Source organism: Chryseobacterium sp. HR92, from assembly GCF_045689405.1.
Lineage (GTDB): Bacteria > Bacteroidota > Bacteroidia > Flavobacteriales > Weeksellaceae > Chryseobacterium > Chryseobacterium viscerum_A.
In genome coordinates this window covers 1,987,247-2,044,917 of sequence record NZ_CP139139.1, presented here as the reverse complement: position 1 = coordinate 2,044,917, position 57,671 = coordinate 1,987,247, and the positions used below count along the sequence as shown (strand labels likewise).

The window sequence follows — 57,671 nt, the reverse complement described above, 5'->3', positions numbered from 1 at the left end:
AGATTACAGGATCCCAAAAACTACTTTGTACAAATGGATCAAAAAATACTGACTGAGCTTTGAATTCCTATAAATTAAGATTTTTAGTTGCTGCATATATTGTAATATCCCTCTATTGAATGTATGCCTTATTTTTCACTTTTTTGTAAACTTCGATTCTATAACACAAATGAGAATTGATCACTGCAGGATTTCGGTCCTGCAGTATGCTATAAAAATAAAACACAACTAAAACAAAATCAAATAATTAGAAAATTAATTTTGTGTTTTTCTCAAAATAACTTACAAAAATTTTGCTTTTATGACCAATCGGTCATATATTTGTACCATTATTTTATTATATCATGGCAAAAGGTGAAGAAACCAGACAGTTCATTATAGAAAAAGCAGCTCCTATTTTTAATACAAAAGGGATTGCAGCTACTTCTATGAGTGATATTATGGAGGCCACTAAATTGTCCAAAGGCAGTATGTATGTCCATTTCGAAAATAAAGAAGTACTGGCCTGCGCCGCTGTTGAACATAATATGAAAATGCTGAGTGATCAACTTCAGAAAACTTTAAGTAGATTCAAAACTTCAAAAGAGCAATTATTCGCATACATTGATTTTTTCAGTGATCCCAACCATCCACCTGTAGTTGGAGGCTGCCCTTTGTTAAACTTTGGAACAGAAGCGGACGATACCAATCCGATAGTTAAAGAAAAGGTAAACCGGGGAATTAAACAAGGAGAAGAATTGCTTTCCGGTATTATAGAAAAAGGAATAATCAATAAAGAATTCAGAGCAGAATGGAATCCGACAGACTTTGCAACCGTTTTATTTGCAATGCTTGAAGGTGGGCACCTAATGTCAAGAATGTCTGGCAATAATGATAAAATAGAAATTATTGGAAATAGTCTGAAAAAGATAATAGAGGAAAATACAGTGTAATTTTTTTTCTCAAAAAAATGACCGATCGGTCATTTAATTTAAAATAGAAAACTTTATAAAAAGTATCATCATAACAATTAATTAAAAAAACAAAACAATGTCAAAAACAGTTTTAATTACAGGAGCATCAAAAGGGTTCGGAAAAGCATGGGCAGAAGCATTTTTAGCAAAAGGATATAACGTGGCAGCAACAGCCAGAAACGTTGAAACGCTTAATGATTTAAAAGAAAAATATGGCGATTCTGTATTGCCTTTAACCTTAGACGTAGATAAGCGCGAAGAATCTTTAGCTGTGGCTCAGAAAGTACAGCAGCACTTTGGAAGCATTGATATCCTGATCAATAATGCAGGATATGCACTAACAGGTGCTATTGAAGAAACAAATGAACAGGAAGCCAGAGCACAGTTCGAAACGAATTTCTTTGGAACTTTATGGCTTACACAAGCAGTACTTCCTATCATGAGAGGTCAGAAAAGCGGCCATATCATTCAGGTTTCTTCTATTCTGGGATTAGCCACTTTACCAACGATGGGACTATACAATGCGTCTAAATTTGCATTAGAAGGGTTAAGTGAAACGTTAGCTACGGAAGTGAAAGAATTCGGAATTCATGTTACTTTGGTAGAACCTAATGGCTATGCTTCCAATATCTGGCATACAGGAATTAATACTCAAAGCAATCCTGTTTATGATAGTCTTAAAAAAGCTTTTTCTGAAGCTGAAACCTCTTTCGGAAGTGTAGAAGCTACAGCACCGGCACTTATCAAATTAGCGGAGACTGAAAATCCTCCATTGCGTTTATTACTTGGAAAAGTAGCTCTTCCTTTTGTAAAACAGAATTATGAACAGCGACTAAAAGTCTGGGAAGAATGGAATGAGGTATCCGTAGAAGCTCACGGATAGTTTTCCAAAATAATACAGTCAAAAAATAAGCTCCGTCCTTCAAAGAATGGAGCTTATTTTTTTATCTTTTTCTGAATCGGACAGCCTACTTACTTTCCTCAGTTTTTCTTTGCCTCTTCACTCATTCTTATCTTATTTTTCTGTTCACCACCTGTAATGTCTATTTCGCTTCAAAATATGACTGCTTGAACAAATCACTTATTTATCAGCCGTTTTCCAGGGCCTAATTTTGTCTCATCAAAAAAGAAAATCAGATTTAAAATTTAAAACAATAAAGCAATGAAAACAACAATTTCAACCATCGTGTTAGCAGCAACTTTTATCCTAAGTACTCCTGCAGTCTTTAAAGCGCAGGCTAATAACATTCCTACGGTTTCGTCAAAATCTGACACAAGTATCCGTCCTTTTCACATCAATATTCCACAATCTCAGCTGGATGAGCTCAAAAGAAGAATTTCAGAGACGCGTTTTCCTGATAAAGAGACAGTAAAAGATGCTTCTCAGGGAATTCAGCTCGATCAGTTACAAGAACTGATCACCTATTGGGGCAATGACTATGACTGGCGAAAAGTGGAGAATAAATTGAATGCTCTCCCGCAATTCGTCACAAAGATTGACGGGCTTGATATCCAGTTCATTCATGTACGTTCAAAAGAATCTAATGCAATGCCTGTAATTCTTACTCACGGCTGGCCGGGTTCTCCGTTAGAATTCATTGATGCCATAGGCCCTCTGACAGATCCTGTAAAATATGGTGGAAAAGCAAGTGATGCTTTTGATGTGATCATCCCTGCTATTCCCGGTTACGGTTTTTCAGAAATCCCTACTGAATTGGGCTGGAATCCGGACCGTGTTGCCCGTGCCTGGGATGTTCTGATGAAAAGACTTGGCTACAACAAATATGTTTCTGAGGGCGGTGACCACGGTTCTGTAATATCTGATGCCTTGGCAAAGCAAGCTCCTTCTGGTCTTTTGGGAATTCATCTTACCATGCCGGCCACCATTCCTGCTGAGCTTGTAAAACCTATCAATGCAGGAGATCCTGTTCCTGCCGGACTTTCCGCTTCAGAAGCAAAGGCCTATAATGCAATGAGTACATTTTTTGGAAGAAATGCAGCCTATGGAGGAATGATGGTAACCCGTCCACAGACGACAGGGTATTTACTTTCCGATTCTCCAGGTGCTTTAGCCGCATTCCTTTACGAGAAAATTGCTGAATGGAGCGAAAGTGATCTTCATCCTGAAAATGTAATCGGCCGTGATGCAATCCTTGATGATATTACGCTTTATTGGCTTACCAATACAGGAGCATCTTCTTCACGTTTCTATTGGGAAAACAATAAAAATAACTTCAGTGCTGAAGCACAGAAAACAAAAGACATTAAAATTCCCGTAGCCATTTCGGTATTTCCTCACGAGATTTATCAGGCTCCTGAAAGCTGGTCAAAACGTGCCTACCCTACCTTATATTATTACCATAAAGCTCCCAAAGGAGGACATTTTGCAGCCTGGGAACAACCACAGGTCTTTACGGAAGAACTCAGAGCGGCTTTCAAAGATTTAAGAAAAAAACTTTAACAACAGATCAGTTAATAATATTGTTCAATTTAAATAATAAAAATATGGAATTAAATACCATTCAGGAAGTAGAAAATACTACCGTAGTTAACATCAGTAAAGTACTGTATTCCGGTAACGTTGTGGTAACCGGCGGACGCAACGGAGAAGCGACAAGCAGTGACGGAAAACTGGACATTGAACTGACCTCTCCCGGAGCAAAAGGAAACGGAACGAATCCGGAACAGTTATTAGCAGCGGGATGGTCTGCATGTTTTATCGGAGCTATGCATTTGGGAGCTGTTAAGATGGGAGTTCATCTTCCTTCAGATCTGTCTGTCAATACCTCAATCGATCTTGCGGCTAATGATGACGGATTTTTTCTGCAGGCTCATTTACAGATCATTTTACCGGGGCTTCCTATAGATGAAGCCAGAAAAGTTGTGGAAACAGCACATGCAACATGCCCCTACTCAAAAGCAACCCGCGGAAATATCAATGTGAAAATAGATGTTGTGGTGTAGTTATCAGAATGTTCTTATACCATTCTGATCGAAAAACCTTCCTTGCTTTTTGCAAGGAAGGTTTTTGTTTAAAAAAAATAGTCAAAACATGAATCAAATACTTAGAAAGAAAATATTTCTCAACTTTACATAGAAACCATAAAAAAGAGCATATCTATCATCAGATATACTCTAAAAACTTAGAAAAAAACAAAATTATAAACAACATTGCTATAGTGGAAAATGTGTTCTTTTCTTTATATTAAAAATGTACGTTTCCATTTGGTCACCGTATTTCTGCTCAGCTTAAAATGGCTGGCCAGCTGGGTATTATTTAATCTATGCTTTTTCTGATAATCGAGGATTTCAAAAATAGCCTGTTTATCATATGATTTGAATTTTTGACTTTCGGATATTCCATCAAAAAAAATGATAGCATTAATCTTCAGTACATCGGATACAGACAGACTGTCCTTGGATAAAAAGCCTTTGACAAATTCTCTTTTATCAGGGCATTTGGCTGCAATAAAGTCATGATAGATCTGTTTATAATTGGGGCCGGTATTTATGACTTGTATTTGCTTATCCATTTATTGAGGGTTGATTTTGGAATTCTGTATTGATTCATGATTTCTAAAACAGTCATCTGTTTATTCTCCAGAAGTTCCAGCATAAAGTCTATAATCTCTTTGGTGTATAAACTTTTTCTGAATTGAGGCAGCTGGGACTGTTTTTCTTTTTTATTGGGGCTGGAAGCGGGTGCGTATAAAATCAAGTGATTGGAGTACAGCCGGAAAAAATCATATTCAAGCAGTTTACACCATTTTAAAAGTACATCTGCACCTACAGACTTTTGAGAATACATTTCTGTAACTTCCTTTTCTGTTTTCTGCAGAAATTTACAGATTCTGTTTATTTCTACATCTTCTTCCTTTACTCTTTTATACAGCAGATCTCCGATATGAATATCTTTTAAATTCTCCATCTTATATTAATTTCTTTACTGTTCAAAATTCCATCATCTCCTTTCGGAAATAAGCTCATGGTTTTTCATGGTCATATTTTTTGTGATATCCCTGAAAAGTAAATTCACCTGATTTTCATTGCAAAAGGTAATATCAATATCCATTCTTAATACCTTTCCCGAAGAACTTAAGAATAGAATAACCAGGTATTTTTTTAAAATTCCTTCCTTGATTTCAATATTTAAGATTTTCCTGTGCGGCATTTCAAAACGAGGTTTTTTACATCCTGAAAGCCATTGATAACTTTTTATAGAAAGGATCTCTCCAGAGTTTTCATATTCGAAGATGAATCTGTTTTTAAGTTTCCCGTATAGCAATACCAAAAGAGTAATAAAAACAAACAATATTGAAAGTAAATGACAACCAAAGAACCTAAGCGTAATAATAGTTCCAAAAAGCAATACAATTACCACGAGCAAAAAAATCATATGATTCATTACTTTTTTCTTATTGTTTATTTTCATTGAACTCTCAAATTGTGAAGATTGCTATGTTAATATATTGTTTTCTATAAAAAATGGTTTGAATTCAAATGGCGGAATATTTCTACTCCGCTCATTATAAAATGTAATTAAAAATCTAATTCTTGTAAAAACTATATCCTGTAGACTGCACTCCCCAGTTCTGTAAAAAAGCAGTATCGGTAATATTAGCACGAGAAGATAAGTTTTCAATTCCGTATAGTAATTCTACTTTGTATTCAGAATCCGGATCAATACTAATCCCTGTTCCGTCACCTACACTGTAATTGGCATAAAGAAAATATCTGTAATTGGCATTGGTAGCACCTCCTGTAGCATATGGATTACCTGAGCTGTCTAAATTTGCTGCATCAAAGAAATACGGTGAAATCTGCGATGTCTGCATTACCACAGTTACGGTATTTTGTTCCGTCCAATCGTTAACTCCAGGTCCTGTTTTTTTATAAAGTCTTGCGTATGCTCTGCTATTGAACAGTACAGGAACTTTAATCTTTCCTGTTCCACCTTCAATGGAAGTTTGAGAAAACGGACCTAAATCAGCGTAATTCATCTCAAACCATAATCCCCAGGATACAGTACCTCTTCGTATAGAGCTTGCAGGAAATTTCAACCCAATTGTAGAATTGGGAACTACCCAGCAATTACTGGCGTCAATCTGAGGAGAACCTCCGTTTTGCGCATTATTTCTTATCGAAGTCAAAGCTACATTCCTGGAATCATTCTGTCTGATATTACTATCCAAATTATATACAATAAAATCGTTGGGATTGACGGGCTTAAATATTCCTATGTTCCCATCTGCATCAGCAACCACGGGAGTTCCTCCGGGAATTAATGGTAAAGTACGGGTACGCAATTCTCCATTGATATCTAATGTTTTTGTAGGAGAAGTCGTATTGATTCCTACATTTCCGGTTTGTCCGGATACGGTAATGGATAGTCCAAGCATTACCACTGCTAAGGATGTAATTTTTCTATTTTTCATAACCTTTGGTTTATTTTTTTCTGACATTCATTTGCTTATTGACTACCTGAATTTTAACAGAGGAGCTCTGAGTCTCCCCTGTATAAACCACCCTGAAATTGTAATTAAAATACGTGGGAACATATTTAACATTCATTGTTAAATCAGGTAATAAATTGTTGAGGCAAAGATCAGATAACCTATACGGATGGTAAAATAATTATTGTAAAAATAGATAGCTGTGATTGTAATTTTAAATTTAATAGTATGTAGTTTAAAAATGACATTGTATACTTTTGCTGGCCGTTAATTTTTCCTAACTTTATAATAATAATTCACTATTTCTATTAAAAACACAAACATAATTTTCTACCCATAATGATGTCCTGCAAAATCCATATATTTTATTTATTATTCTGTGTACAACTCTGTTATAGCCAGCAGATAGCTTCTGTATGGTATGATACAGACAACGGTCTTCCGCAGAATAGTGTGAAGGATATTACCAAAGACAAATATGGATTTATCTGGCTGAGTACAGAAAACGGACTTGTGCGTTATGACGGATATAATTTTGTAACCTTTAATCATCTTAATCTTAAGAATAACAGGTTCACTTTCTTTTTTGGAAATGCTGAAAAAGACTCTATTTATAATTTAACGGCTTACAGTGAAAATACCATTTTACTCTCCAAAAGAAATGTAAATATTTTACAGAAACAGACCAACTGTATCCGAAAAGTGTTGACTGAAAGCAGGTCATATTCCATCTTTTTAAAAAACAGAGTCTTGGAAGAGGTAGAGCATTTAAAATATTTCATTTATTTTGATAAAAACAACTTCTACCACCTTACTCACAATGGTACTATTCAATATAACCACCAAAACCTGGCTCCCGTCAAAGGGCTGGATGAGAATTATATATTGAATACATTCTGTTTTGGACATAACATTTTTATCACATCTAAGAAGTTAAAAAAAATCATTAAAATATCATCCGGAAAAATAACTTATCTGGATGCCCCTGATGTATTTTTTCAAAGGAATGCGAAAATATACTGGAGCCAGGTCAACAATCAGTCTTTTATCATTCATGATCATATATTGTACAAAGTACTGTATGATCACGATGCTATCAGTATAAAAAAAATTGCAACTTATGATCTGAATAAAAACTCTTTAGCTTCCATTTATCATGATGAAGTCAATAATAAGCTCTATCTGGGAACCTTATCTGATGGTTTGAATGTCATTAAATTCAATAACTTTCATGTAGTTAACAAATCAGACAAGTCTTATGATAATATTTTTTATTCCCCGCTGCTTTTCGGAAAGGATAAAGTAATCACCTCATCAGGAGATGTTTATAATGAAAACGGATTGCTAAAACAATATCATTTCAATACCACCAGCAGGTATTTTTTATTGTACGATAACAAAAAAAACATCATCGTACAAAAGGACAAATCTCTGCTGCGCTATCTCTGCGACACCGATTATTTGAAAAAAGAACAGCAGAATTTTGGGAAACCGGTATCTTATGTATGGAATATTAAAGACTATTATGTGGTGGCATTTCATCAGCCTTCACTAAGATCTCAACTTATCTTTTATAAGGATGCCAGCTTCAAAAAATCCTTTTTGCAGCTTTCCATTTCCAATATTATAACCTCTATACAGGAATATGGCCGGAATAAATGGCTGGCAGGCACCAGAGATGCCTTATATTCTATAGAAGCGCCCTCTTTTACCCCTAAAAAAATATCTTCAGAACCTTTGAATGTAAGGGAAATTGTAAAAACTGATGATGGTAATTTTTGGATTATGACCCAAGGGAACGGTTTTTTTCTGTACAAAAACAAAGAATTAATAAAAATGCCTGACGATAAGGACGGTTATCTTTTATTTTCACATACGATTCTGGAAGATAAAAAAGGTTTTTTCTGGATCAGTACCAACAACGGGCTCTTTCAGGTACTGAAAAACAATCTTCTGAACTATTCCAGAGATAGGAAATCTCCGGTGTACTATTACAGATACAGTAAAGAAGACGGATTCAATACGAATGAATTCAATGGAGGTTGTTCTCCCAGTTCTGCAGTTCTGCAGAACGGAAGCTTTGTTCTACCTTCGATAAAAGGGCTGGTATTTTTTGATCCTAAAAAGATAAAAAGTTATTATCCGAAAAATTTCTTTATGGAGCGTGTTGTATTTTATGATTCAAAAAGCAGCATACAAAAGAACACCATCAATCTGGAAAACAACTTCTATAAAGCCTTGATATTGGTAGATGTACCCTATTATGCCAACCGGGTAAATCTTGTGATTGAAGCCAAACTGAAAGGCTCTAAAAATGAGAAATGGGAGAAAGTAAGCAGTGATGGAAAATACTACATCACCAATCTGGAACCCGGAAAATATCAGCTTATCGTAAGGGTACTAGCCTCTCCAAAAGGAAAATACATTTACAAAACACTGAATATTGATGTAAAATATCTGTTCTATCAGACATTGCTTTTTAAGTTTTTTACCATTTTAATTCTATCACTCATCTTATTAAAGCTGGTAAAACTAAGAATAAGAAGACAGGAGCTGAAAAAAAGAGAATTGGAAAAAATCATTGAGATAAGAACTCAGAAATTATTAAAAACGGTTTCAAAACTGGAATATACGAAGGAACAGCTCCGAAAAGAAAGTGTTCAGCAGAAAAAACTGCTGGAAACTATAAGCCATGACATTATCACTCCTATAAAGTATCTGTCTATTGCGGCAAAGAAATTGTATGAAACAGATGAACACGATCATTATATACAAAAAAAGCACTTTGAAAGCTTTTATAAATCTTCAATAGAGTTCTACAACTTTGTAAAAACCCTGAAGGAATACGCCGAGATTTATAATATTTCCGAAAAAAAGGAAACTTACAATATTTACGAAGTTATCGAAACCAAAAAAACTCTTTTTGAAGGAGCCGCCAGAGAACAGAACACAGAGATCATTAATCATGTTAAAAATCCTACTTACTCCCAAATCAACCAGAATGTAGTAGCGGTTATTATTCATAATTTAATAGATAACGCGATAAAAAATACAACAAACGGAACTATAGAGCTGTCTACCATTGAAGATGACAGCATCTTTTTTCTGGAAGTAAGAGACACAGGAAAAGGAATGAGCCAGGAACAGATGAAGTATTATGAAAAGCTTCAGAATAATATTGAAAATGAAAAACTCATTTTACAAAAATACAGTCTGGGACTGCACCTTATTCTTCAATTACTCATGATGATCAATGGTAAAATAGACTTTAAAAACAATAACCCATATGGAACAATAGTATCGATTAAAATAAAAAAACAAAAATATGGATAGAAAAATTATTATTGCTGATGATCATTTTGTGGTGAGATTGGGAACTACCCTCATTTTGGAATCCCACTACAAAGATGTGAAGATTTCTTACGCAGAATCTTATACAGATCTGACAGCTCAACTGCTCGTTGAGAAATTCGACTTATTGATCCTGGATATCAATATGCCGGAGAGTAAATATCTGAGCATGATTGGTGAAGTAAAAAAAATACAGCCTGACCTTAAGATTTTAGTGTTTTCAGTATATGACAATGATATTGCAGTACAATATATCATTGAAGGGGCCGACGGATACATTAATAAATTATGTGATGAAAATAATATCCTGGAAGCAGTGGGAAATATCTTTGAAACAGGAACTTATTATTCTCCGGATATTGTAAAAAAACTGGTTTCTTCAGCTAAAAAAGATACTCCTGTCAACCCGATAGAAGCTTTATCCGAAAGGGAAAAGGAAATATTTGATTTATTGATAAAAGGATATGGCAATATTGAGATATCGAATGAACTGAACCTGCATCTTTCTACAGTAAGCACTTACAAAGCAAGAGTCTACAAAAAACTGAATATCAAAAACACAGTAGATCTTGTACGATTAGGAGATAAAAACCAGGCGCACAAATACAAATAATCACGAGGATTTAACAAAACACTAAGATGTAATACCCAAACAAAATCCCCAATATCAGATTGATAAAGGGGATTTCTTATTTTTAATCAGCAGATCATAATTGTATTATTTACTTACTGATTCTTTCTGAAGCAATTTCACGGCCTCTTCATTATTCTGCATCAGAGCATGCTGCAGGGCAGTGTTTCCTCTGTTATCCTTTATATTCTTATCAGCTCCTTTTTCTAAGAGCATTTTCAGAATTTCTGTTCTGCCAAAAACAGCGGCATAAATCAGAGCTGTTGCATCATTATAATTTCTGGCATTCATATCTGCTTTAAAGGAAATGAGTAATGAAACCATTTCTTTATATCCTTTAAAGGTGGCACCCATTAATGCAGTACTACCACTCTGGTCCTGCAAATCGGGTTTTGCTCCGTTTTCAAGCAGCCACCGAGCTGCTTCGTAATGATTATGATATACGGCTAAAATTAAGGGAGTATAGCCTTCTGTGTTTTTAGAATCAATATCGTTTTTAAATTGAGACATGGCTTCTACATTGCCTGTCTTTGCCTGCGAAAAGATGTCCTGCGCATTCATCCTGCCAATCGCAAAAAACAGAATGACAACGGAAATCAGATGTTTCATTATTCTTATTTTGAAGATAATAAAGACTCTAGCTGCTGACGGTCCATTTTAACATATTGTGCCAGACGTTTTCCATATTCTGAGTCTGCCTGATAGAAGTAAGAGATCATTTTAGCCACTACTTTTTTATTGGTAACGCTGTTCAAAGCATTTCCAAGGTTTTTAATCAGGTTATCCTGGTCTTTTTTAGAGAAAGACCTGTACAGTTCTCCAGCCTGTTTAAAATTATTTTCCTTATCTATTTTAGCCTGTATAGATGATGTACCTGCCGGAAAAACGGTCTGGGAGTATTTGAATTTTTTATTATCAGTCACTTCCGGTTTTCCCGCTGAAGGCTGGTAGTTAACTTCACCGCTTTGAGGTCTCATAGACATGTAGCCATTTTGATTGTATGTCATAACCTCATTTTTTGATGCATTAATCGGCAACTGCTGGAAATTCCCTCCAATTCTGTGTCTTTGGGTGTCAAAATAAGAAAACAGTCTTCCCTGTAACAGTTTATCTTCTGACGGTTCAATTCCCGGCACAAGAGTTCCTGGAGAAAAAGCAGCCTGCTCTACCTGCTGAAAATAGTTCGTTGGATTCTGATTAAGAGTCATCGTTCCTGCTTTAACCGATTTTGCAATAGATTCCGGCCAAATTTTGGTCACATCTACCGGATTAAAATCAAGCTTTTCAAAATCATCTTTTTTCAGCATCTGCACATACAAATCCCACTTCGGAAAGTTTTTATTCTGAATCGCACTGTACAAATCTCTCGTCGCATGTTCTATTTGTGTAGATTGAATTTTATCCGCTTCTTCCTGAGTAAGATTCTTTTCGCCTTGCTGAGGGACCCATTTGTACTTCACATAGGTTACTTCTCCTTTCGCATTGACCCATTTGAAGGCATGCACTCCATTTCCCTGCATTTCCCTGTAACTGGCAGGAATTCCGTAATCTGAGAATAACCAGGTCAGCATATGTGTAGCTTCGGGAATATTAGCCATAAAATCAAAAACCCTATTATTATCAGAAGCGTTATTGGTAACCGGAGATGGTTTAAAAGCGTGAACCATATCAGGAAATTTCATGGCATCTCTGATGAAAAACACCGGTAAATTGTTACCTACTAAATCATAATTCCCCTGATCAGTATAAAATTTAACAGCAAATCCTCTTGGATCTCTGAAGGTTTCCGGAGATCCCTGCTGATGTACTACTGTAGAAAACCTTACCAATACAGGTGTTTTCTTTCCTGTTTTTGATAGAAAATCAGCCATGGTAACATCTGAAAAATCAGCATCTGCAACAAATTCACCAATGGCACCAGCCCCTCTCGCATGTACTACCCTTTCAGGAATCCTTTCTCTGTCAAAAGCGGCCAACTTCTCAATTAAATGAATATCCTCCAGTAAAACAGGTCCGTTATTTCCTACCGTTTTAGAATTCTGGTTATCTCCTACAGGGCTTCCCGTATTAGTTGTCAGTTGCTGGGAATACAGTGTAGACGTCATGAGAATCCCAGCTAAAAACACATTTTTTTTCATAATTTCTTATTTATTGTGGGGCAAATATAGAGCGTTGATCTCCCAAAGCCATCTCAATAAATTCAATTCCAAAAATTCACAAAATCTATCAGAAAACACAAAATCAATAGACAAACCCTACTTTATTATTTTAAAAAATAATCCTTATAAAAGGATAATGAAATCTGATATCTGACAATTTAATTTGCCATTCCTGTAGTTTAATATCTACAGTTTTGATCATTTATGATATCAGGGATTTACATAATTTTACAAAAAAAAACAGATGATAAAAAAAGTGATATTAATTATCATTATTCCAGCAGCTGCTATTTTTCTTGGATTTAAATTCATCAAAATAAGTACAGCTGATAATTCTATACTCATCCAGCACAAATCAAAATCCTCCGGAAGTATTGAAAACAGCCCTTTCCAAAAAGAATATCTGAGTAAGGATGGACTCGTGGTGGTAAATGTTTGGGCTACATGGTGTAAGCCCTGTATTCAGGAAATTCCTACTTTCAAAAAAATAAGTAAAGAGAATCCAAACATAAAGTTTGCTTTTTTATCTATTGATGAAGATCCTGAAAAATTAAAAACTTTCCTGGCTAAGAATACAATAAACGATATTACACTTCAAAATACAGAATACATTGAAGCCATCAAAACCTTTTTAGGAGGAAATGGTTTATTGGGATATCGTGCTATCCCATTAACTTTTATTATAAAAAATGGGAAAGTAATTGATAAAAATGTCGGTAGTATAGATTATACTGAGCTTAGCACCCAATTGAAAGCACTACAATAGACTCCTTGTTTAATCTTAAAAATACAACATTCATATTAACTGAACTGCTGAAAAACTGAGGGTAACGGATGTTGAACGGCAGTTAAATAAGATAGGCATAAAGCTTATCTTTTTTTGAGATCCATCCAGAATTAAAAATATCTTTTTTTGAGATGCTTCCGGGCGGCAAACATTGAGGCTTTCTGTACATTTTTTTAAAAAAACAGAAAAAAATAATTCAAAATAATGGGACTTTGAATCTTTTTTCAATACATTTGCGGCTTGATTATCTCATTAATTTGAGTTTCATGGTTATTAGTTTTTATCCCCAGGAATTACTGGGGATTTTTTATTTAAACCAATACCTGCTTAACTCTGCTCTATCAGGGGGCTTCAACTGAAATTATTAAAGGAAGAAAAAATGAATTCCGTACACCTGGAATCCGCATATACAATTCAATAGAATATAATAAAAATCCATTTCCGGATTTTTCCGGAAATGGACACCACTTTATCATCATCCAAATCACAACTAAACTATGAACAATGAGGCAATAGTCTGTGCATCGCTTCCACTTAATATTTCATCGTAAGCTGCAGAACCAGCTGCTGTTCCAAATAAAGTTCCGGTATTATAGCCTGCCTGGTTTACATTATCTTCTCCGGCATAGACAGGATTAGTTGCAGATGGCATACTTCCTCCATCAGCAAGCTCAATCCAGCCTTTATTGGCTCTCATCCTTCTCACCTGAGAAGCATGTCTGGCTTCAACAGAGTGAATCTGTAATGCAGCCTGAAGTACAACTTTATTGGACATTACATTTCCGGCCTGTCCTTTATAAGCTCTTACTCCGGTATCTTCAAAAGCCTGAGCAAGAATAAGAAACTGATTATAATCTGTAAAAGGCATAAAACTTCCGTTGGCTGTAAAGTCAAATGTTGGTTTATTACCCGGTGTTGTACCCAGAGAAGTCAGTGTACTTTTCAGAAAGCTGACATGGGCTGATTCGTGTTTTGAGATCTGCATAAAAACCGTTCTGTCTCCAGTAGGAATTAATCCTGGTGTAGATAGTCCTATGCTGTAATATTCATTTTCAAGATATTCCAGTACAAGTGCCAGCTGTAATGCATCCGTCAGTGTACTTTTCAAGGCAGTACCTGTTAATTTTGTTTCTGTAGTTTCTGCTTTGACAGGAGTAGTCATCAACGCTCCCAGTCCAAGCGGTACAGCTGCTGTAGCTGCTTTTTTTCCGAATAATGACATATTCGTAATGGTTTCCAGTCTTGAAGCTTCCGTGGTGAAAAATTTATCATAAGAAAGCTTATCCAGTAATCTAAGAATATTCATAATGTAATTTTTAAGGGTGAATGGTTAGTTAATGCCTCTTTCTTTCCAGGTAAAAGGTGTTTTGATAAACGCTCCTGCAGCCATTACGATATCTTTGGGCTCTTTTGCAAGGTCAAGTCCGTTGGCATCTATCACATCATCTCCTGAAAAATCAGCAGATCCGGGATTGATTAAATTTCTGATCGCAGAAGCATGTCTGGCCTCCACCGAAACTATTTTACCGGCAATCACCAGATAAGCAGGATTGGAAATATACTTTCCGGCTCCATTATAGGCTGCTACCCCCGTATCTTCTAATGCTTTTGCTGTGGCTAAAACTGAATTACGGTCATTAAAATTAACATTTGGATACTGGAATTCAAGTTTTGGAAGCACGTGGTCTGTAGCACCGCTAATGGCTGCTTTAAAGAAATCCCGGTGAATCACTTCATGATGATAGAGGTCTGTAAAAACTTCTTTTTCAATACTGGAAATTCCTGTATAAAAATTATTGACCACTTTGGTATAAAAATCTGCTTCCAGCTGTTCGAGTGCATAGGCATAGTTTAATACGCCTACATCTCCTGTTCCCAGATCATACTTGGATTCTTCCATGATCTGAAAATCATCATTGTCATCGCATCCTATTAAAGTAAGGCCTGCGACAGCCAATCCTACTCCACTTAATTTTAAAAAGTTTCTTCTGCTTGTATCAAGGGTAACTCCCTGATTAGAAACCTGAATTATCTTTTTCATACTATTAATTTTTTTAGTGTTAGGATAAAAGAAGAAAAACAGCATACTGAAATATGCTGTCTGAAATCTTATAAATTGTTATGGCATTAAAACCGTGTCTATTACATGAATCACTCCGTTAGACTGGTTCACGTCTGCGATGGTTACTTTCGCACTGTTTCCTTTTGCATCTTTTATGTAAAGGTCTTTTCCTTTAGTCCAGAAAGTAAGATCTTCTCCCTGTACTGTTTTCATCATACTTTTTCCGTTACCGGCTTTTACAGCAGCCCAGATTTCTTTTGCGCTGTATCTTCCTGGCAGAACATGATAAGTCAGAATACTGGTAAGTGTTGCTTTGTTTTCAGGTTTTACAAGACTTTCTACTGTTCCTTTCGGAAGTTTTGCAAAGGCAGCATCTGTGGGTGCCAGTACTGTAAATGGGCCTGCACCCTGTAATGTTTCTACTAAACCGGCAGCTTTCACTGCCGCAACAAGGGTTTTGTGGTCTTTGGAATTGACAGCGTTTTCAATGATATTTTTGGACGGATACATTGGAGCTCCTCCTACCATTACTGTTTTTTCTTTCATCGTTTGTGCAGTTACCTTTCCGCTGAATGCAAATGATAAAGCTACCATTGCTAAAACTGTGATTTTTGACTGTGTGTTCATTGTGTTGATTTTTTAATTAATTATATTTAATTGTGCTTTTAATGTCATTTACGAGGTTGGTTTTGTTTTAGATTGAAAAAAATGAAATTTATTTTCAAACAACTGATTTTCAATACACTATTTTTTACCAGGGATGAATTCAAGACAGATAGAATTCATACAGAACCGTTTTCCTGTCGGTTTCGGGCCGTCATCGAAGACATGTCCCAGATGAGAATCACATCTTCCGCACAATACTTCTGTGCGTTCCATATGATAAGAAGTATCATTTCTGTATTTAACACTGTTTTTACGTATAGGCTGATAGAAAGAAGGCCATCCACAGGTGGTTGCGAATTTTGAAGTCGAAATAAAAAGTGGGTTTCCGCAGACAGTACAATAATAGGTTCCCTTTTCATCAGACTCATAATATTTACCTGTAAAAGCGGTTTCTGTTGCTCCTTCTCTGGCAACCTGATAGAGTTCCGGTTTTAAAATCTTTTTCCACTCAGCGTTACTCACTTTCAATGGGTTCTCAGCTGTACGGGAGTAATAAGGGTTTTTAATTTTAAAAAGCTGATTCTGGGCTTTATAGAAATGCGTGGACAAAACGATACAAAACACAAGTACAGCTCTTGAAGTAATATTTTTCATATTGAATATTTTTTAATAATTTCCTTAAAATCATGTACGAAATAAAAGATAGATTGGATTTTATTGACTATATGTTTTATTTTATTACATTTGGACAGAAAAATAAAAGCTATTAAAACAACCTATTCGGAAGAAGAACTTATCGTTTTATTAAAAGAAAAAAACGAAACCGGTTTTCATTATCTGTATGACCACTATTCCGGTGCGCTGTACGGAATCATTCTCCGGATCCTTCAGTCTAAAGAATACACTGAAGAAGTAATCCAGGATGTTTTTGTTAAAATATGGAACGCTATCCATCAGTACGATGCTTCCAAAGGAAGGTTTTATACCTGGATGATCAATATTGCAAGAAATACCGCTATTGATTATTTAAAGTCTAAGGGATTCCAGAATGAGCTTAAAAACCAATCACTTCCGGATTTCGTATATAATACTACAGAACTTTCAACGGTTAATAATTCATCCGACTATATCGGATTTAACAATGTGCTTGAAGGACTGGAAACAGACAAGCAGGAACTCATAAATCTTGCTTATTATCAAGGATATACCCAACATGAAATATCCGAAAAGCTGAAGATACCGCTGGGAACAGTGAAAACGAAAATGCGTAATGCACTGATGAAATTAAAAGATTTGCTAAAAGATTATCAATAAATTGAACACAAAAGAATACATATCATCCGGAATTATAGAATCTTATATTCTTGGCCATGCTTCTCCTGAAGAGGCAGGGATTTTGGAGTGTGTGATGAAGAATAATGCTGAAGTAAAAGCAGCTTTTGAAGAAGCACAAAAGACTTTGGAACATCTTGCTACCGCTCAAGCCGTAACACCTCCAAGTGATCTGAAATCTAAGATCTGGAATAAAATTCAGCAGGAACAGACTGTTGAAGAGGTAACTCCGTCTGTTTCTACAAATATTTCTGAAACAAAAGATCACAGAGAAGCTACAGAAAGAGTAATTATTAAGGAAAATACACAATGGAAAACGTATGCAATAGCAGCTTCTGCATTGTTCCTGATCAGTATTGCGGGAAATTTATTCTGGATGAATAGCCAATCGTCCAATAAAAAGGAAATCGCTTTACTGGCTGCAGAAAAGCAAGCCCAGGATCAGGCAATGAAAAAAATGAACCGTAAGATTGACATGTTCTCCAATCCTGATATGCAGATGGTCATGCTGAATGGGGTTGAAAAACATCCGGATTCCAAAGCAATGGTTTTCTGGGATAAGAAAACAAAAGAAGTCTATCTGAATGCAGAAAAACTTCCTAAAGCTCCTGCAGGAATGCAATATCAGCTTTGGGCCATCGAAGACGGACAGCCTGTAAGCGCAGGAATGTACACCGAGGATAAAGACAGTAGAATTGCGCTAGCCAATATTCCCAATGCTCAAGCTTTTGCCATTACTCTCGAAAAAGAAGGCGGAAGTAAAGTGCCTACCATGGAGAATATGTTTGTAATGGGAGAAATCTAGAGCATATCAATTCCCAAAGTTCACAAAATGTGGAACATCTGTTGCAAAATTATTCATTGGTAAAAGATTATTTCTATTGCTGTTAAAATCAAAAACCGAGTTATTATCAAACGGAACCCGTGGATAATACATGAAAGAAATTTGAATTCTGTTGAAAACCAGATAAGGATTATTAATTAAAACACCTATACCAATTTTTGTATTAGCCTTTGTTTTCAATAGTTTATCATCAGGCATTCCCAGCCACCCAACTGCGGTAGTTAAATAAGGACTGAAATGGAAATTCTTCCACGTTTTGTTAATGAACAATTGAAGCTGGTACCTTAGAACCAGTTTTTTAGTCCCAATATAATCCGAATTGTAAACAGGAAATTCGTCTGCGGAAGAAAGATTGATTCTGTCTTTATAAGAATAGTTATGCTGTGGATTTCCTAAAGCTATTGTTGGAGAAAAGAAATGTCTTGCTTTGGCAAATTTCCAATCCATAAGATTCGTAAAATAGGTTCCGTCTACCCGGAAAGACTCCCGATTCTGGCTGTCTTCATTAAAAAACCTTCCGAACTGCCCTTTCACAGTAAAATATCCCAACTTTGTAAAAGTACCATAAGAAGCAGAAATTCCCACATAAGGGTTCACTTCTTTGTTTCTTGATAAACCTCCACCAATAATGTTTACAGAATGTCCGTAAGCAATATCTTCAGGCAAATCATATTGAAAAATATTTCTCTGAACCGAAAAATTTCTGTGAATAAGCCCTACTGACATCAGAAAACTGTTGTATGAACTAAAATATTTATACTGGTCTATTCCCGGACTGTCTTTATACTGGTAATTCTGAAACCTTCCTATCACTGCAATATTGCTGGATACTCTTTCGCCGGGATCCGCTGAAACAGGAATCTGATAACCACCCCATAAATCCTGGCTGTATACTTTGATCTGAACTTCCGGAAATGTAGTGTCAGTTTCTGTGGGAAGTAAAACCTTCCGCTTAAAATATTCAAATGTAAAACCACCTGCCCATCTCGTCAAAGGCGAGAAAAAGTCTCTTCTTAAACTGAAATTAATTCTTTCATTTCTCAAAAAATCTCTTTCCCCAAGAAGCTGGGCATTGATATAAGTTCCTAAAAGGTTATAGGTTGTATAGCTTCCCAAAAGATAATCCTGCTTTTCTTTGGAGTCGTTTCTGTAAAGGAAATCAAGAGTATGGCCTAATCCTAATACATTTTCTTCGGTAACTCCCAGACCAAGTTTACTCCCGGAATAGCTGATTCTCGGCTTCAGACTCCAGGAATCCAGAACTTTTACCACAACATCAATAGAATCTTTGCTGGAAGTACTATCGGAAACACTGATATTCACTCTGTTGACAAAAGGCATTGCTCTCAGCAAACGTTCAGATTCATAAAGTTTCTGGGCATTATATTCTTCACCTTCTTCAAAAAGCAAATAATTATTGACAGTGGAGTTTCTTGTATTGGCATGAAGATGATCTGCTACCCAATCATACCATCTGGATTTTTCTTTAGTATCCTTGGAACCATATCCAAATGGATCAATAGTCTCTATCCTGATTTTTCTGATGTATTTTTTGTTATAAGCTTCCTGCGACAGTTTTTCTGTCCTGGACTTAACGGAACTAGAATCCGGCTCTCTACGAAATATAAAGCGGTGAATGAATTTGGTAACTTTTCTCTTATCCGAAAATTCTTCTATTTTATAATACAGCGAATCTTTCTTCTCCTGTGCATTTAAAAAGAAAAAACCACCTAAAAAGAAAATTAAAATTACAATCGTTCTAGTCATTAGTCATCAAAAATTCAATACAGTTTTTAGCATCAATTTACAAGCCAACAAGCTTACAATATAAAGAAAAAACATTTATAAGATATAATAGTGAAAGATCTTTCCAAATACAAGGATCTAAACAGATTTTTTTTAAGTACACCACCGCTTTAATACCTCTGTGGTACGGCTGCATTTTTCAACGGTTTCTTCCTCTTGAATATACTCCCAAAGAGAGCGACTTCTATTTCAATAATCCCATCACTTCGACCATAACCAAAGGTATTTCGGCTACCGGATTCTATGGTTTGTCCTTTTGTAAACATTATACTTATCAGATTAATAGCCGGAAATACTATATTTTCAATATTTGCAAATCAGATTTTTGTCTTCGTATTTTCCTATTTTTTTGTCTGATTACGGAATCCTGTAATTATCTCAGGAATAAATTGATTTTGTTTGCAGAAAATTTATGATGAAAAAAATACTTTGCTTTTTAAATATCCACCAATGGAAATACACTAGCAACACTGAAAGAGAATGTAATCATTGTAAAAGATCAGAGTATTTAGATGTCGATTCCGATGTTAATGCATTTGGCAATCCCTTATGGCTGAAGAAATTAAAAAAGGATTGATTTTATACTTGTCATTAAATATTTCCTCATTCAAAAATTCACTTAGCTCCTGTTATTTTTGATGATTTTTTTTCCTACAAAACGTGATCTGAAAAAAGAAAATGAAAAGAACAATCAATAAAGGTGCTGAAAATAGTCTTGCAGGACAGTTTTCAACACCTTTGCAGAAGATTCAATATGATCTCACTCATAAGTATCTAAATACATTTAATCCTATTTTTGAGTCTTGTTTATAATTGCATCTTACTTGAAATCGGATAAGCTTTTCTGTAATGGGAAGGCTTATTTTATTCGATGATCTTTAGAATGCTACTATCGCTCTTAAACAGATATCATTGGGCACATTGAGAAGGTACACAGCCAGATTCACATAAAGCTAACGTAAATCATAAAACAATACGATTCGGGTATCATCTTTTTTTGTTATTTTTACTCATTATAAATAAAAATAACGCATGAAAAAAATCGTACTCTCGGGAATGGCTGTTATAGGAGGATTTCTGACAGCAAATGCACAGTGTAAATCTGTATCTACCCTTGCTGAAAATTTTGACACCTGGAAAGATATCAATAAATGCTGGACTGCTCAGCCAGGAAAAGCCATGCTGTATGCCAGTGATAAAAGAATTATTTTTTATTCAATGAGTAGCCCTGGAGAAAATATGTATCTGGTAACCCCGGAAATAAAAGCCGGAACCTATACTCTTTCTCTTGACCTTTCGGATAACGGGGGCGAAACAACGTTAGAGCTTTTCTCAGTAAACAGTCCTTCTGATGCAAAATCCTATGTTTCAATCACTAAGCCTTCAAAGATCACAGGAGAGAAAAAAACATATACTATATCTTTGAAAAAAGACGCTCATCTGGGGCTGAAAGTTTTACTGAATGGAGTACATCAGGCTGTTTATATGGATAATTTTTCTTTAACTCCAAAGAAATAGGTCTTGAAATCACCAATCATACTATTACACAATTATTTTTGTTTCTGTTCTACAAAAGACAGTATTAATAGCATCTAAAAAGACCGGATACAAAAGTTTATACGAACACAAAAAGAGGTTGTCTCTATATTGAAGGCAGCCTCTAAAGTGATTGATGAAGTAAAATTTAAATTCGCTATTGATTATAGTAAATAGGATTGATACAATTTTTGTTTTAATTAAAAGCATTGTGTAATGATCCCGTATTCTGGTTTAAGAAATTCACCAGAAGTCTTATATCTGGTAGAATTACCTTTATGATACCATGCTCCCAATCCCGAGATCATCAATGCCATATTATGTACAAACCGTACAACATTCTTTTGCTGAACACCAAAATCAGGTAGATTATTCCGGAGTTCAACAAACTCTTGAACATATGAATCATGGATGTGCATTGCTTCGGTAATGGCTTCTCCTAACGAAATAGTATATTGATTCCTGATCACCAATATAATGTTCAGAACTTCTGTATCAATTCCTAGCACCTTCTCTATTGAAGCAAAATCATTCTGAATAGCTATTATCCTGCACATTAACATTTTTAATCGTTTTATAATTGGATGTTCGGATATATATCCCGGAACAATATAATTAATAGAAGGTTCTACCGAATCTCCATATGGATACATAAAAATAGAATACTCACGGATAAGCAGAAGCTTACTAAGGGTTGGAAATTCTTTTTTTAACTTGTAGGGGGTTCCTTCCATAATTCCATAGGTAGTATAATTATAAAAGTCTTTAGTCCAGCGTATAAACCAATCATCATTAACGTAAGGAATAAATTCCTGCCTGCTTAAAGCCACTTGTTTTATCAGTCCGATATCACTTGCTTTAGGTTGTTCTCCCAACATGACATCCATTATATGATCCCTGATATCTGCAAGTTTATCAACCGGGCACAACTCATAATAATCATCAAACAGTGTCAACCAAACCATAGATCTTGCTATAGGTCTGATGTGTTCTTTGGTGCTGGCCGCCGGAAACATATAAGACGCGGCCTCTACGAGGCCGTGTTTCTTATATTGAGCTCTTGTAACTTCAGAAATAAACTGATAATCCGTATCAATCCAATTATTCTGTTCTTCATAAAAGGATTGTGAAAACGGTCCTATTTCATAGGTCCAGGGATATTGCAAAACAGGAACATCTTGTTGTTTCATCTTTAAAACTTAAAGTTATATTAAACTTAATTTACAGACTGCTATTTGCGGCATGGTTGTCTTCAGGCCAGGCAAAACCAACTCCTCCATGCTTATATCTGTTTGTTTCCAGATAAAAAGTGTTAACTCCTTGCAGCCCGACACCGGCATAATAAACGAATTTGTCGACATGTTCCTGATATTCACCAAACTCCCGATACTCTTGATGTAAGCCATTCAGACTCGCCAGCTCTTCATTATGAATACGTAAAGCTTCTGCACAAGCATCTTCCAAAGAAAGATTATACTCCTGCTGCAATACAAAAACCAGATTAAAAACCTCTGTCCCCTTCGCCATCTCCTTTGGCAGGGAGTGAAGATCATTTTGCCACGCAACAACCAGAGTCATATGGGAAATCATCTTTTGTACCACTATATGCTCAAAGATATGTTCCGGCAGGACAAGACCTGATTCAATCTCACCAAAGATCAGATAAGGACGCATTAGTACAGAATATTCTCTGATAGTTTTGTAAAGATTCAGTGATGGTGGGCGATGGGCTATTTTGTAGGGATACTCCAATTCAATTCCGTATCTGAAAGATTGATAAAAATAGTAAACAAACCGCTCAAACCATAGGTCTGGCATGAAAGCGCGAAATTCATCCCGGATCATTTCCATATGATGATAAAGAGCATTTTCCTCCGGCAAGGCTTGGGCACCCCTGAGAATATCTGTACAACGGATTCTTAACTCCTGGATCTCTTCAAGGGACGAATGTTCCACCTGATCATCAAGAGCAACATATTGAAGCATGAATCTATTGCATGGAATGGCCTGCTCATAGGTTAAGTGCGGCCACATACGTGCTGTACACATATGAAGTTCCATTTTTTTATAAATTTTCCGTTGTTTTTCTGTCAAAAAAGTATAATCATTATCAATCCAGCCATCCATATCTTTCCCCATTTGTTCAGCATGTGGATTTATAAGATCAGGCCATGAGTAGCATCCCCGTGGCAGGTAATCTGCACTATTAAACTGTTCTGGTGTCATTTTATCTGTATTTTAAAATTATTGTATTTAAATAAGCATTAACTGCTTGATGTAATAAATCACAACCGAATGTCTACTGCATTGTGATTATTGCTCTAAAACCGTATTGTAGATCATATATTCATTCAGGTAAAGCATATTGTATACCCGCCACTCCGTTATAAATTTCTGGCAGGTTCTTATGATCACCTGTTTAATAAAATACCACGGTAATCGTTAAATTTTTATTGAAATTGGTTATGCCCTAATGTTTCTTTTAATTCGGAAGCACTTGGAAATTCTGTTTTATTATAGCGGTCAAGCTTAGTGGATATGTTTTTCCAGCCACTCAATACCATACTCATATAGTGTACCCAATTGACCACAGCCTCGTGCCATACACCAAAGTCAGGAAGTGAGGCCTGCAGGGCTACAAACTCCTTAAGATCTTCATTATGGAGGCGCAGATCTTCCAGGCAGGCTTCTTCTAGCGAAACTCTGCGTTCATTCTGGATTACTTTCACAATATTATAATAGATACTGTCCGTTGCTTCATCTTTTACTACAGATTGAACTTCATTGAAAAAAGTTACCAGATGACAGGCAAGCGCCTGCAGACGGCGGATCACCGGATGATCATGAATTTCCGGCGGCAGGATGACCCCCGTTTCAACCTCAGTGAGCTGCAAAAAAGGATACAAACAGATTGAATCTTCCCTTAAGACAATACATTCTGCTGTTGTAGGAAACATCTTATTCTTTTTATATTCCTGTTCCTTTTTAAGCCCACTAAAATACCTGCTGATCATCTGTGTGAAACGATGCATGGATTCTTCTGGAATAAACTGAAGTAATTCCTGCCTTAATGAGGCAAGCATAGAGGCTAAAGGTATTGTAGACTGGCCAACAGAGATTTCACCATTCAATATAGCAATGGATTGAGCATGTACATCATCAATATCATCAGGACTACTTTCTTCATACAGATCATCATTGTAAAGGGTCCAGAGCATTAGCCTGCAGATGGGCCGGAAACGTTCAGCAGATGCAGTAGGAAACCATTGGGCAGCGATGTGGGCAGTTTTGGTTTTCTTGTACTTTTTACGCAGATCAGGGTTATTTTGATACAGCCACATATACTCACCATCAATCCATTGATTTTCGGTGATTTCCTGCAATTGATCTGCATGAGGATTTTTTAAGGTTGGGAATGGATACCTGAACTTTGTACGAAGAAGTTCAAGAGGGTTAAAATTTTCATTACTCATGATTATATGTTTTAATGGTTTTTGTTTTTTATAGCATAATAGTTTTATTTAAATATATAGCCTTTATAAAGGCAGCAACTATACTTAAAAAACATATTTCACTAATTACCAATAAGATACATTCATGAACAATGAAATAAATGTACAAATTAATTTTATTAAATAATATGGAATTTCACTATATTATTAAATATATTTATAACATTGAATAACAATAACTTACAGGTTCACAAAGATGATAACTCAAATTTACTCATCAGATTATCAACAAATTAACATTTCAAAAAGAGATAAATATTTAATATTTTACCTGTAATCAAATAATTAATATCATAATAACCTGGTTTGGTTTTATAGATTGCTGAAAAATAAGTAATAAGGGAGAAGATTTCCAGATCTTAAAATACTGCAATGGGTCTACTCCACAAAAAGAACTTCTGTTGAAAAATCAACAGGAGTTCTTATAATGATTCTTGATATAACTAATAGTGAACTTTTAATCAATAACCGGAAGAGACCCAAGCGTAAATTGCACGGTTTTTTCCTGATAGATATTGGGATTCATTGCATTAGGTACTACTAAAGTCAAATCGGTTCTTTCACCAGGCTCATAGTTTTTTAAAGCATCTGTAAAAGTTTGAGCATCATATACGGAATAAGAACCCACTTTTTTAACCAGAGTACCGGGCAGGATATTATTGAGATGTAAAGCTCCACCTACAGTCGTTGGGCCTATTAATACTCCTTTTACATTCTGAAAAACCGTATTGTATCCGTTATAAATATACAGCTGTACATCCCAGGGAATAACATCTATAACTCCTACAGAAGCTCTAAACTTCACTTCTTCTTTAGCAATGACAGGCTGAGTAACCGCATGCTGAACAGATATTGCTTTCGTATGGCTGTAGTCTTCCACTGTCTTAATCATTTCAGTACTGTTCAGCACCCTTTTAAAGGAAGTGTTGCCGCGGGCTGTATTATTTCCCCACCTTACTCCATTGGCTATAAATCCTATATAATCTTTTCTGCCAAGGGCGGCTACAGCAGCTTCGATATTGGGAGTCAGGTTAGGATCATTTTTTTGCAATGACTCTGCAAACTGCAAATGTAAATTCTGCAATTTTTCATTTCCTTCCGCTTTTGCTTTTTCGGCTGCCTGAAGGTGATTTTTAAGGGCTTCTTCCTGGGAAATATCAGGAAAGAATTTTTCTTCAAATTGATTAATCATATCATCATCTGCATCATACATTTCGATTCTTGTATTATTAATTTTTTCTGCATTATACTGGCTGTCAACCTGCTGATTGAATGAAGACTTCATCGATTTCCTGCTGCTTCCTAATCCGAGAAATGCCCATCCGCTTGATTTCTGGCTGACACTGCTCTTTTGAGCATCACTTAAAAATTGGTTAACAATCGTACTTCCGTCTATATGTGCATTAATATAACTGGTTTTAGAATTCTTAAATTTGTAACTGACAGATATGTCACCATTTCCGTTTGCCAGCAGATTCTTAACATACTCTGTAGGATTTTCAATACTAATATTTTTAAAACTTTTATTTCCAACCAATGTTCCTGAGATGCGCTTACTGTAAACAATCTCCCCTCCTGCTTCTACAATGAATTCTACCTCTGTAGGTGAAATGATCTGGCTTTGAAAATTTGTATTATAATCATTAATCAACTGGTCCTGGGGGGCAAGCATGGTAGTTTCATACTGCTTGGCTAAGGAAAAGAAATGATTGGTTAATCCGGGGTTGGTAATCATGTAAGGCGTTAACATGGGCTGCCCGTTTGTATTTTTTAAAATTGGAGGATAAAAGGCGGCTATTGTTGTGCTTCTTATCGCAGCACAAATTGATGCTTTCTGGCTTTCATTGGGTAGTGCCAGTTCCTGTGTTACCGGAATAATCAACGTACGGATGTTATCAGAACTCTTGTATGTTTCATTTCCTTTACTGTCTATATATTTAATATTATGGATATCAAACTTAAGAATTGGTAATATAAACACCTTGGCAACAGTGCCCTTAGCAACATTTTCATAAAAGCCGTGGGTGTTGTAAAGCGTATATTTCCCTTTACTATCTATAGCTACATAATTCTCAACTGAAAATTTGTTTGAATTGGGTGTCACTTGCGACCAAATAACTCCGGTATTGGCAAATAGCAATACAATGATTAGATAAAAATTTTTCATGATTAAACTATTTAAAGGTTACTATAATGTTTTTATCAGGAGTACTGTTAGGATTTGAAGTACCATAAAATGCATCCTTCAATTTACTGTAGGCCAGTTTACTATTCCCCACAGTACAATTTTTAATATCGGTTTCCATTCCCACCAAAACACATCCTTTGATCTGCTTTGTATAGTTTCCTATATGAATTTGTACTCCATCTCTGTCTGGTACATTTTCAAGCTGTATTCTCCATCCGTCATTTTTATCATATCTCAAAATACCGTTATAGGATCCCGAAGGAATACAACTGATATTTTTTATATTATTTTCCCAGGGCAGTTCCAATGTATGGCAGATGACTTTTTTATCTGCAATGAGATATCCTAAGGTACAAGCCACTGATGATAGTTTTCTTTCAATAACTATTTCAAAATTTCCTTGCCCAAAAAGATTTCCTGAAAAAAGAGCTGTCAATACAATTACCAGTAAAGTTGTTTTCATGATTCTATATTTTAAGATTGAAGGTAAGCCTGTAATTCTAGAGATATTGATTGATTTTATGGTAAAATTACATGTAAATCGGGTGCCGGTCCATGGCACTTTTGTGTAATATTTCAGCTTCCGGATTTCTTTAGACGATGCCAGATAATCTGCTTATATATGAGTAAAATCTGATGCAGTACAATAAAGATTATAAAATCTTCATCCTGCAACCATCCATACAGTAAACCCTTAAACACCTACACTTATATAAAAAGTACCGCCACTTATTAAACCCTTCTTGGCTTTGAATATCTGATATCTCATTTTTGAACTATAAAATAAGCGGTATCTGAAAAGCTTTAGAAGAATAAGAAAATAAAAACATTTTGTATTATGAAAAATCTAAAAAAACTTTCAAGAAATGAATTGAAAACGGTAACAGGAGCAGGAATAGTTGGCGGTCCGTTTCCGTCAGTATGCATATACACTCATCAATGGTGTGAAAAAGTAAAGCGATGCATCCCCAAAACAATAAATTGTGATGATCTTGTGATACCTCAGCCTATTTAAAATAGAAAGTAAAACAATTTGCCACCTACTTTTGAAGTATTTTTGAGAATCACAATAATAGCTCCAAACAAAAAAAATCCTGCAAAATCATTGATTTTGCAGGATTTTTTTAATGCCGACCTAAGAACACCTCATCATCAAACAATAACACATTTAACATTGTTAAAATAAAGTAGTAATATACTTTAGTGTAACTACCATTTACAATCAAACTTTCAGATAAGAAATCAGAAAGAAAAGAAATCCGGATAATAACCCGAACTTAATGCTAAAACATAGTTATTTTTATATACATTTATATTAGTTCAAATCAAGCTTCAAAATAAGTAACTAAATATCCTAATTATACCATATGACTTGATTTTTGAGCCTATTTTAGCTGTATAATCTGCCTTTATAGAACAAATTAATCATTTTATTGAAGCTTATTACTATGTACGTGATTACAGACCATTTAAAAAATTTAGGATTTAGCATCAACACATTAAATAATATAATACAGAGAAACAATAATAAAAGAAGTTTTAATACACTTGAGTATTTCTGTATCTATATCATTATAGAAGATATCACATTAGAGATAGAAAACATTCCACATTCCATAAAAGGCGGTCATATAGCATTTGTAGGCCCGCAAAAACAAATTGTATTTGGAGAAACTAAACGCGGTGAGATTTATGTGATTACATTTTCATCAAGTTTTTATGAGAGATCTGCAAAAGATAGCATGTTTATCAATTCACAACTTTTTTTTAATTACGATTCTGATGTTTTTATAGCGCCTTTTGAAAATATTAAGGAAATGAACGTTGTTTTTATGGGAAGAATGCACAACTTTCAGCACAAAGATGAAAGTCTATATGTTTCTGCAGCTCATAATGCTATTGAAAGACTGATTCTGGATGCGTTTTTGCATATCCCGGCAGAAACACTGAAAAAAGACATCAAATTTGACTATCTCCATTACGTCAATAGATTTAAAGTTCTTTTACAGAGAGACTATAAAAAGGCTAAAAAGGTTTCACACTATGCTAATGAACTCAATATCACACCAAGAAAACTAACTGAAATGACGGAATATGTTCTGGGAAAAACAGCCAAACATATTATTATTGAAAAACTGATCAATGAATGCAAGAAATCCCTTAGTTTCTCGGGCTACAATATTTCTGAAATTGCTTATGACCTGGGATTCAGCGATGAAGGAAATTTCAGTAATTTTATTAAAAAACATACAGGAAAAAATCCCTCAGAATTGAAATAATGTAAAAATAATATTGTATTTTTGGATAAATAACAGATCAGTGAAAAATTAATATATGTTGAAAAGATATATTTTTTCAGTAATTTTCCTTTTTGTTTCCATGGGCATCTATGCACAGGCAGATGATGTTCAGGTGAATGTAAGGCTTTATCCTACCCAAGTGCTGGCAGTTGGTGGTGACAGCGAAATGACTGATGATACAGATGAAAATATCCAGCCGGAAATAAACTCTGTTATCATTTCAAGTCCATCAGGTTTTCAGTTAGGAATTCAACAGGATGATCAAGATGAGTATAATCTCATCAAAAGTCAGAATGGAGTTATAGAAAAAAAATTCATGATAAATCAAAAAATAGATAAAATTATAAAACAGTTTAAAGATAAGTCTACTTCTATGATGCTTACTTTAATCTCTCAATAAGACGGTCTATAGCTTATTTACTATGTATTAAATATTATTTTTTTAAATTTTCAACTATTCATTTTTAGTAAATTGACAATAATATAATATTGATTTAATAACATTAACAATATTTTTAATTTTTAATTAACTTAAAACTTCATATTTCTTCATAAAATACTTTTTTTCAGCAAGATTATTTCCAAAACCAAATTTACAAATCTTTAGTACTTTTTCACAAAATAAGTACCTGGACCTCTTTCTAAATTTGCACCTGAAAAAAAACAAGAATTAATACACTGTTAAAACTCCCATTATTTATGAAGAAATATATTGTAGCCTCAATGTCGCTATTTGGTTTTGTTGTATTCAAGGCTCAGCAAAATGTAACATTAAATGTTAGATTAAAACCAATTCAAACCCTTATCGTTAATCCTGCTCAGAAGGTTGTCAACCTAGACTATAAAACCAAAGACGATTATGCAAACGGAGTATCCTCTGTAAACGCAGATCACTTAAGCATTTATAGTACAGGAGGTTTCCAGGTTAAAGTAAAAAGTGCTAATGCTGCATTGCAAAGTGGAGCAAAGAATATCCAGGCCAATACCATTCAGATTAAGGCCAGTGCAGGAACTGAAGTTCTTAACGGCGCTCAGTATGCACAGAACGTACAGCTTTCAGCTAACGAAGCAACATTAGTAACATCCGCTAATGGTGGTGTAGATAAAAAAATTAACATTGAATATAAAGGAGCAGGAGCCAATGCTTATCTTGACAATTATATTGCAGGTCAGGATCCTACCGTTTATACAACAGAGTTAACGTATACTATTATTTCTCAATAAGTATTTAAATATTATATAAACTACTGCAGATAAAGTGTTACAAATTGTAGCACTTTATCTGTACTTTAACAGCAAAGTATAATAATGAACCGATACTATATCTTCATTTTATTCTCTCTACTCCTTTTCTGTTCTTCAATCAAAGCCCAAACAGGAGTATCTGTATCTCCTCCAAGACTTTATTTTGAATCTGATGCAGGAAAAAGCACTACCCAAAAAGTAACAGTAACCAATGTAAGTGCAAAAAATTCTTTGGATATGGCTGTAAGTTTAGGTGACTGGGAATATAATGAAACAGGAGAAAACAAAATGTCTCCGGCCAATACGCTGCCAACATCCTGCGCCAGCTGGATATCCATAAAAAATGAAGATACCTACTTTACCTTAGCTCCGGGGGAAAGAAAAGATATTGATGTTACCATCACTCCTCCCAGTACATTATCAGATCAGATGTTAGCCCATACTGCTGTACTGTATGTGAGCCAGATGAATCCTGTGAATGATGTGGATAATAAAGGTGCCAATATAAAAGTAAGTATTCGTTCAGGAATTAAACTCTTTCATAAGCTAACAGCCAAAGCCACTAAAAAAATTGAGATTCATAATCTTACTTTAGCTCAATCCAAAAAAGATCTTACCATCTTGTTTGAAAACCAGGGTAATATATGGACAGACGGGAAAATACAAACGGAACTTGTCAATACAGAAAACGGCAGCAAAGTATCGCTTGATCAGATTATTTTCTATACCATGCCCGGAAATAAAAGAGAGGTAAATATCCCTCTTCCTGCAACACTGGTAAAAGGAAAATATACTGTATCAGTAATGATTGATTATGGGGACAACAATAATCTGGAGCTAGCAGAACTGAATTTTACACATGAATAAAAAACTGTGTCTTATCCTGCTATTGATCTCCCTGAGCTGCTTTTCACAAATTTCATACAGCTCATGGGTAAACAGCTATCTGCAGATTAACTCTTATAACGGCAATACAAATCCGGATGCATACACGCTTACTTTAGCGGGTAACGGGAATATCAACATGCCTTACTGGAGAGTTTCGGTAAGATTGAAGCAGCCTATTATGTCCAATCAGGGGAATTATATTTTACCTGCGAATAAAATTTCTTTTCAGCCGGTTTCATCATCAGGAAAGGCCTACCCTAACCCGGTTCCGTCTATCCCTCAAATTGGGATGCCGCTTAATGTGATTTTGAAGGAAAGTCAGGAGGTTTTCTTAATTCCTCAATCAAATGCTGCACTATTTAATCAGCCGGCACAACCGAATGGTTATTATAATCTCCAGATTAAATACAGCATGAATCTGGCAGGAGGTACCTATCTGGGAGCCTATCCGGCCTGGATTACTTTTACAGCGCCATTACAGTTTACGGCCTATGATCAGTACAATAATATCATTGGTACAGCAGATCATAATTTTCAATTTCAGATCGGTACGCTTTCAGGAACTCCTACAGATATTCCGGAGCTGTCTATGAAGTTTGGAGCTTCTGCATTGAACGGTAATCTGGAATTTAAAAATATGCAGGATTATGTAAACGGAGCCAGTGTAACTTATTCTAATGCACTTATTGTAAAAAGCAATACGAAGTATCAGATCAAATTAAAATCCCTTCAGACTCAGTTCAGTTCATCTTCCGGTAATTTTCTGCCACTTGATGCTGTACAGCTTAATCTGATTCCTATTTCAGGCAATATGGGAACGGCGTATACTGTTTTACTGAGTACGGTTCCACAGCTTGTCGCTGCCGGTAATTCTACACAGAATGCTGATGTTTATTATGATATGAAGTATTCTACCAAACCTAATGATGAAAGATTTATCAATGCTAAAGCAGAGGATTATACAACAACGCTTCAATTTGAGATTACGCCTCAATAATTTATAATGCTTCATAACAGGCTGTTCAGGAAAATAATACTTTTTATTCTGATCCCGTTTTCCATTTGGATTTCGGCCCAGACTGGTACAGCTATAAGCATGGAGATCCGTAATGAGCCCAATCAGGCTAATCCTAACATTATTGAGATTCTGCTCGTTTTGAAAAACAATGAAAACAAACACTTTAAAGGTAAAGTTGAAGTGAAGACTCCCAAAGGTTTCAGAACAATTTCTGACAGCAATGCTGAAATAGAACTGAATCCCGGCCAGAATCTGTTTATTCCCATTAAAATACTGGCCAGCAGCACTATCGTTTCCGGTAAAGCAGATCTCACATTCACCATTACCGATGAAAAAAATCAACAGGTTGTAAAAAAGAGCCTTCCCTATGTGGTGATGGAGAATAATAATATGAAGATAACAGCTGAAAATCCTGTTGTCTACATGGGAACTAATAAAGATTCTCTGGAAGTCCGGGCAAGGGTTTCAAACTTAGGAAACAAAAAGCAGCATGTTACCATTGTATTTAAAATCCCCGAAGCTACCCAAAAGAACCTTTTTATAGAAAAAAAAGGAACTATTGATGTGCAAAAAGATTCTGTATTTGTTTTTCGGTTTATGCCTTCCGGAAATCTGTTGAAGAGCTCACAGTTTACAGTTAATATTGCTGGTTTCCGAGAACCGGACAAAGACATTTTTGGCAATACTTCTATATCGGTGCAAAATGTTTCTTCTACCCAGCGTTATCAGGATATGGAATTTGATCTGTTTTCAAATTACAGCAAAAATACCATTACTGCCAGCTACAGACGCGTCGGCAGCACTACAGATATGTATCAGCTGATAGGGTCAGGCGGTTTTAATCTTCCTTCAGGCTATATGTTTATACGTGGTAATATTTATACGCTGAACAATCAAAGTGATCCTGTTGTGACCAATACCTATGTATCTTATCACAGGGAACAAAGTGAATTTACCTTAGGAAATATCAGTAAAATGATGGAAGTTTCATTATTTGGAAGAGGGGCAGAATATGCGTACACTTCTTCAGATAAAGAAAAGAAAATAGAAGTAGGTTTTGTTGACCAGAGTTTCAGCCTTATTGAAAGAAATTCTTTCCTGAAGTACGGATATGGATTTTATGCCAGGGGAATCATGGGCGCTCAAAATGCATCGAAAAATTTCTCAGCAGCTTATATTTTTAAAAATGACCCTTATGAAAAGGCGAATCATCATGTATTCGGTACAGATATTCAATATTCTTTCAATAAGGATTGGAAAATGAATTCCAAAGTATACAGCGGTCTGAGTTATTATGAAAATACACACCTTACCAAACCTTCCCTGGCTTTAGAAACACAGTATTCAGGAACTATCAAAAAAGTAAATCTGAATGGAAACTATTTCTACAGCAGTGACTATTATCCCGGAAACAGAAGAGGAATGTTACTAATACAGCAGAATTTCTCAACCCCGGTTTTTGAAAATCATTATTTGTACGCGAATGTAATGGTCTCTAACTTTTCACCAAAATTTTACTCTTATATCAATGATTTTAAATCCAATACCATAAGAGGAGATATTGGAATCAACTTTGCGAAAAGGAAAAATTTCGGATTTGCTGTGGGTACCCAATATCAGGAGGAAAGTTCTAACAGCTACAATAATTTTTTTGATACTTCAGGAAATCAGGAATTACAAACACTGAAAGCCCTTAGGATCAACCAGAATACAACATGGATCAGCAATAACAGAAAGCACTCTTCATTATTGGCACTGGAAGCTGGAGCAGTCAAATATCCCGATGATAACAATTCGGAATACCAGATGAAGATCACTGGAAATTACAGCTATAAATGGTTCAATATAAACGGAATATATCAACATGGCAGCTATTATCTCTCGGAATTTGCTTCATCAAGAAATTTCAATGGAAACGTCCTGTATAAGAAATTTTCAGTATCCGCTTTTGTTAATAAAAACCTGTTAAGCGAAAAGCTCAATATTACTTCAGGATTATCCTACACCGATGATGTTTTATATGGTAAGTCTCCTTCGGGGTTTGTCAACCTGAAATACACCAAAGAAAGATATGGAGTATTCCTGAATTCTTCCTGGTTCAATTATTCTTCCAACAATTTCAGCAATAACTTTTTTACCATTGAAGCAGGTGTCACACTGAACTTCCAGCCTAATAAACTCATTGCCAGCAAAAAAGGAGAAATAACTGCATTTGTATTTTATGACAACAACAATAATAATGTATATGATGAGGGTGACGAAAGTGCTGAAAATTACATCATTATGATCAACAATGTCACTTTCAAAACCAATCAGAGTGGTAAAATTGTGTACAAAGCAATTCCGTATGGTAACTATATGCTCAAGCAGGTAATCCAGCAGGGATGGTATTATAATGAACTGGAGTTTGAGGTGAAAAAAAGCAGTTATTCTCTTCAGGTTCCACTGCATCAAAACGGAACCATGCTGGGAAAAATCACGTATGAATTTGATCCTAAAAAAGCATTGGAATTTGATCCTAAAACAGCAGGAATTATCTTCAATATCTATGATAAAGATAAGTTTTTACAGCATATAATCACCGATGACAATGGCGAAATCGGGTCTTTCCTTGGATCTGGAAATTACAGAATAGAACTTGTAGAAACTTCATTACCTGCCAACACCTATTCTGAGAAAATAAGCCGGGAATTTACAGTTCAGGCAGGAAAAATAATACATATTGAACCATTTGTCATTAAGGTTTCAGAGAAAAGGGTGCATGTTAAGAAGTTTGGAAATTAGGCGAAGAAAGACACTTCCCATTGTAAAATATTCTGATTAAAACTCTAATTTCACAATATATTTTAAAATAGTTTATATGGATATCGAATCGTAGTTTTACTACACTTTTTGAATTTTTCCAGGATTTGCATATGTGGTATTATACATTTATCTATATTTGGTGATATAAACGCAAATACCACAGTATTAATGAGAAAGAATATTTCCAATTCTGAAAAGATTTCAGAAAACCATATTTCAGGTATTAACCGTGTGGTTAAACTTGATATTGTGGTTGAAGGGAAATCTATCAGTCATTTTAAACACTTCCGTTTACAGCAAAGTGCCAGAACGCACCACTATTTTGAACTGACTTTAGCTCATGATTCTTTAGGAGAAATCCAAAACCATAATCTTAAAGAAGCCCAGCAATTTTTAGGAAAGCGAATTACAGTAACTTTTAAATATAAGGATACAGAAAACGAAAGTCCTGAAAGAACATTTGTAGGAGTCATTACAAAGATTGCATTTAGCCAGGAACAGATGAGCCTGGGTAATATTATTTTGAAAGGGTACAGTCCTACTATTTTAATGGATTCAGCTCTTCATACACAGAGTTTCGGAGGAAGCCAATCCGTAAACACTGCTATCATTGCAGATAGAGTCATTAAGGAAGCACTGGAGACGAATAAGTTTGATTTCAGAATAGAAACTCAAAACAAAAGTTACATCAGGTACAGTTCTCAATACTGCGAAACACATTACAATTATCTTGCAAGATTAGCAGAAGCCTATGGAGAACAGTTTTACTACGATGGGTATATTTTACATTTTGGAAAGCTTCCTCCGTCTGAAAAGTCTATACAACTTATTTATGGCAGCAATATTACAGATGTACAGGTAGAATTAAAGGCAGTTCATACAAAACCAGAATACTTTGGGTACAATAGCAGCAATCATGCAAAAATGCTGGGTTCTAATGATGACATTAAGCACTCAGGGAATTTATCAGCCAAAGCTTACGCACTGAATGACAAGATTTTTAAAACAAGATCACTTACTCCCACCCCTATTAATGCAAATATGTTTCTGGATGTGGATGATTCTCAGAAGAGTGCAAGAGGAAGTAAAGCTGTAGAGGTTTTTACCATTTCAGGAAAGACAACAGTCCCATTCTTATACATAGGCTGTGTAGCTGACATAGACATGAGAAACCAGGACAGTAATCAAACTTCCCACTTCACCACCTTGATGATGACAGAAGTAAGCCATGAAGTGGATGCAAGAGGCTATTATACAGGAAGTTTTGAAGCAATAGCTGAAGGGACAGGATTTATGCCTAAACCTGATTTTGTTGTGCCTAAAGCAGAACCGCAAATTGCAGTGGTTATCACTAACGTTGACCCTTTGAATCAAGGCAGAATACAAGTACAATTTGACTGGCAATTGAATGATACCACTCATTTTATCCGCATGATGAGTCCAGATGCAGGAGGAACAGATCTTATAAGCCAGAATAGAGGTTTTGTGACTGTTCCGGAAATTGGAGACCAGGTGATGGTGGGATTTGAATATCATAATCCTGATTTTCCTTTTGCTATGGGTGGAATGTTTCATGGAGGTGTAGGCTTGGGAGGAGGCATGGATAACCGTGTAAAATCCTTACAGACCAGAAGTGGACATAGGTTGGTATTTACTGAAGATGAAAGTATTTTACTGACAGATAAAAGTGGTAATGAACTGAGGTTTGATACAGAGGGAAGCAACATTAACATTACTGCTCCTGAAACCATCACCATAAAATCAAAGAACCTGAAGTTTGATATTGAAGAGAATATTGAAACCAAAGCAGGAAAGAATATGGAGACCAATGTTGGTCAAAATATCAAAATTATTGCTAAACAGGAGATCAGTCAGGATAGTGGTAAGAAAACCATCATCAATGCCGGAACTAATACTGAAATATCAGCAAAAGCACACCTGGACCTTTATGGTAAAGAAAAATTTATTGGGTATACAGATGGGCAGACAGAGTTCGGAGCAAAAGACAAGATGCATGTATATGGAGCTAATTCCTTATTGACCGCTAAAGATAAGATTGAATATAAAGCTCCTCAAATGAATAAAGTTCCTCAAAATGGTGAGTTTGATTATACTAAAGAGAAGCAAATTGTTAATATTAAATGGATGGATGCTGAAATGACCGAGGATATTGACAATACATATTTTGGCAGTAAGGTAAGTTTATTAGTTCAAACAAGGAATTATGAAGAGGGAGAAAACATATCTTTAAAAGTGGTTGATAAAGATGGTCAAGAAATTAAGGATGGACAAAAAGAATTAGTTTTATCCGGAACAGTCAATAAAGAAGGATTTGCTGCTTTAAAAGAAGCCGTAGAACTACCTAATGAATCTTTAAATAATAACCAATGATGAATGGATTAAATTTAATTGTATCAGAAGCACAAGGGAGAGATGTTTCACATTTGGATATACTTTTGCAGGTAAAAAATAAAGGGATTTTAATTTTTTATGGAAATGGTGCTGATTTGGGAGACTTTGGACAATTTGCAGAAAGTTTAAAGAAAGAAAAATTAAAGAAATATCCCAAAGAAAAAATAATTGTTGTTTCCATGCAGAATAAAAATACTTTCTTTGAATATTTGAGTAAGTTCAAAACATTTCAGATAGATGAATTACATGTGTTTTCACATGCAGCAGGAGGAGGATTGTATTTAGGTTATCATAACAATGAAAGCCAGGTATCCCGAACCAACGCTTATAATCAAAGTCTTCAATTAAAGAGAAAAATTACATATGAAGAAGTAGTAGAAGCAGAGATTGGTGCATTATTGACTGATGATTATTTAACATCAAAAGCATTAAAGCTCAAAAAAAGGAATGATTTGTTCAGTGCAAATGCAACCATAAAATTTTGGGGATGTAATTCGGGAATTTCAAACTGGACATACTCAGATACCCCACCTGCCTATTACTGGAGTGCACTTAATACTAAGAATACTCCTAAACCTTCCATTGCTCAGGCTACAGCAGATTTCTTTCAAAGAGAAACTTTTGGAGCAACTAGTGGCTCACATATAGAGTTTTTAGTTAACGGAAAATGGGAGATATTGAAAAAACAGCCTAAAAATCATGGAGGGATAAGATTACATCCGGATAAAGGGAATTATAATAGCTACAAACCTAAATAATATAGTAATGAAGAAATTTTTGTTAATAATAAGTTCTATTTTCTATGTAATAGTTAATGCTCAAATTTCTGAATGTGACAAACTGAGTAATGCAATTATTCAAAATAACAGTAAAGAATTCAGACAACTTCTTTCAAAAAATGTAAATTGTATATCTCAGTCTGGAAGTTCTCCATTAGGAATAGCGTCTTCGCGTGGAGATATTGAATTTGTGCAAATACTTTTAAAAAATAAAGCCAATCCCAATATAATACAATTTTATAGTGGAAAATCTATAGGCCCACCTCTTTTTAATGCGTTGTCAATTTGTGAACAAACATTAGAACCTCAACTTACAGATGCTGCTCAAATGAATTCACAAAAAAAACAAATTAAAGCAAAAACATGCAATAATGACAAAAAAGATTGTATTGCCAAACTTCTAATTAAAAATAATGCAGATGTTAAAATTGTTGATGGTAATAAAACAACCTCATTAATGATAGCCGCTATTAATAACCGAAGTAACCTTCTTAAACTTCTGATAGATAAAGGTGTTAATATTAATGCGCAAAACAATTTTAAAAACTCAGCTTTGATTTATGCTGTCAATAACAATAATTATGATTCTGTAAAAATTTTAGTTTCATCAGGTGCTGATATTTCAATAAAAGATAGTGATGGTAAAACTGCATTAGACATTGCTAAAGAAAATAATTTTGAAAAAATTGTTACTCTTTTATCTTCACCAGAATAATCGTGAAAATTACTATGGACAAAAAGACAATTTAAAATCTTTAATAATGCCTCAATATATCACGGATAAAACCCAACTCAAATGCGACAAAGGAGCTTCACCAGCTCCGCTCACAGTCACCAGTCAATCCTTTATGAGCATTGATGGTAAGCTACAGGCTACAGAAGAAGATAAACAATCTAACACCAATATAAAGACTTTCGGGATATGCAGCATTTTAAGGGCTTCCTGCACCCCTTCACCTGTAAAATGGGATAATACCTCTGATTTTGAAATTGAAGGCAAAAAAGAGCTCTTAGATTCCTCTACCTGTCAATGTTCTGTTGGTGGTAAAATATCAGTTGTAAAGTCAGCTCAAAACTTTGTTGAAGAATAAAATTCCAATTAAAGGGACTGTTCCTGATTTCCCCAATGTTGATTTCCGGCTGAATAATGATTACTTCTACATCCGGACTATTATTATGTAAAAAGTATTCATTACAGAAAGAATGATTTCACAATAGAATTGCGTTTGTTACTGATTAATAAATAAAAAAGGCTTAAACCCTCTGTGAGATTGGTTTAAGCCTTGTGACTTCGGAGGGGTTCGAACCCCCAACCCTCGGAGCCGAAATCCGATATTCTATCCAGTTGAACTACGAAGCCATTTTGATGAGTAATTAATAATAAGTAACAAATATAGTTTATTATTAATTACTCATTTTTATACTCTAGAAAGTAATTTTCACACCTCCCAGAATCTGTGCACCCAGGACTTTATATCCTTTGTACGTCTGGTATTTTGAGCTCAGAAGATTATTTCCGAGTGCGAAAATACTGAAATTTTTGTGAATTTTATACTCTGCGGAAAGATTTAAATCAGCATAACCACCAACTTTGTCGTTTGTATTCTCCGTAGACTGGAAGATTACATTCGGAGCTCCTACTCCTTCGATTGCATAAGAGTTTGTTGTTCTGTCACTTGCAAAGATTCCTTTAAATCCTAACAATAGCTTTTTGTCAAGCATTGTATATTTTGCTCCGATGCTCGCATTGAACAATGGAACGTTATAAATATTGTCGTAATTCTTAAGATCATACTTGGTGAACCTTAATTCTGCATCTAAAATCAGGTTTGCTAACGGGAAATACTGCACGCTACCTTTGATATCGCTTACATTTCCATCGTCATATACTGCAGAGAATGTATTGGCAAAATTGTACGCAGAACGGTTAACAGAAGTGTTATCAAAAAGACCGTTGGCCTTAAAGAACATAATATCTCTCATCTTTCCATATCCTGCAGAGAAGTCGTATTTCAGCGTTTCATCAATATCTCCTCTCAATCCTACATAAAAATGATATTTCGTCTCTGTAGGCTTTAAAAACTGGTCAGAAAGGATGAATGGATTCGTCTGTAACATATCTCCATAAGTATTCAGTTTCAGACCTCCGTCTACCCCACCATAGAATTTGAATTCTTTAGCAGCTGCAAACTGGAATTCTGCCTGAGGGAACCAGTAAGTTTTGTTATTTTTTTGCTGTTCTAACTGATCATTGGAGTTTTTAGCATTCAGGAAAGAGAATGTAGATCCTAACATCAAATAAGAATCCCCTTTTCTGAACGTCACTTTCGGAGTCAGGCTGGTATTGAAGAAATTGGAAGAGTTTTTATCTCTGATCGCAAAATCTGTCTTCACGGCATCCAATCCTACTCCAAGGTCGGCATTCAGATTAATTCCTGATTTTCCTAATTCTACAGCATGCTTGGAAAAGTTCGCAAGAATGGAAACCTGGTTTTCCTGAGCATCAAAATGATCTTTCAGGAAAGATGATTTTACCCTTACATCATTTAAGATTTCATTGGAATAAAAATCATAGTATCCGTTTACTTTAAACTGGTTGACCTTTTGTTTCAGATCAAGCTCACCAGTGGGCTGCATGGCATAGATCCCGTAATAATTATAGTTATCTAAGCCGTATTCAGCATTGATATTGAATTTTCCTTTTTCTCCGTAAGAGTTCAGGAAAGCACCAATATTCGCCGAAGTCTGTCCGGATTTCCAGTCATACTCTTTTTTAAGACCATTCGTAGAAAGAACATGAACATCTGCTCCTACTTCAAACTTATTTTCAAGAGTTTTAGATATGTTTCCGTCTACTAAGACTTTACCATAATTACCCATTCCGATCTGGAAGTAATTATTCTGAGCCGTTCCGTCAAATTTCGGAGCCACATCCTCACCCTGAATCGTTGAAGTTTTGAAATCAGAAACTGCCGGAACATCCGTGATGGTATATTTCACAGGAGTCTGCGATTTCTCTTCCGGCGGATAGTTTTTAATAGTTTCCACAGAAGTCTTCTTCTTCTCGATCTTCTTCACTTCCGGCTCTCTTTTTTTGTTAAGAACCAGTTTTTCCTCCTTGATCTGGGAAAACGCCACTGACGAAATTCCTAAAAATAATATGGATAATATTTGAATCTTCTTGTTCATATTTTCTTTATTTGAAAAAAATATATAACGGGTTTTTATTTATTGGAAGCAATATAATTGCCTAATAAAGCTTTGCCCGACTGTTTTGAAAAAGTTCTCCCCAGTCTGAATATATTAAACAGCCAAAGGCTTTGATAAACTTGTAATTTGTATTGATAATTTTTCGTTGTACTGTTCTCAGCTACATCATAACTATAAGAAACATCATATGGAAATCCCGAAGGCAATAACCCCACTGTAAGCATACTGCCAATCATAGGGTTTCCACATGGAGGAGTATGGGTCAGCATCGGATGCAGCGTGATTTTAGCTGCATGGGTACTGTCTTCCACAATTTCATAAATATCAGAATGTTTTAAAATCTCAAATTCCTTCTTAAGTTCTTTATTCACTACAAAAGCCTTTTGCTTAGGAAAGTCAGCTTTTGCACGGTTATACTCTTTAGGATATGCACTGTACGATGGAATGCAGCTCCAGAGTGAAACCGAAACTAAGAAAGAATAAACAGCAATTTTAAAAACCTTCATGTACTATTTCTTAATCTGTTTTTTAACTTCTTTTGCTTCTGCAACAATTTCAGGGAAATCCTTATAGTTTGCAATGATCTGATCACAGGTATAACTTGCCTGGTAGTTATCTTTCAGGCCGATATAGTTTTTCGCCATCAACACCAACGCTTTTGCTCCCCAGAACTCTTCTGATGCATAATTATTTGCAAGCTTAAAGATCGTCTCATTAGAAGACTTGAACGCTTTCCCTTTGTTCTGATAGTATGCTTTTGCATATAAAGCTTCCGCTGCTACAGAAGTGTTGGATGATTTTTCAAGAGAGGTATAGGCAGACTGTGCATCTTTATCTTTTCCTGAGTTCATCAGACTTCTTGCTTTAATCACTTTCGCAGTTTCAATAACGGCTGCCGAATTTTTAGAATTGGCAATCACTGCATTGGCTAATTTTTCCGCTTCAGAGAAATTGTTTTCTTCTGCATACAGTTTCATCAGCTCAACATTTGCATAGTTTTTAATGCTGATATTGGAAGAATTTTTAATGCCTTCAAGGTACTTTTTCGCTTCTGCAGTATTCCCTTGTGCAAGGAAGATCTGAGCTAAACGAGTTTGTGCATCATCCTGGTAATCATTCTGAATTCCAGCAACTTCCTGAAGCACAAGTAAAGCTTTAGTTGAATTATTGGTTTGATAATAACTTTCTCCCAATTCATACTTCGCCTGATACAATCCTTCTCCTGTCGGATTTTGTGTAAGGTACTTTTCGTAATAAGAAATTGCGTTCTTATAATCTTTCTTAGAGAAGTATTGTTTTCCGGTAGATAAGTTGATCTCATCAATTTCAGAAGCATCCACATTCACGCCGATATTTCTGGCGAAGGTTTCATATCCTGAAACATCTCCGTTTTTCGTGAAGATAGGTTTTGCTGCCTGAACAACCTTTTGGGCATAAGCCGTATTTTTATACTGCTCACCCAGAGATTTCAGTTCAGAAAGTGCTTTGTCATTCTGGTTCTGATCTATATAATTCTGCGCTCTGTAAATAGAAGCATTAGCAATCAGATCTTTGTCAGAAGAATCTTTAATTACTTTTCCGAAATAATCATTGGAGTTGGCAAAATCATCCTGAGCCGCATAAGCTGTTCCTATTTCATACTGAGCATCATCGTAATATTCAGAACCTGGATATTTTGATAAAAGATTTTTAAGGTTCGTGATCTTCGCCTGTGTATCTCCTTTGAATCCTAAAGCCATTGCTTTTTGGTACAAAGTATAATCCGTTGCATCTTCATTTTTATCATAGATGGCAATGGCTTCGTTCAGATCATTATTGGCATAATGAATATCTGCAAGACGAAGTTCTGCATCATTTTTAAATTCCGGTTTCGGATTGGTAAGATATTGTTTGAAGTAAGTTGCAGCCTGATCAAATTTCTTGGATTTAAAATAAGCATATCCTAAATCATAAGGCAGCTGCTGCTTTTCAGGGAAGTTTTCGGTAAGAAGCTTTTCATAACGGGCGATGGCAGACGGATAATTTCCTTTTTGGTAATACACTTGTGCCAGCCAATATAAAGCTCTGCTGTTAAATTCTTTATTAAGATTAAAACCAAGACTTCTTAAGAAATATTTCTCAGCTTCATCATAGTTTCCTTTGTTGAACTCTTCAGTTCCTAATAAATAAGAAACCTCCTGATCTACCTTATTGATTTCAGGAGTGGAACTCTGCAATCTGTCAATAGCGTTCAGAGTTTCTTTATAGTTTCCGGAATACAGATATGATTTTACCAATAATGATCTCATTTCTGAATCATTGGCTCCATTCTGATTTTCGTTGATATAACTTTGGATCACCGCCGAAGGGCTTTCAAACGGGTTACCGATATCATAACTTAATTTAGCGTACTGTTCATGAGCCAGTTTTTTCACTTTCGCATCGTAATCCATCTGATAAGAAGAACGGAATGCAGAAAGAGCTTCCTGTTTTTTATCTACTGCCAGATAAGCATTTCCTAACTGATAGTAAGCATTTTGTGCCAACGCTGAATTGCTGTTCAGAAGTTGGTTGTAATAAGAAACCGCCTCATCATATTTTTTCAGCTGTGCAGCCACAAATCCCATCTCGTACAAATCGTTTTCAGATGGATTCTGCTGTACGCTCAGATAATCTTTCAAATGCGGATAAGCAGACGTATAATCATTTTTCATGAAATAACTCTCCCCGATGATTTTATGAACCTCCGCTTTATAAGAATCTGAAATATTTTCGTTCAACAGAGCTGTTCCTTCTGTAATCGCCTGGTCATAGTTCTTATCATTATAATACATCTGTACATAATAAGGACGTACCAGCTTTGAGAATTTATCCTGATCTTTTATAGAATCAAAATACTGGAAAGCTTTATCATTTTGTCTGTTGCTGTAATATAAATGCCCCAGCATATAAGCTATATCTCCTTTTTGAGACTGATCCGCTGTTTTATAAGCCTCCTCCAGAGCATCAATAGCTCCTTTAGAATCACCCGTCATGAATTTTGCATATCCAAGCTTCAGAATATACTGTGTATTCTCTTCTTTTGAAAGCTGATACTGGTTTACTTTTTTCAAAGTCTCCAAAGCTTTATCAAAATCTTTTTTTGCTAAGTAGTAATCTGCCAGCGGAAGATTAGCCTGAGCAAAATAAGCAGAATTAGGATATTCTTTCATGAAAGCTGTTAACCCTTCTTCAGCATGGTTTTTCTGAAGAATCACACCAATCACATTATCAAAAAACTGTGCGGCTTCCTTTTTCGAACGTGACAAATTCTGATTGTAGAAATATTGTCTTGCATATTCGTATTGTGAAGCGTTGTATATTTTAGTCTGATAAAGATTTTCGGCTAGATTAAACCTGTAATTTTCTTTCTGGGTAAAATATTGGGACTGTTGAGCATCGGAGATTCCGAAATAAATTACAGCAGCCGCTAAAAGTATTTTTTTTGATTTCATTCTTCTTGTATAAGAAAATTAGTCTAAATAAGTTAACGAAAATATTAAAAACTTATTGTTTAAGCAAGTTTTAACAGCGTTAATGGTTGTTAATTCTTATTTCATAACAATGAAAATTTTCTCACTGTACAATGATAAAATTTACTACTTTCGTTTGATAAAATGTAAACAATTTTAATTAACAGTTATCAAAAACGTATTTAAATTGGATACTTTTTCAACAGCAGCTAAAAACATACCATAAACACACCATCTCATGAAATTTAAGATTCTTTTAGCATTAATTTTTGTAAACCTCCTGCAGGCACAAAAATTTTACTTTCCAAAGACAGCTGTAACTGACTCTGTTATATTGGAAAAACAGATACCGGGACTTGCACAGCAAGTGATTCCTCATCTTCAATCTGCAAAGTATAAACCGGAAAACACCGTTGACCTCATGGACAATCTTTTCCGTTTGCAGATGGCTGCCCAGGATTATAAAAATTCACTGGTTTCTCTTTCAAAAAACCGTAGTCTGTTTGCCGATCATAATATGGGAGGATACAGATATATTGGATTTGAACTCTACAGCTTGGCTAAACTGGCACAAAAAGAAAGCAACACTTCATTTTCCAATGCACTTCAGAAAGTGTTTAATCAAAAATACGAAAGTCTTCCTGAAAAATTGATTCCCAGACTTAGGCTTGCTCTTGACGGGGACGTAAAAGAATCCAGAAAGCAGCTAAAAAAAGTACTGGAAAAACAAAAAGACAAAGACAGTATTGATTACAGAACAGCACTTGCTCTATGCAAAAGCTATTTAAGTTACAAAACCTATTCCGGTATAAAACCTCAGGTGATGCTGCTGCTGACATCAAAAGACAAGGAAAGATTCATTATCGAAACCAAAGATCTTAAGATAAAAAATGGAAATACTTTAACAATTACCATTGTCAGAAAAAAGGGGAACACTACTCCTCTTCCGGTTATTCTTACCAATAACATTTACGCAGGTTCATTTGATGAATTCTTTGGAAAGAGAGCTGCCACGTATGATTATGTAGGAGCCGTAGTCAATACCCGCGGTAAAAGAAACAGTAATAATGTAAACAATCCTTTTGAGCATGAATCTGAAGACATCTATGAAGTAATAGACTGGGTAAGCAAACAACCTTGGTGCAACGGAAAAGTGGGAATGATCGGTGGAAGCTATTTGGGTTTCAGCCAGTGGGCGGCAGTAAAAAAACTGCATCCGGCATTAAAGACCATCGTTCCTCAGGTTGCGGTAGGCATCGGAATTGATTATCCTGCTCAGAATAATATCTTCATGAGCTACATGCTGCAGTGGATACAATATGTGACCAATAATAAATTTACAGATGAAGCTGATTTTGGCAATGCTGTAAAATGGGATTCTATTTATACAAAATGGTACAAAAGCGGAAAAGCATTCAGATCTTTAGATACGATAAGCGGAAAGCCAAGCAAGATATTCCAACGATGGCTGGATCATCCCGGATATGACCAATACTGGCAGAAAATGGTTCCTTACAAAGAGGACTTTTCTAAAATTAATATTCCAATTCTGACGACAACAGGATATTATGATGATGATCAGATAGGTGCGCTGTATTATTTTAAACAACATCATCTGTACAATAAAAATGCAAATCATTATCTGGTAATAGGTCCCTATAATCATGGAGGAGCGCAGAGTTTCGGTTTTACTTATGTGAACGGCAATCCCATTGATCCGGCAGCAAGAATAAGCATTGACGACCTTGCTTTTTCATGGTTTGATTATATTCTCAAAGGAGGTAAAAAACCGGAAATTTTAAAAGACAGAATTAATTTTCAGGTGATGAATACTAATACCTGGAAACATGTTTCTGATCTTGACAAAATGCATACTTCTACCCTGAAATTTTACCTTCAGGACAAGAAAAACACTTCTTCGGTATTTAATAAGCCTGAGACTAAAAGCTTCACAACTCAGATTGTTGATTTTAAAAACAGAGATCAGAAAGACATTTACTATAAAGTCAGCAAAAAAGACAGCATAAAAATGACCAATTCTGTTGCTTTTGAAAGTGAAGTATTGGATAAGGATATGATCATCAGTGGAAATCTTTCAGGATTCTTCAATGTCTCCATCAATAAAAAAGACTTTGATACGGATACTTATCTGTACCAGATTCAACCTGATGGGAAGTCTTCGTTATTATCCACTCATATCGTGAGAGCCAGCTATGCGAAGAACAATGAGAAACGACAGCTTCTTGAACCCAATACAATGGAACAGATTCCGATTAACAATTCCTATTTTATAAGCAAAAAAATAGAGAAGGGAAGCAAACTTCTGTTATTGGTAGGTGTGAATAAAAATCCTAACTGGCAGATCAATTATGGTTCCGGTAAAGATGTAAGTGATGAAACGATAAAAGATTCCGGTGAGCCTCTTCAGATAAAATGGTATAATGACAGCTATGTGGAAATCCCTGTTTATAAAGAGTAAAACCTTTTGTTTAAACAATTTTCAGCAGACTTTATATGATAAATAACAACGAAAGCATTCATTCTTTACTGATAAAAATTCTTAAATTAGTCGGCTAAAAACAAATAACCAACCGAGTGATGAATGATCAACAACACATTCTGATGCGATACTTTTTCATCATCAGCTCAAAATACACTATTAATGAAATTTAAAATACTCTTAGCATTAGTTTTTGTCAATCTAATGCAGGCTCAGAAATTTTACTTTCCAAAAACAGCAGCAACAGATTCTGTAATTTTGGAAAAACAAATTCCGGAACTCGCTCTAAAGGTGATTACTGAACATCAGTCTCCTAAAAACAAGCCGAAATCTACCGTCACATTTTTAGACAACCTGTTTCGTTTACAGCTCGCCGCAAAAGACTACAAAAGTTCTATTACAAGCTTAAATGATTATCGTAAAGAATACGCAGATCACAATATGGCAGGGAACAAATCTCTTGCTTATGAAATCTACAGCATGGCCAAACTGATGGAAAAGGATAAAAAAACTTCTTTTTCCAATGCCCTTCAAACAGCATTTACAACAAAATATGAAAGTTTCTCAGATCCACTGACGGCCAAGATAGGAACCATTCTAGATGGTGATGTAAGGGAATATAAAAAGTCTCTGAAAACAGCACTTGACAAGCAAAAAGGTAAGGACACTATAGATTATGCTTCCGCGCTGGCTTTATGTAAAAATTATGTCAATTATAAGACTTATTCCAGCATCAAGCCTCAGGTTATGCAGCTGTTCAAAGTAAAAGAGCAGGAAAAATTCATCATTGAAACCAAGAACCTTACCTTAAAAAACGGAACAAAACTTACGATTACTATTGTACGAAAAAAAGAAAATGCATCTCCCCTGCCCGTTATTCTTACCAATAACATTTATGCCGGAGAGCTTGTAGATGCAGGAATGGGGAAAAGAGCAGCTGTCTACAATTATGTAGGAGCTGTAGTTAACACCCGTGGAAAAAGAGACAGTAATGATCCCAATAATCCATTTGAAGATGAAGCACAGGACCTTTATGAAGTCATAGACTGGGTAAGCAAACAACCGTGGAGCAATGGTAAGGTAGGAATGATCGGTGGAAGCTATTTAGGATTCAGCCAATGGGCAGCTGCCAAAAAACTGCACCCGGCATTAAAGACCATTGTACCTCAGGTATCAGTAGGAATCGGGATAGATTATCCTGCTCAAAACAATGTGTTCATGAGCTATATGATGCAGTGGATCCGCTATGTGACCAATAATAAACTGACGGACGAAGCAACCTTCACCAATTATCCAAAATGGGATTCTATCAATACAGCATGGTATAAAAGTGGCAGGTCATTCAGAGCTCTGGATTCCCTCAGCGGAAAGCCTAATAAAATTTTCCAAAGATGGCTTGATCATCCCGGTTATGACAAATACTGGCAGAAAATGGTTCCCTATAAAAAGGATTTTGCCAAAATAAACATTCCGGTTTTAACGACTACCGGGTATTATGATGCAGACCAGATTGGAGCAATGTATTATTATAAACAACATCACCAATACAACAAAAACCCCAACCATTATTTAGTAATAGGGCCTTATGACCACGCAGGAGCTCAAAGCTATGGGTACAATTATGTCTATGGTACCGGGAGTACCCTCATAGATCCTGCAGCCAGAATAAGCATTGATGAACTTGCTTTTTCATGGTTCGATTATATTCTGAAAGATGGAAAAAAACCGGAACTTCTAAAAGACAAAGTTAATTTCCAGATTATGAGCAGCAACACATGGAAACATGTTCCGAGTCTTGATAAAATGCACTCGTCTACTCTTAAATTTTATCTTCAGGATCGTAAAAACGGTGCTTTAGTTTTTGAGAAACCCAAAACTGAGCAATTTACCCAACAGACCATTGACTTTAAAGACAGAAATCCAAAGTATCTTTATCATAAAGTAAGCAAACAGGACAGTGTATATGTAACCAATTCCGTTTATTTTGAAAGTGAAACTCTGGACAGAGATATTATACTAAGCGGAAATTTATCCGGAGTATTCAACGTTTCCATTAATAAGAAAGATTTTGATCCTAGTACTTCATTATACCAGGTACAACCGGATGGTAAGACGTTTTTACTATCAACACATCTTACAAGGGCCAGCTATGCAAAAGACAATTCCAAACGTCATCTTCTTAAGCCAGGCAAAAAAGAGCAGATCCCGATCAAGAACTCTTTATTTATGAGCAAAAAAATAGAAAAGGGAAGCAAACTGGTATTATTGGTAGGGGTTAATAAAAATAAAAACTGGCAGGTCAATTATGGGACAGGAAAAAATGTAAGTGATGAAACCTTAAAAGATGCCGGGGAACCTCTGGAAGTAAAATGGTATAACGACAGCTATGTGGAAATCCCTGTTTATAAAGAGTAAAGCATTTTGTTTGAGCATTTTCACCCAAATGTTTTTAACAACTGTTAACATCAAAATAAAAAATCATTACATTTGCTTTTTTTCAAATCAAATATAGTTATTGAATGAGTCAACTTTTTAGAAGAAAAATCTATTCAGATACAGATACTTCAACGGGGCTTTTAAGAGTCTTAGGTGTGTGGGACATCGTATTTTTTGGTATTGCGGCGATTATCGGAGCTGGGAGTTTCAGCAGTTTGGGAGAAGCCGTTTTCAGAGGTGGTCCCGGTGTAATCCTTCTATATTTGATTTGCGGTTTTGCCTGTGGGTTTACTGCTTTATGCTATGCTGAATTTGCCAGCAGAATTCCTACCGCAGGTTCTGCCTACACCTATGCCTATGCCAGCTTTGGAGAATTAATTGCATGGGTAATCGGCTGGGCGCTAATTATGGAATATTCTTTTGGGAATATTTACGTAGCTTTTTCCTGGTCAGATTATTTCACGAGTTTCTTAGGACGCCTCGGAATGCATATCCCTGATTATCTTACCTGCAGCTATACAGAAGCCAGAAAAGCAGTGCAATATGGTTCAGAAAATAAAGAATTATTAAACGCATGGAAAACAGCTCCATTAATCGGGAGTTTAAAATTCATTGTGGATATTCCCGCATTGGTTATCAACGGTTTAATTACATGGCTTTGTTATGTAGGAGTAAAGGAAAGTAAAAACTTTAACAACTCTCTGGTTATCTTAAAACTGGGAGTGATTGTATTAGTAATCCTTGTTGGAGTATCCTATGTCAGTATTGATAACTGGACGCCGGTGAGCCCTACAACAGGTACTCCTTCTTTCATGCCAAATGGCTTTGCAGGAGTAATGAGTGCTGTATCCGGAGTATTCTTTGCATACATTGGGTTTGATGCCTTAAGTGTACTTTCTGAAGAGACTAAAGATCCTCAAAAAACCTTACCAAAAGGAATGATCATCTCTCTTGTATTGTGTACGGTAATCTATATTGCTTTAACATTGGTTTTAACAGGAATGGTAGATTATAAAAAATTCGATGGTGTTGGAGATCCGCTTTCATTCATCTTTGAAAAAACGAATGCTAATGTAGCCTGGATGGAACTTGTGGTTTCCTTCGTTGCGATCGTTGCTATCACTACAGTATTATTGGTTTTCCAGATGGGACAGCCGAGAATCTGGTATGCAATGAGCCGTGATGGATTGATGCCTGCAAGGTTTCAGAAGGTACATCCTAAATATAAAACACCATCCTATGCAACCGTGGTTACCGGAATTGTAGTAGGTATTCCTATTCTGTTTACGGATAAGACATTTATCCTGGATTTTACCAGTATTGGGACTATTTTCGCATTTGTATTGGTATGTGCAGGAGTACTTATGCTTCCTGCTAAAGAAAAGATTAAAGGCAGATTTCACCTTCCTTATGTGAATGGTAAAATCATTTTCCCTGTTGTTTTCATTGGCAGCTTGTTGGTTTTCTACAAATGGCAGCCTGAGTTTTTTGATAATCTGATGAACTGGTCAGATCCTAACGAAGGAGAATTCAGAGCTTCTATTTTCTTCTTTATTATCATCAATCTGATCTTATGTGTAGTCGCTTTTATCAGGAATTTATCATTAATTCCACTGGTTGGGTTAAGTTCATGTCTGTATCTTCTTACAGGAATGAGTCATGAAAACTGGTTCTGGTTCGGAATGTGGTTTCTTATCGGTATGGTTATTTATTTCTGCTACGGTTACAAAAACAGTAAACTTGGAAAAGAATTAAAGAATAACTAAAGAATAATTAGCAAACTATAAAAGGACAAAAGGGCAAAAAGGTCGAATGTTTGAACAGACTGATTTCCCATTTTGCCTTTTTTGTTTTTACGTTCTAAAAAATCGGCCGAATTATTGCTTTAACTTCAATATAATCAATAAACTAACCTACCATGGCTGAAAGAATTAAAACATACAGAGAATTTTATCAGTTTTATCTTACAGAACACAGTAAAACAGGAACCCGTATTTTTCATTTTATTGGGACATTGCTCGTATTTTTCGTTATAGGATATGTTATCAGTTCCGGAAAGGAAAGATTTCTATGGTACATCCCCATTGTAGGATACGGATTTGCCTGGTTTAGCCATGCTGTGATTGAAAAAAATAATCCGGCCACTTTTAAATATCCGTTATGGTCTCTGATTTCGGATTTCAGACTGTTTTTTGAACTGCTGATTGGTAAACAGAAATTCTTCACCTCCAATAATCAGCCTCAGAAGCAGGAATAGCCTCAGAACTTTTCTCTATTTTTTTGCTCAAAAAGCATTTCTTGTAATCATACTTATACTTTTGCGTTCTCTAAATGAATTTGTCATTTTTTTGTTGGATAATCGCAAAGGTGCAAAGAGTTTGATACTTTGTGTATATTTTAAGGTGCAAAAACATTTCGACTTTGCTCAATATGAGATTTTCAGCAAGTGATATAGTATTATTTTTCTCGCAGATTGTGGAGATTTCGCAGATTTTCTTTAATAATATCGGCCCAGTTTTCAAGAGCTGTAGAGGATATTAAAGTTTAGATTCCTTGCTTTGCTCGGAATGACAAAAATGCTGGTGAAATGTCCATGTCATTTTTAGAGAAGTACAATTTTATCGAAGATAAAATCTTTGCGCCTTAAAAAACGTAAAGGTTGTAAAATCTTTAGCGCCTTTGCGTTTTCCAACCCTCACTTCTCTATTGAGATTGCTTCACCTTCGGTTCGTAATGACTATAATTTAGCGGATATTTGGATAAAGCTTCTTCCCAATCAGATAACCCAATGAAGGCAGAATAAAAGCCAATACCACCGGGAATAGCAATGAAAACCCAGAACCTTCAAGAATAACCGTTAGAGGAAAAAGATAACCATTATAAACAATGAGTGCCAATGTAAAAAGAAAACTGTCGCTATTGTTTGTAGAAAGGATATTGAAATCACTCCCAAACTGATCAAACAAACCGGAACAAACAAATAAAAATACATTCACAAAAAATATCCACAGAACCGTTCTGTAGATCATTCCTTTTTTTGCATTCAAATATCCAGCAAATATCAGAAGAAGAGATAGAGTTACTGAAACAAAAAAGTCTACACCAGAGAGATCTGTTTCGCTACCGGTTCTCCCAAAGAAATATATGGCATACAGAACAATATTAAGGAGATAGATTATTGTTACATAATTCATACTTCAGAAGTTTAATATTAGCCCTTAGTATTTTTTTTCAAGGATATCGTAGTGGATAGTATTGACCATCTTTTCAGCAAGAGGATCTCCATTTACTTTAACCGGATTAGGAATATAACTTGAAAAAGTCATCGTATTATCTTTATTCAGGGTCACTTCCACTTCTTCGAGAATATTCTGGTCATCCACATAAAACTGGATTCTGTTTTCTACGATTCTCCAGAAAGAAAGTCTTGGCTCAGATGGACTGCAGTCGCCTGTTTTCCCTTCTACATAATTATAAATGGCATATCCATCTTCCCTGATAGCATAATTTCTCATCAGACGGCAGTTATCAAATTCTTTTACCACTTTCTTTTTATTTTCATAAAACCCGGCTTCTTTCAGTTTCCAGAACCCTGTAACGTTTTCTTTATTTAATTTCTGAGCATTAATACAAGAAAAAACTGCCATAATAAAAGCAAGAGAAAATACCTTCTGCATAAATAAATTTGTGTGTTTTTTTATATGATTTTGAACGAATATACAATATTTAATAAAGAGTTTCGGCGGGCGGCTTCGCCGCCCGCCGAAACTTCAAATCTTAAGCTTTAAACTTTGAACCTTGAATTTAAACTCCGCTATTATTTGAATTTTTTCTTAAAACTGAACTTAAGCCTGTTCATCAGACCTGGTTCAATAATATCAATTCCCAGCCCGAAATTGCTGTCAGCAATGGTATGATGATCTGTTCTGAACTGTTCAAATTCACTTTGCGGAATTTCAATATTGATGAGAGGATTGTATTCAATAAATACACTTGCCCCATTCTTACTTATTTTTTTACGGCTTTTATAGTCAAAATACGGATTGGTAATGGTACTTTCCTGAACGGTATATTTTTCTTCAGTATCAATTTTATGATCTGTATGCAGGTTGATCTCATATTTCTCACTGTCGAAGTTATGCCAGAACGGTAAATCTTTATGCATAAAATCCCGTGCACCTGCCTTTATTACATTTCGGTCAAAGTACATCAGAAAACGGTTTTTCTGTGGATCTACAAAATAAGGATTCTCTACAACAGCAGAATATTGAATCCTGACTTCATTCAGCTTTTTATCATCGCTTACCACATCAATAGCAGCATCTTTGAATACATTTCGTACATCTGTACCGTTTCTGTCACCGGAATAATTAAGTGCATAGAAAAGGAAACTGTTCCAGCTGTCTATAATTTCTCTTTTGTTGGTACTTTTAAAATACCTTCTCATTGCATTGGCTCTGCTTCCTTTGTAAGTCGTGGACAGAGTAAACTTTCCGACATTCCCCTGTACATTGAAATCTACTTTTTCATCAATGCAGAAATAAGGAAATTTATAGGACTTTCTTACCTGCAGTTCCTGATCTTTTTTCACTTCCAGATAATGCATAAAGTACATGAATCCTCTGTTCTCTATCAATCCGAATTCATCACGAATCGTAGCATCAATAAAATACTCCTGACCTTTATAATTCACTTTTACCACAACATGATTGAAACTTAACAATGACGGAAGGTAATATTTGATATAATAATCTGTGTTGAAATTCACCAGTACAACGGAAGCATCCACACCAATATAATCTAGGATCACTTTTAACAAAACTGATTTCGCCTTACAATCTCCCTGCTTATTTTCATAGGTTACAGACGGTGCCTGTGGCTTATGCCCATTCATTTCATCAGCATTGAAGATATAGTAGATATGATTCTGAACATATTCTATGGCAAACTGAAGCTTTTCATCCTGATCAGTAATAGCATCCAGCTTTTCTATCAGGTTCGGCGCAAAATCCTGTAAGGAAGAGGTATTGAAAATCTCATCATAAATAGGCACAATATAGTTGGAAAGATCTTTCCAGCTGTTTTCAGTAGCAAAATCCACATAAGGGAAAATCTCTCGTCCGGAATCTACAGGATTAATATAATTCTGTTCTTCGATTACAAACCGCTCCCCTTTTTTCAAATGATTTACTTGTGGCTCAAGAACATTACCCTGCTCATCTCTGAAAAATGTCTTTTTATAGGCAATTGTCTGCTCACGCTCATTGATGAACGTAAATTTAAAACTGCCATAAGCCCAGTAATTATCCGGACTTACCCATACATATTTTGAGAATTCCTTTCTTAGGAAATCCCGGTCTGTAAATTCTTTAATTCTTGAATCTTCTAAAATCAGTACATCATACAGCCTGAGGTCTTTAATAGTAATGTTGATCTTTTTATTACTGCTTAAAACCCCTCCGCTGCTCTGGTTTTCACTGTCAAGAACTTTAATATTTGTATCCGGAATTTTATCTATCAGCACCCCGTCTCTCAAAACACTGATCCTGTGAATCTGATAAACTTCATTTTCCTCCACAATAACGTCAGACACAGAGGCTCTCTCCAGATTTCCCGGCTCATTCAGCGTATAAGCCATACAGACATATTCACTGTTTTCCGTATTGCTGGTATAATATTTTTTGTCTAAAAAGTAGCAGTAGTCACGGCCTTCATCGATTTGTCTTTTAGCAAATTCGGAGTCTTTGATTCGGTTTATTATTTCCTCATCCCCAATATTTCCTGCCCACATTTCAGGTTTTTGAATCCTGTAATTTTCAACTTGCATTTGATTATCCATATTTATTGTAAGAATTATGTTTTGTGGTTAGTGTTTAAGAACTTCAAATTAAATGATTAAAAAAATAAAAAGCAATAGCAGAAGTACTACAAATTGCGGAAAGCCAGGTTCGGCATGGTAATTGCGAGGTATGGGGAAAATCAAGTTTATGAAAAGTATAGCAACAATTCTAAAAGGGGCAGCTCCCGCATTAGCATTATTCGCAATGACACAGTGTACAACCACAGCCAATGCATCCGCAGGTGATGAAGCAACCTTTATCGTAGGGCCGCAAACAGCAGACTGTACAGGTGTAGCTCCTATGAAATGTCTGCAGGTAAAAGAAAGCACTTCCGGAAACTGGACTAATTTCTACAGCAATATCGAAGGATTTACCTATGAACCAGGGTATGAATATGTTTTAAAAGTAAAAACAGAAAAAATTCCCAATCCGCCAGCTGATGGATCTTCCATAAAATATACTTTGGTAAAGCAGGTTTCTAAAACGAAAAAAACAGAAATGGCAGCCAATGAAAAAACACTTATCGTAGGACCACAAACGGTAGACTGTTCTGCTGGAGCTGGCCGTATGAAATGCATGCAGGTAAAAGAAAATGCTTCTGAAAGCTGGACCAATTTCTACAGCAACATCGAAGGTTTCAACTATGAACCGGGTTACGAATATGTTTTAAAAGTAAAAACTGAAAAAATCGCGAATCCGCCGGCAGATGCTTCTTCAATTAAATATACACTGATAGAACAGGTTTCTAAAACGAAAAAATAATAAAAAAGCTCCTGAAAATTTCAGGAGCTTTTTTATTTAAGTTGGAAGAACGAAGTGAGAAGTTATTTTGGACATTCGGAGAAAGTCAGCCAATCATTCATTCTTAAATATTCCTTTTTTATCTTAAAATCCAGTTTCTTTTTGAGGAGGCTCAGGATATTTTCCTTTTGTAGCCTCTCCTACTGTGTTTGCAGTTGTCATAGCTACTACAAGATCATTCAGCATTCCACTGGCCGCTGTAGGCGAATTGGGAAGAAGTACAAGATTACTTCTGTTGCTTGCTCCCACAGAATGCAGGGTATCATAATGCTGCGTTACTACAATAAGCGCTGATGCTTCATGTGAATTGATATCCACATTATTCAGCATTCTTACGGATTCTTCAAGTCCTTTTGCAATTTCTCTTCTTTGGTCGGCAATCCCCTGCCCCTGAAGCTTCTTAGATTCTGCTTCTGCTTTTGCAACAGCTACAATTCTGATTCTTTGTGCTTCGGATTCATATTCTGCAGCTGTTTTTTCTCTTTCTGCAGCATTAATCCTGTTCATGGCATGTTTTACCTGTTCATCCGGATCGATATCCGTTACCAAAGCTTTGATAATATCATATCCATAACTGTTCATAGCTTCCTGAAGCTCACTCTTTACTGCCACAGCAATATCATCTTTTCTTACAAAAACATCATCCAGCTTCAATTTAGGAACCTCAGCACGTACCACGTCGAATACAAAAGACGTAATTTGATTTTCAGGATTTTCCAGGCGATA

51 protein-coding genes and 1 tRNA gene (2 of these 52 running past the window's edge) are annotated in these 57,671 nt (G+C 35.5%); 28 read left to right on the top strand and 24 right to left on the bottom strand.

The annotated features are described in order from the left end of the window. The 5 genes from SFA27_RS09145 to SFA27_RS09125 form a co-directional block, all read left to right on the top strand. Positions 1 to 52 carry the 3' portion of a transposase gene (locus tag SFA27_RS09145; RefSeq protein WP_264517680.1) on the top strand. 371 nt of this gene lie to the left of the window's left edge, so the window shows 52 of its 423 coding nt (coding positions 372–423); its start codon lies beyond the left edge, outside the window; it ends in the stop codon at positions 50 to 52. Positions 53 to 344: 292 nt separating this feature from the next. Then, positions 345 to 932, top strand: a complete 588-nt coding sequence (locus tag SFA27_RS09140; RefSeq protein ID WP_047377515.1) for a TetR/AcrR family transcriptional regulator — start codon at positions 345 to 347, stop codon at positions 930 to 932. A 97-nt stretch (positions 933 to 1,029) separates the two neighbouring features. Continuing rightward, a complete protein-coding gene (locus SFA27_RS09135) occupies positions 1,030 to 1,836 on the top strand; it encodes an SDR family NAD(P)-dependent oxidoreductase (RefSeq protein ID WP_264517679.1) in 807 nt (268 codons plus the stop codon). A 279-nt stretch (positions 1,837 to 2,115) separates the two neighbouring features. Next, positions 2,116 to 3,414, top strand: coding sequence for an epoxide hydrolase family protein (locus SFA27_RS09130; RefSeq protein WP_407297811.1), 1,299 nt, complete (start codon positions 2,116 to 2,118; stop codon positions 3,412 to 3,414). 44 nt (positions 3,415 to 3,458) lie between these two features. Then, positions 3,459 to 3,917: an organic hydroperoxide resistance protein gene (locus tag SFA27_RS09125; protein ID WP_407297809.1), complete on the top strand. Its 459-nt coding sequence runs from the start codon at positions 3,459 to 3,461 to the stop codon at positions 3,915 to 3,917. A gap of 236 nt (positions 3,918 to 4,153) precedes the next feature. Here SFA27_RS09125 and SFA27_RS09120 read toward each other — a convergent pair whose 3' ends face one another. From SFA27_RS09120 to SFA27_RS09105, 4 genes are all read right to left on the bottom strand, one after another. Further along, complete coding sequence (locus tag SFA27_RS09120) at positions 4,154 to 4,486, bottom strand: helix-turn-helix domain-containing protein (RefSeq protein ID WP_407297807.1); 333 nt, start codon at positions 4,484 to 4,486, stop codon at positions 4,154 to 4,156. Next, positions 4,462 to 4,881 (bottom strand): transposase, encoded by a 420-nt coding sequence (locus SFA27_RS09115; RefSeq protein WP_407297805.1) that lies wholly within the window; start codon positions 4,879 to 4,881, stop codon positions 4,462 to 4,464. Before SFA27_RS09115 ends, SFA27_RS09120 begins: the two co-directional genes overlap by 25 nt. 33 nt (positions 4,882 to 4,914) lie before the next feature. After that, positions 4,915 to 5,385 (bottom strand): hypothetical protein, encoded by a 471-nt coding sequence (locus tag SFA27_RS09110; RefSeq protein WP_407297803.1) that lies wholly within the window; start codon positions 5,383 to 5,385, stop codon positions 4,915 to 4,917. 115 nt (positions 5,386 to 5,500) lie between these two features. Next, positions 5,501 to 6,388 (bottom strand): hypothetical protein, encoded by an 888-nt coding sequence (locus SFA27_RS09105; protein WP_156118430.1) that lies wholly within the window; start codon positions 6,386 to 6,388, stop codon positions 5,501 to 5,503. Positions 6,389 to 6,745: 357 nt separating this feature from the next. On the opposite strand from SFA27_RS09105, the gene SFA27_RS09100 reads away from it, so the two are divergent. Continuing rightward, positions 6,746 to 9,739, top strand: a complete 2,994-nt coding sequence (locus SFA27_RS09100; RefSeq protein WP_407297801.1) for an ATP-binding protein — start codon at positions 6,746 to 6,748, stop codon at positions 9,737 to 9,739. After that, on the top strand, positions 9,732 to 10,370 hold the full coding sequence (locus SFA27_RS09095; RefSeq protein WP_264517673.1) for a response regulator transcription factor: 639 nt from the start codon (positions 9,732 to 9,734) through the stop codon (positions 10,368 to 10,370). The genes SFA27_RS09100 and SFA27_RS09095 overlap by 8 nt, the downstream gene beginning before the upstream one ends. Positions 10,371 to 10,475: 105 nt before the next feature. Here the strand turns inward: SFA27_RS09095 and SFA27_RS09090 are convergent, their stop codons facing one another. Together SFA27_RS09090 and SFA27_RS09085 are read right to left on the bottom strand one after the other, a co-directional pair. After that, positions 10,476 to 10,997, bottom strand: coding sequence for an ankyrin repeat domain-containing protein (locus SFA27_RS09090; RefSeq protein WP_407297799.1), 522 nt, complete (start codon positions 10,995 to 10,997; stop codon positions 10,476 to 10,478). A 5-nt stretch (positions 10,998 to 11,002) separates the two neighbouring features. Continuing rightward, on the bottom strand, positions 11,003 to 12,526 hold the full coding sequence (locus SFA27_RS09085) for a catalase (RefSeq protein WP_407297797.1): 1,524 nt from the start codon (positions 12,524 to 12,526) through the stop codon (positions 11,003 to 11,005). Between the two features lie 265 nt (positions 12,527 to 12,791). On the opposite strand from SFA27_RS09085, the gene SFA27_RS09080 reads away from it, so the two are divergent. Next, positions 12,792 to 13,313, top strand: coding sequence for a TlpA family protein disulfide reductase (locus tag SFA27_RS09080; protein WP_407297795.1), 522 nt, complete (start codon positions 12,792 to 12,794; stop codon positions 13,311 to 13,313). Between the two features lie 511 nt (positions 13,314 to 13,824). Here SFA27_RS09080 and SFA27_RS09075 read toward each other — a convergent pair. The 4 genes from SFA27_RS09075 to msrB all read right to left on the bottom strand — a co-directional run bounded on the left by SFA27_RS09075 (position 13,825) and on the right by msrB (position 16,656). Then, positions 13,825 to 14,640, bottom strand: a complete 816-nt coding sequence (locus SFA27_RS09075) for a ferritin-like domain-containing protein (RefSeq protein WP_407297793.1) — start codon at positions 14,638 to 14,640, stop codon at positions 13,825 to 13,827. A 24-nt stretch (positions 14,641 to 14,664) separates the two neighbouring features. Beyond that, the gene (locus SFA27_RS09070; RefSeq protein ID WP_407297791.1) at positions 14,665 to 15,375 is read right to left on the bottom strand and encodes a ferritin-like domain-containing protein; all 711 of its coding nucleotides are present in this window, start codon (positions 15,373 to 15,375) and stop codon (positions 14,665 to 14,667) included. Between the two features lie 78 nt (positions 15,376 to 15,453). Continuing rightward, positions 15,454 to 16,023 (bottom strand): fasciclin domain-containing protein, encoded by a 570-nt coding sequence (locus SFA27_RS09065; RefSeq protein ID WP_105682258.1) that lies wholly within the window; start codon positions 16,021 to 16,023, stop codon positions 15,454 to 15,456. A gap of 117 nt (positions 16,024 to 16,140) precedes the next feature. Next, positions 16,141 to 16,656 (bottom strand): peptide-methionine (R)-S-oxide reductase MsrB, encoded by a 516-nt coding sequence (msrB, locus tag SFA27_RS09060; RefSeq protein WP_407297789.1) that lies wholly within the window; start codon positions 16,654 to 16,656, stop codon positions 16,141 to 16,143. Positions 16,657 to 16,746: 90 nt separating this feature from the next. Between msrB and SFA27_RS09055 the strand changes: the two genes are divergently transcribed. Together SFA27_RS09055 and SFA27_RS09050 are read left to right on the top strand one after the other, a co-directional pair. Next, the gene (locus SFA27_RS09055; protein ID WP_407297787.1) at positions 16,747 to 17,316 is read left to right on the top strand and encodes an RNA polymerase sigma factor; all 570 of its coding nucleotides are present in this window, start codon (positions 16,747 to 16,749) and stop codon (positions 17,314 to 17,316) included. Position 17,317: 1 nt separating this feature from the next. After that, complete coding sequence (locus SFA27_RS09050) at positions 17,318 to 18,139, top strand: anti-sigma factor domain-containing protein (RefSeq protein ID WP_407297785.1); 822 nt, start codon at positions 17,318 to 17,320, stop codon at positions 18,137 to 18,139. Between the two features lie 6 nt (positions 18,140 to 18,145). Here SFA27_RS09050 and SFA27_RS09045 read toward each other — a convergent pair whose 3' ends face one another. Next, positions 18,146 to 19,945 (bottom strand): hypothetical protein, encoded by a 1,800-nt coding sequence (locus SFA27_RS09045; RefSeq protein WP_407297783.1) that lies wholly within the window; start codon positions 19,943 to 19,945, stop codon positions 18,146 to 18,148. 717 nt (positions 19,946 to 20,662) lie between these two features. Here SFA27_RS09045 and SFA27_RS09040 point away from each other — a divergent pair. Beyond that, entirely contained in the window at positions 20,663 to 20,797 is a 135-nt protein-coding gene (locus SFA27_RS09040) for a hypothetical protein (protein WP_264517664.1), read from the top strand. A gap of 219 nt (positions 20,798 to 21,016) precedes the next feature. Further along, complete coding sequence (locus tag SFA27_RS09035) at positions 21,017 to 21,502, top strand: hypothetical protein (protein WP_407297781.1); 486 nt, start codon at positions 21,017 to 21,019, stop codon at positions 21,500 to 21,502. A gap of 218 nt (positions 21,503 to 21,720) precedes the next feature. Here SFA27_RS09035 and SFA27_RS09030 read toward each other — a convergent pair whose 3' ends face one another. The 5 genes from SFA27_RS09030 to SFA27_RS09010 all read right to left on the bottom strand — a co-directional run bounded on the left by SFA27_RS09030 (position 21,721) and on the right by SFA27_RS09010 (position 27,683). Next, complete coding sequence (locus SFA27_RS09030; RefSeq protein WP_047377536.1) at positions 21,721 to 22,710, bottom strand: terpene synthase family protein; 990 nt, start codon at positions 22,708 to 22,710, stop codon at positions 21,721 to 21,723. A 31-nt stretch (positions 22,711 to 22,741) separates the two neighbouring features. Then, positions 22,742 to 23,746 carry a terpene synthase family protein gene (locus SFA27_RS09025; protein ID WP_407297778.1) on the bottom strand — a complete coding sequence of 335 codons (1,005 nt, stop codon included), beginning with the start codon at positions 23,744 to 23,746 and terminating at the stop codon, positions 22,742 to 22,744. A gap of 224 nt (positions 23,747 to 23,970) precedes the next feature. Beyond that, positions 23,971 to 24,993 (bottom strand): terpene synthase family protein, encoded by a 1,023-nt coding sequence (locus tag SFA27_RS09020; protein WP_047377539.1) that lies wholly within the window; start codon positions 24,991 to 24,993, stop codon positions 23,971 to 23,973. A gap of 496 nt (positions 24,994 to 25,489) precedes the next feature. Next, the gene (locus SFA27_RS09015; RefSeq protein ID WP_407297776.1) at positions 25,490 to 27,199 is read right to left on the bottom strand and encodes a hypothetical protein; all 1,710 of its coding nucleotides are present in this window, start codon (positions 27,197 to 27,199) and stop codon (positions 25,490 to 25,492) included. A 7-nt stretch (positions 27,200 to 27,206) separates the two neighbouring features. After that, positions 27,207 to 27,683, bottom strand: coding sequence for a DUF5675 family protein (locus tag SFA27_RS09010; RefSeq protein WP_407297774.1), 477 nt, complete (start codon positions 27,681 to 27,683; stop codon positions 27,207 to 27,209). 375 nt (positions 27,684 to 28,058) lie between these two features. Between SFA27_RS09010 and SFA27_RS09005 the strand changes: the two genes are divergently transcribed. From SFA27_RS09005 to SFA27_RS08955, 11 genes are all read left to right on the top strand, one after another. Continuing rightward, positions 28,059 to 28,235, top strand: coding sequence for a bacteriocin-like protein (locus SFA27_RS09005; RefSeq protein WP_407297772.1), 177 nt, complete (start codon positions 28,059 to 28,061; stop codon positions 28,233 to 28,235). A gap of 418 nt (positions 28,236 to 28,653) precedes the next feature. Next, positions 28,654 to 29,499 (top strand): AraC family transcriptional regulator, encoded by an 846-nt coding sequence (locus SFA27_RS09000; RefSeq protein ID WP_156118432.1) that lies wholly within the window; start codon positions 28,654 to 28,656, stop codon positions 29,497 to 29,499. A gap of 55 nt (positions 29,500 to 29,554) precedes the next feature. Further along, on the top strand, positions 29,555 to 29,920 hold the full coding sequence (locus SFA27_RS08995; RefSeq protein WP_047377541.1) for a hypothetical protein: 366 nt from the start codon (positions 29,555 to 29,557) through the stop codon (positions 29,918 to 29,920). 299 nt (positions 29,921 to 30,219) lie between these two features. Then, positions 30,220 to 30,744 carry a hypothetical protein gene (locus tag SFA27_RS08990; protein WP_156118433.1) on the top strand — a complete coding sequence of 175 codons (525 nt, stop codon included), beginning with the start codon at positions 30,220 to 30,222 and terminating at the stop codon, positions 30,742 to 30,744. An 84-nt stretch (positions 30,745 to 30,828) separates the two neighbouring features. Continuing rightward, positions 30,829 to 31,632 (top strand): molecular chaperone, encoded by an 804-nt coding sequence (locus SFA27_RS08985; RefSeq protein ID WP_407297769.1) that lies wholly within the window; start codon positions 30,829 to 30,831, stop codon positions 31,630 to 31,632. Further along, on the top strand, positions 31,625 to 32,650 hold the full coding sequence (locus SFA27_RS08980) for a hypothetical protein (protein WP_407297767.1): 1,026 nt from the start codon (positions 31,625 to 31,627) through the stop codon (positions 32,648 to 32,650). Before SFA27_RS08985 ends, SFA27_RS08980 begins: the two co-directional genes overlap by 8 nt. Before the next feature lie 6 nt (positions 32,651 to 32,656). Beyond that, positions 32,657 to 35,455 carry a hypothetical protein gene (locus tag SFA27_RS08975; protein ID WP_407297765.1) on the top strand — a complete coding sequence of 933 codons (2,799 nt, stop codon included), beginning with the start codon at positions 32,657 to 32,659 and terminating at the stop codon, positions 35,453 to 35,455. A gap of 189 nt (positions 35,456 to 35,644) precedes the next feature. After that, positions 35,645 to 37,867, top strand: a complete 2,223-nt coding sequence (locus SFA27_RS08970) for a type VI secretion system Vgr family protein (protein WP_407297763.1) — start codon at positions 35,645 to 35,647, stop codon at positions 37,865 to 37,867. Beyond that, positions 37,864 to 38,646 (top strand): hypothetical protein, encoded by a 783-nt coding sequence (locus SFA27_RS08965; protein ID WP_407297762.1) that lies wholly within the window; start codon positions 37,864 to 37,866, stop codon positions 38,644 to 38,646. The genes SFA27_RS08970 and SFA27_RS08965 overlap by 4 nt, the downstream gene beginning before the upstream one ends. A 7-nt stretch (positions 38,647 to 38,653) precedes the next feature. Beyond that, a complete protein-coding gene (locus SFA27_RS08960; protein ID WP_407297760.1) occupies positions 38,654 to 39,382 on the top strand; it encodes an ankyrin repeat domain-containing protein in 729 nt (242 codons plus the stop codon). Positions 39,383 to 39,428: 46 nt separating this feature from the next. Further along, positions 39,429 to 39,758: a DUF4280 domain-containing protein gene (locus SFA27_RS08955; RefSeq protein ID WP_407297758.1), complete on the top strand. Its 330-nt coding sequence runs from the start codon at positions 39,429 to 39,431 to the stop codon at positions 39,756 to 39,758. Positions 39,759 to 39,953: 195 nt separating this feature from the next. On the opposite strand, the gene SFA27_RS08950 is transcribed toward SFA27_RS08955, so the two are convergent. From SFA27_RS08950 to SFA27_RS08935, 4 genes are all read right to left on the bottom strand, one after another. Continuing rightward, positions 39,954 to 40,027, bottom strand: a tRNA-Arg gene (locus SFA27_RS08950). A gap of 65 nt (positions 40,028 to 40,092) precedes the next feature. Then, positions 40,093 to 41,856, bottom strand: coding sequence for a TonB-dependent receptor (locus SFA27_RS08945; protein ID WP_407297756.1), 1,764 nt, complete (start codon positions 41,854 to 41,856; stop codon positions 40,093 to 40,095). Between the two features lie 35 nt (positions 41,857 to 41,891). Further along, positions 41,892 to 42,383 carry a hypothetical protein gene (locus SFA27_RS08940; RefSeq protein WP_407297754.1) on the bottom strand — a complete coding sequence of 164 codons (492 nt, stop codon included), beginning with the start codon at positions 42,381 to 42,383 and terminating at the stop codon, positions 41,892 to 41,894. 3 nt (positions 42,384 to 42,386) lie between these two features. After that, complete coding sequence (locus SFA27_RS08935; RefSeq protein WP_407297752.1) at positions 42,387 to 45,350, bottom strand: tetratricopeptide repeat protein; 2,964 nt, start codon at positions 45,348 to 45,350, stop codon at positions 42,387 to 42,389. A 256-nt stretch (positions 45,351 to 45,606) separates the two neighbouring features. Between SFA27_RS08935 and SFA27_RS08930 the strand changes: the two genes are divergently transcribed. The 4 genes from SFA27_RS08930 (at position 45,607) to SFA27_RS08915 (ending at position 52,561) form a co-directional block, all read left to right on the top strand. Further along, positions 45,607 to 47,847, top strand: a complete 2,241-nt coding sequence (locus tag SFA27_RS08930) for a CocE/NonD family hydrolase (RefSeq protein WP_407297750.1) — start codon at positions 45,607 to 45,609, stop codon at positions 47,845 to 47,847. 183 nt (positions 47,848 to 48,030) lie between these two features. Next, positions 48,031 to 50,283, top strand: coding sequence for a CocE/NonD family hydrolase (locus tag SFA27_RS08925; RefSeq protein WP_407297748.1), 2,253 nt, complete (start codon positions 48,031 to 48,033; stop codon positions 50,281 to 50,283). Between the two features lie 104 nt (positions 50,284 to 50,387). Further along, the gene (locus SFA27_RS08920) at positions 50,388 to 52,070 is read left to right on the top strand and encodes an APC family permease (protein ID WP_407297746.1); all 1,683 of its coding nucleotides are present in this window, start codon (positions 50,388 to 50,390) and stop codon (positions 52,068 to 52,070) included. Between the two features lie 152 nt (positions 52,071 to 52,222). Further along, positions 52,223 to 52,561 carry an Mpo1-like protein gene (locus SFA27_RS08915; RefSeq protein WP_407297744.1) on the top strand — a complete coding sequence of 113 codons (339 nt, stop codon included), beginning with the start codon at positions 52,223 to 52,225 and terminating at the stop codon, positions 52,559 to 52,561. Between the two features lie 487 nt (positions 52,562 to 53,048). Here the strand turns inward: SFA27_RS08915 and SFA27_RS08910 are convergent, their stop codons facing one another. The 3 genes from SFA27_RS08910 to SFA27_RS08900 all read right to left on the bottom strand — a co-directional run bounded on the left by SFA27_RS08910 (position 53,049) and on the right by SFA27_RS08900 (position 56,131). Continuing rightward, the gene (locus SFA27_RS08910; protein WP_407297742.1) at positions 53,049 to 53,498 is read right to left on the bottom strand and encodes a hypothetical protein; all 450 of its coding nucleotides are present in this window, start codon (positions 53,496 to 53,498) and stop codon (positions 53,049 to 53,051) included. Positions 53,499 to 53,522: 24 nt separating this feature from the next. Continuing rightward, positions 53,523 to 53,981, bottom strand: coding sequence for a lipocalin family protein (locus tag SFA27_RS08905; protein ID WP_264517646.1), 459 nt, complete (start codon positions 53,979 to 53,981; stop codon positions 53,523 to 53,525). A 140-nt stretch (positions 53,982 to 54,121) separates the two neighbouring features. Further along, on the bottom strand, positions 54,122 to 56,131 hold the full coding sequence (locus SFA27_RS08900; RefSeq protein WP_407297739.1) for a hypothetical protein: 2,010 nt from the start codon (positions 56,129 to 56,131) through the stop codon (positions 54,122 to 54,124). 160 nt (positions 56,132 to 56,291) lie between these two features. Between SFA27_RS08900 and SFA27_RS08895 the strand changes: the two genes are divergently transcribed. Further along, positions 56,292 to 56,906, top strand: coding sequence for a DUF4377 domain-containing protein (locus SFA27_RS08895; protein ID WP_407297737.1), 615 nt, complete (start codon positions 56,292 to 56,294; stop codon positions 56,904 to 56,906). A gap of 123 nt (positions 56,907 to 57,029) precedes the next feature. On the opposite strand, the gene SFA27_RS08890 is transcribed toward SFA27_RS08895, so the two are convergent. Beyond that, on the bottom strand, positions 57,030 to 57,671 hold the 3' portion of the coding sequence (locus SFA27_RS08890; RefSeq protein ID WP_047377557.1) for an SPFH domain-containing protein. The gene runs 297 nt beyond the window's last position; 642 of the gene's 939 nt are visible here — the last part of the coding sequence; its start codon lies off the right edge, out of view; it ends in the stop codon at positions 57,030 to 57,032.

What these genes read in the sequence shown, in the direction of transcription:
- SFA27_RS09080 (WP_407297795.1), top strand. Translation starts at nt 12,792, where the DNA reads ATGATAAAAAAAGTGATATTAATTATCATTATTCCAGCAGCTGCTATT.
- SFA27_RS08995 (WP_047377541.1), top strand. Translation starts at nt 29,555, where the DNA reads ATGTTGAAAAGATATATTTTTTCAGTAATTTTCCTTTTTGTTTCCATG.
- SFA27_RS08930 (WP_407297750.1), top strand. Translation starts at nt 45,607, where the DNA reads ATGAAATTTAAGATTCTTTTAGCATTAATTTTTGTAAACCTCCTGCAG.
- SFA27_RS09075 (WP_407297793.1), bottom strand. Translation starts at nt 14,640, where the DNA reads ATGAATATTCTTAGATTACTGGATAAGCTTTCTTATGATAAATTTTTC.
- SFA27_RS09105 (WP_156118430.1), bottom strand. Translation starts at nt 6,388, where the DNA reads ATGAAAAATAGAAAAATTACATCCTTAGCAGTGGTAATGCTTGGACTA.
- SFA27_RS08955 (WP_407297758.1), top strand. Translation starts at nt 39,429, where the DNA reads ATGCCTCAATATATCACGGATAAAACCCAACTCAAATGCGACAAAGGA.
- SFA27_RS09030 (WP_047377536.1), bottom strand. Translation starts at nt 22,710, where the DNA reads ATGAAACAACAAGATGTTCCTGTTTTGCAATATCCCTGGACCTATGAA.
- SFA27_RS08900 (WP_407297739.1), bottom strand. Translation starts at nt 56,131, where the DNA reads ATGCAAGTTGAAAATTACAGGATTCAAAAACCTGAAATGTGGGCAGGA.
- SFA27_RS09090 (WP_407297799.1), bottom strand. Translation starts at nt 10,997, where the DNA reads ATGAAACATCTGATTTCCGTTGTCATTCTGTTTTTTGCGATTGGCAGG.
- SFA27_RS08925 (WP_407297748.1), top strand. Translation starts at nt 48,031, where the DNA reads ATGAAATTTAAAATACTCTTAGCATTAGTTTTTGTCAATCTAATGCAG.
- SFA27_RS09140 (WP_047377515.1), top strand. Translation starts at nt 345, where the DNA reads ATGGCAAAAGGTGAAGAAACCAGACAGTTCATTATAGAAAAAGCAGCT.
- SFA27_RS09035 (WP_407297781.1), top strand. Translation starts at nt 21,017, where the DNA reads ATGAAAAAAATCGTACTCTCGGGAATGGCTGTTATAGGAGGATTTCTG.
- SFA27_RS09045 (WP_407297783.1), bottom strand. Translation starts at nt 19,945, where the DNA reads ATGACTAGAACGATTGTAATTTTAATTTTCTTTTTAGGTGGTTTTTTC.
- SFA27_RS09015 (WP_407297776.1), bottom strand. Translation starts at nt 27,199, where the DNA reads ATGAAAAATTTTTATCTAATCATTGTATTGCTATTTGCCAATACCGGA.
- SFA27_RS09120 (WP_407297807.1), bottom strand. Translation starts at nt 4,486, where the DNA reads ATGGATAAGCAAATACAAGTCATAAATACCGGCCCCAATTATAAACAG.
- SFA27_RS09110 (WP_407297803.1), bottom strand. Translation starts at nt 5,385, where the DNA reads ATGAAAATAAACAATAAGAAAAAAGTAATGAATCATATGATTTTTTTG.
- SFA27_RS08970 (WP_407297763.1), top strand. Translation starts at nt 35,645, where the DNA reads ATGAGAAAGAATATTTCCAATTCTGAAAAGATTTCAGAAAACCATATT.
- SFA27_RS09040 (WP_264517664.1), top strand. Translation starts at nt 20,663, where the DNA reads ATGAAAAGAACAATCAATAAAGGTGCTGAAAATAGTCTTGCAGGACAG.
- SFA27_RS09085 (WP_407297797.1), bottom strand. Translation starts at nt 12,526, where the DNA reads ATGAAAAAAAATGTGTTTTTAGCTGGGATTCTCATGACGTCTACACTG.
- SFA27_RS08905 (WP_264517646.1), bottom strand. Translation starts at nt 53,981, where the DNA reads ATGCAGAAGGTATTTTCTCTTGCTTTTATTATGGCAGTTTTTTCTTGT.
- SFA27_RS08975 (WP_407297765.1), top strand. Translation starts at nt 32,657, where the DNA reads ATGCTTCATAACAGGCTGTTCAGGAAAATAATACTTTTTATTCTGATC.
- SFA27_RS08965 (WP_407297762.1), top strand. Translation starts at nt 37,864, where the DNA reads ATGATGAATGGATTAAATTTAATTGTATCAGAAGCACAAGGGAGAGAT.
- SFA27_RS09095 (WP_264517673.1), top strand. Translation starts at nt 9,732, where the DNA reads ATGGATAGAAAAATTATTATTGCTGATGATCATTTTGTGGTGAGATTG.
- SFA27_RS09130 (WP_407297811.1), top strand. Translation starts at nt 2,116, where the DNA reads ATGAAAACAACAATTTCAACCATCGTGTTAGCAGCAACTTTTATCCTA.
- msrB (WP_407297789.1), bottom strand. Translation starts at nt 16,656, where the DNA reads ATGAAAAATATTACTTCAAGAGCTGTACTTGTGTTTTGTATCGTTTTG.
- SFA27_RS09065 (WP_105682258.1), bottom strand. Translation starts at nt 16,023, where the DNA reads ATGAACACACAGTCAAAAATCACAGTTTTAGCAATGGTAGCTTTATCA.
- SFA27_RS09010 (WP_407297774.1), bottom strand. Translation starts at nt 27,683, where the DNA reads ATGAAAACAACTTTACTGGTAATTGTATTGACAGCTCTTTTTTCAGGA.
- SFA27_RS09135 (WP_264517679.1), top strand. Translation starts at nt 1,030, where the DNA reads ATGTCAAAAACAGTTTTAATTACAGGAGCATCAAAAGGGTTCGGAAAA.
- SFA27_RS08940 (WP_407297754.1), bottom strand. Translation starts at nt 42,383, where the DNA reads ATGAAGGTTTTTAAAATTGCTGTTTATTCTTTCTTAGTTTCGGTTTCA.
- SFA27_RS08980 (WP_407297767.1), top strand. Translation starts at nt 31,625, where the DNA reads ATGAATAAAAAACTGTGTCTTATCCTGCTATTGATCTCCCTGAGCTGC.
- SFA27_RS09100 (WP_407297801.1), top strand. Translation starts at nt 6,746, where the DNA reads ATGATGTCCTGCAAAATCCATATATTTTATTTATTATTCTGTGTACAA.
- SFA27_RS09070 (WP_407297791.1), bottom strand. Translation starts at nt 15,375, where the DNA reads ATGAAAAAGATAATTCAGGTTTCTAATCAGGGAGTTACCCTTGATACA.
- SFA27_RS09115 (WP_407297805.1), bottom strand. Translation starts at nt 4,881, where the DNA reads ATGGAGAATTTAAAAGATATTCATATCGGAGATCTGCTGTATAAAAGA.
- SFA27_RS09125 (WP_407297809.1), top strand. Translation starts at nt 3,459, where the DNA reads ATGGAATTAAATACCATTCAGGAAGTAGAAAATACTACCGTAGTTAAC.
- SFA27_RS08935 (WP_407297752.1), bottom strand. Translation starts at nt 45,350, where the DNA reads ATGAAATCAAAAAAAATACTTTTAGCGGCTGCTGTAATTTATTTCGGA.
- SFA27_RS08945 (WP_407297756.1), bottom strand. Translation starts at nt 41,856, where the DNA reads ATGAACAAGAAGATTCAAATATTATCCATATTATTTTTAGGAATTTCG.
- SFA27_RS08985 (WP_407297769.1), top strand. Translation starts at nt 30,829, where the DNA reads ATGAACCGATACTATATCTTCATTTTATTCTCTCTACTCCTTTTCTGT.
- SFA27_RS08960 (WP_407297760.1), top strand. Translation starts at nt 38,654, where the DNA reads ATGAAGAAATTTTTGTTAATAATAAGTTCTATTTTCTATGTAATAGTT.
- SFA27_RS09025 (WP_407297778.1), bottom strand. Translation starts at nt 23,746, where the DNA reads ATGACACCAGAACAGTTTAATAGTGCAGATTACCTGCCACGGGGATGC.
- SFA27_RS09005 (WP_407297772.1), top strand. Translation starts at nt 28,059, where the DNA reads ATGAAAAATCTAAAAAAACTTTCAAGAAATGAATTGAAAACGGTAACA.
- SFA27_RS08920 (WP_407297746.1), top strand. Translation starts at nt 50,388, where the DNA reads ATGAGTCAACTTTTTAGAAGAAAAATCTATTCAGATACAGATACTTCA.
- SFA27_RS08910 (WP_407297742.1), bottom strand. Translation starts at nt 53,498, where the DNA reads ATGAATTATGTAACAATAATCTATCTCCTTAATATTGTTCTGTATGCC.
- SFA27_RS08915 (WP_407297744.1), top strand. Translation starts at nt 52,223, where the DNA reads ATGGCTGAAAGAATTAAAACATACAGAGAATTTTATCAGTTTTATCTT.
- SFA27_RS08990 (WP_156118433.1), top strand. Translation starts at nt 30,220, where the DNA reads ATGAAGAAATATATTGTAGCCTCAATGTCGCTATTTGGTTTTGTTGTA.
- SFA27_RS08895 (WP_407297737.1), top strand. Translation starts at nt 56,292, where the DNA reads ATGAAAAGTATAGCAACAATTCTAAAAGGGGCAGCTCCCGCATTAGCA.
- SFA27_RS09020 (WP_047377539.1), bottom strand. Translation starts at nt 24,993, where the DNA reads ATGAGTAATGAAAATTTTAACCCTCTTGAACTTCTTCGTACAAAGTTC.